This is a genomic window from Deltaproteobacteria bacterium (assembly GCA_016709225.1).
Taxonomy (GTDB): Bacteria; Myxococcota_A; Polyangia; order Nannocystales; family Nannocystaceae; genus Xiheibacterium; species Xiheibacterium phototrophicum.
Genome location: JADJEE010000002.1, coordinates 1 through 57,671, shown reverse-complemented (window position 1 = coordinate 57,671; position 57,671 = coordinate 1). Strand labels below are relative to the sequence as shown.

Sequence of the window (57,671 nt, the reverse complement as noted above, 5' to 3'; positions counted from 1 at the left end):
ATCTCTTCCGGCTGCCGATCGACGCCAGCGGCAGCCCCAGCGGCGAGGCCGCGATGGTCACCGACCTCGCGGGCTTCTCCGACGGCATCGCGATGGATGTCTGCGGCAATCTCTACGTCGTCGACAGCGGCGGGGCCGAGGGCGCCAATGGCCGGCTCGATCGCGTGTTCATGGACGACGACGGCATGATGACCGAGGTCGAGGAGATCGCCGGCGTCATCCCCAACGCTCCCGCCAACGCGAACTTCGGCCTCGGGGCCGACTACGGCGCGTTCGAGACCGCGATCTTCATCAGTGGCATCCCCGGCGACGTGCACTACGTCGACCTGCAGATCACCGGGGCTGCGGTGCCGGTGTTGGCGGCCGCACCCGCGAGCGGCTAGCTCGCGGGGCGCACGCGGGCGGTCGCGCCGGCGCGCACCCGGGCGCGCTGCTCGGGCGACAGCGGCAGCGCGGCCTCGATCATCACGATGCGGGTGGCCGAGTCGATCTCGGGTGCCACCGTCTGCACGACGGTGTCGAGCTCGAGGCCCAGCTCGACGAAGCTGACGTGGATCGCCGCGCCCTCGGCGAGCCGCTCGAGCGCGGCCGCGGGCGCGGCGAAGCGCAGCACCAGCTCATCGGAGATGACGTGCACGATGGGTTCGCCGGCGCCCACGATCGCGCCGGCGTCGGCGAGTCGCTCGACCACCACGCCGGCGAACGGTGCCCGCAGCACCGACTTCTCGATGCGCGAGGCAATGAGGTCGGCCTCGGCCCGCCGGGCGGCCGCGTCGGCCCCCGCGCGCTTGCTGCCCAGCGCCGCGCTGCCCTCGTCGTGGCGCAGTCGGCTGAGCTCGTCGTCGGAGACGATGCCCGCGAGCTTGCTGGCGCGCGCGGCCTCGGAGCTCGAGTGCCGCGCCTGCAGGGCCAGGCGTCGCGCCTCCGCCTCGGCCGATCGCACGCCGGCCTGGGCGGAACGCAGCTCGCTGCGCTCGGCGCTGTCGTCGAGCACGACCACCCGGGTGTTCGCCTCGACGCGATCGCCGACCTCCACCAGCACGTCCTGGATGCGGGCGATGTCGTCGGTGGCGAGTCGGATCTCGCGCCGCGGCACCACCACGCCGAGCATCCCGCGGGCGGCGAGGGCGTCGTCGGTGGGGTCCAGCGCCGCAGGCGCAGAGGCGTCGTCGTCGGCCTCGGCGACCATTGCGATGCGGGCGTCCTCGCGGCAACCCACGGGCACGGCCAGCGCGAGCACCACCACCGCGGCCCGCGTGCGCGTCACGGCGTCGACCCCTCGGCCGCGGTCGCGACCAGCTGGCGGCGATAGAGCTGCTGGTAGGTACCGTGTCGCGCGACCAGGTCGGCGTGGGTGCCGACCTCGACCACGCGTCCGTGATCCATCACCACGATGAGATCGGCGCTCATGACCGTACTCAGGCGGTGGGCCACGACGATGCGCGTGCACCGGAGCGTCGCCAGTGCGCTCTGCACCGCGTGCTCGGTGATGGCATCGAGCGCGCTGGTGGCCTCGTCGAGCACCAGCACCGCGGGGTCGAACAGCAGCGCGCGGGCCAGTGCGAGCCGCTGGCGCTGGCCGCCCGACAGCGAAGCGCCGGCGTCGGCGAGCACCGTCTCGTAGCCCATCGGCAGCGCGATGAGGTCGTCGTGCACTGCGGCCAGCCGCGCGGCCGCGATCACCTGATCGAGCGGGACCCCGGGGCGGCCGAGCGCGATGTTGTCGCGCACCGACATCGCGAACAGGGCGGGCTGCTGCGGCACCACACCGAACTGCCGCCGCACCGAGCCGAGATCGAGCGAGTTGAGATCCATCGCGTCGACCAGCACGTGACCCGAGGTGGGCGGGTACAGCCCCAGCAGCAGCTTGGCGAGGGTCGACTTGCCGGCGCCCGAGGGCCCGACGATCGCGACGAACGCACCGGCGGGGATCTCGAGATCGACGTCGAGCACCGCCGGCGCGACGGTGGCGTCGTAGCGGAAGGTGAGCCCGCGGGCCAGCAGCGCGCCGCTCAGCTTGGGCGCCCACGTGGTGGCCCTGCCGTGCTGCTCGGTGGTCGCGCCCAGCACGTCCTCGATGCGGTCGAGGTAGCTGCCGAGCAGCTGCAGCTTGAAGCCGGTGTCGACCAGCGCGGAGACCGGGCCGAGGAATCCGCCCGCCAGCGCCGACAGGCCCAGCATGGTGCCGAGGCTGAGATCGCCGCGCAGTACCAGCAGCGCGCCGGTGCCGAGCACCACCAACGGCGCGGCCACCGAGAACGCCCCCGAGGTCGCGGTGACCAGCGCGTCGAGCCGCGAGCGCGTGAGGGCCACGTTGAGGTGATCGGTGAAGAGGTTCGACCAGCGATCGATCGCGCGGTGCTCGGCGCCCATCGACTTGAGGGTCTCGATGCCGGTCAACATCTCGACCTCGAAGCCGGAGCTGCGGGCCTGCGCCACCAGACCCTCGGCCATCAGCTCGCGCTGCCGACGTCGCACCGCCACGAACAGCAGCGACAACACGCTCGCGAGGCCCAGCACCAGCAGGCCCAGGGTCGGGCTCACCCACACGATGAGCACCAGGTACAGCACCACCATGGTGCCGTCGAGGACCGCCGACAATGCGCTCGAGGTCATGATCTCGCGCACGGTCGAGTTGCTGCCCAGCCGCATCATCAGGTCGCCGGTCGAGCGGCGCTGGAAGTACGACAGCGGCAGCGCCAGCAGGTGATCGACGAAGCCGACCGTGAGCTCGGCGTCGAGCAACGTGCGCAGCTGGACCAGCAGGTTCGAGCGGATCCACGAGGTGAGGAAGTGGAACCCGACCATCAGCGCCAGCCCGCCGGCCAGCACCCACAGCAGGTCGAAATCGCGACGGGGCACCACGCGATCGACCAAGACCGAGGTCAGCAGCGGCAAGCCCAGTGCGAGCACCTGGATCATCGCCGACAGCGTGACGATGCGCAGCCACAGCTCGCGGTGACCCAGCACCTGACGGAACATCGTGCGCGGCCGCGGCGGCGCGCTCGAGGTCGTGAAGCCCTCGCCGGGCTCGAACAGCAGCGCGACACCGGTGAAGCTGTTGGCGAAGCGCGACATCGGCACACGGCGGCGGCCGATCGCCGGGTCGACCAGGACCACGTGGGTGCGCGAGATGCTCTCGAGCACCACGAAGTGGTTGAAGTCCCAGTGGAGGATTGCTCCCCGCGGCAGGCACTCGAGCTCGTCGAGCTCGGCCCGCACCCCGCGACCGCGCAGGCCGAAGTGCCGTGCGGCCTGCAGCAGCGCGACCGCGTCGACGCCGAGCTCGGCCCCGAGCATGCGTCGCAGCTCGTCGAGCGCGATGTGCTTGCCGTGATAGGCCAGCACCATCGCCAACGAGGCCGCGCCGCAGTCCGCGTTGGTGACCTGCTGTACGAACGGGATGTGACGCCCGCGGGCCGTGACGCCGAGTCGCAGCAGCGCGCGGAAGCGGGGCTCGCGGCCGGCGGGCTCGGGCTCCGCGGTCTGGCCGCGCGGCGGCTCGTCGGGGGTCGGCGTCGCCGCGCTCATCGACGACCCGCCGTCCCCGGTAGCACCGACTCGAGCAGCGTGCGCGAGTCGACCTCGATCTCGAGGGCGCCCTGCATGCCGTCGTAGAAGCGATAGCTCCCGTCGTCCGACTCGAACTCGTTGCCGTCGATCGACGCCTCGACCATCACGACCGGGCCGTGCAGCTCGACCGCGCCGTCTTGGTCCTTGCCGAGGAACCGCAGCGCCTCGGCCGGGCCGACCACCTCGTCGGCGATGCTGCGGACCTCGACCGGCACGCGGATGCGCGGGAAGCCGTCGAGCTCGAGCAGCATCCGCGTGCGATCGCCCGACAGCCGCGGGCGCTCGTGGCCGGGTAGCATCGCCACCACCAGCGGTCGCGAGTCGGGGCGATCGACCGCCACCAACGCGTCGCCGGGTTGCACGGCCTGGCCCACGCGCACGCGGATGTCGGAGATGGTGCCGTCTTGCGGCGCCACCAGCACGCGCTCGTCGAGGCGGCTGCGTGCGAGCTTCGCGGCGACGTCGAGCGACGCCAGCTGCTTGCGCAGACCTTCGTCGTCGGGCTCGCGGAGCAGGCGGCCCAGCAGCAGCTCGTACTCGCCGACGGCGTGCTCGAGCTCGGCGCGCTGGGGGCCGTCGTCGAGTCGCAGCAGCACCGCGCCCGCCCGCACGCGTTGACCTGGCTGCACCGGGATCTCCGTCACGCTGCCGGCCGCGAGCGAGGCCAGCACCTGCCGACCTTCCATGCGGATCACCGCCGGGCCGCGGGCGTAGTCGCCGACTCGCACCGTGGCGGCGAACACCGCCGCCGACGCCACCACCAGCCCCACGGCGCGCATGCTCACCGGATCCAACCCGGGACCACGTGCAGCGGACTGCCGAGTGTGGTGCCGCGGCGGTGGGCCTCGATCGCCTGCGCGCGGAACAACGGGCGTGGTTGCTGCGGTGGTGCGATCGCGGGCGCGGCCGCGCCCGCGCTGCCCTGCGCACCGGCGAGCGCCGCCGCATCGTCGACGATCTCGACGCGCTCGCCACGGGGCTCGGCAGGGTGACCGTCGTCGCTCATCGAGAACTCGGCAGGCGTGCCAGGAGCGCGCCGCCGATCGCCGACAGCACGTCGCTGCCCGCCATCGCATCGAAGCCGAGGAACATCGGCGACGAGTTCAGCTCCAAGATGCGATAGCGCCCGTGCCGATCGCCCTTGATGTCCATGCCGGTCCACGATAGCCCCAACGCCGCGGTCGCGTCGACACAGACTTGGGCGTCCGCGGTGGGCAGCTCGATCGGCACGATTCGCTGCTCGTTGGCGCGGAAGTCCAGCGCGTCGGTCTCGATCCGCAGCGCCGCGGCGACGCGGCCGTCGATGACGTAGACCCGCACGTCGTCCCCCGGCAGCAGCTCCTGGAAGCAGACCGGCGCCCCCACCAGGGTCGCCAGGCGCTCGTCACCGAGGTCGCGCGGCTCGACCTTGCGGGTCACCGAGCCGCCCGCGACAGGCTTGTACACGGCCTCGCGGTCGCTGCAGAACGCGCGCACGCGGACGGGATCGTTGCTCCACAATGTGGTCGGTACCGGCAGGCCCGCGTGCGCGAGGATCGACAGCTGGTAGGGCTTGTTGATCGACGCCAGCGACGATGGCGAGTTGTACATCGGCACGCCGGCGGCCTCCCAGCGCTGCAGCACCGCCGACAGCAGCGCGGCGCGCTCGCGATAGGCCATCAACGTGCGCCGCCAGTCGCCGTCCATGTCCTGCTGAGCATCGACGCCGAAGGCGACCGGGTCTTGATAGATGCTGCGCAGGTACACCGCGGCCGGGCGGTGGAGCTGCACGCCGTCGATCTCGATCGCATCGGGTGTGGCGCCGAGACTGACGTGGAGCTCGTGGGGAAATCGCAGCGCGTCGAACAGCAACGGCTCGTGATCGTGCTTGCGCAGCCATGCCGCAATCGCAGCGATGTGTTCGTCCTTCGGAGAGCCGACCAGCACGATGCGGTCGAGGGCAGGGGGGCGCAGGGACGACGCGTGGTTCGACATGACGGGCTCGCGGGCGAAGGGGAGCGCCCCCGGGCTCGGCATCTGCGGCCGGGCCCGAGGGCGTCCGGTTGGAGTTCAGATCGACGGGAGGTCGCCCTCTTCGCCGAGTGCGAGGGTCGTGGCTTCTTCGCCACCGAGCACCGTCGATCCGCCGCCGCCCTCTTCACCGAGCGCGAGCGTGGTGGGGTGGGGACCCTCCTCGCCGAGTGCCAGCGTGGTGGCGATCGGCTTCTTGCCGCCGTGCACCTGGCCGAGATCCTCGATGAAGAGTGGGGTGGGCTCTTGCTTGCGCTTGGACATCGTTGACTCCTTCTTCCACGGGCACTGCCCGTCTGCTTTGGCCGCGCGAACGCGGGGCCGCGAGCATGCCCGAGGCGAGCGACGCCGAACAACCCCGCCGGCGCAATGCGAGGGAAATTTCAGAAAAGCACCACCCGAGGATCGCGAGGCGGGATCAATCCGCCACGTCGTACGCCTTACGGGTCGTGCTCGACTTGCCGAAACTGTCGGCTCCAGCGAAGGACGGTGTGCGGCTGCGCCATGCAAGTGCGCCGTCGGCGTTCCTCGCCGCGCCGATCGGCACATCGATCACTGGCCGCAGCTTCGCGGTCTGGGTGCAGTCCCCCGAGCGCCTGGGCGCCATCCACACCAGCATCGACGCGCCACGGGAGCTCGACACGCTCGCGGCGCTGCTGCCGGTGCTGGTGCATCCGCAGCTGGCGCCGCGCTACGACATCCTGCACGACCTCGGTGAGGTTCGATCGGTCGACGAGTCGCGCTTCGTGTTCCTCGAAGGGGCGTTGCGCACGTGGATCGACGCGCTGGCGCAGCGCGTGCGCCGACTGGCCATCGTGCGGCCGAGCGGCCTGGTCGGCGCCGCGGTGGCCGGGCTCGTGCACGACTGGGTCGTCGGCCGGATCGACGCGCGCCTGTTCCACGACCGCGAGCAGGCCCACACCTGGCTCGCGATGTCGGCCGTCGAGGTCGATGCGATCGAGCGCGAGCGCGACGCGCTGGTGGGTCCCGAGTTGCTGCGGCGGGTCCGCGAGGTCGTCGCCGGTGACCACGCGAGCGCGACGCTGGCGTCGGTGGCGGCCGCACTGGGCACCGGCGCACGCACGCTGCAGCGCACGCTGCAGCGGCTCGACACCAGCGTCCGCGACGAGATCCTCCGTGGCCGCATCGATGCCGCCAAGGCGATGCTGCGCGCCGGCGACGACAAGATCGCCGCGATTGCGCAGGCGGTCGGCTTCGCTTCGAACGCCGCGTTCTGCGTCGCCTTCCAGAAGCAGGTCGGCGTGACGCCGTCGTGCTACCGCGGCCACCGTCGCGATGACGCTCGCGTGCGCCGAACCACCGATGCGCCCGTCGTTGACGCGAAACCGTAGGTGATTGTCGCCGCCGCACAACCACCATCGCTGGCCGCCACCTCGACCGCTCACTAAGTTAGCCCGTCATGAAGCGCAACACGACCACCCCCAGCCTTCCCACCGCCGAGCCGAGCGACAAGCTCTCGCTCGACCTCGACGATCTCCGCAGCCTCGACGAGGCCTCGCTGGCCTGCGTGCAGGGCGGCGTGATCGGCTTCCCGCCGTGCGCGGCGATGAACGCGACCTCGGGCCCCATCGGCTTCCCGCCGGCCTGAACCCAAGCGACGAACGGACACGAACATGGCGCTCGAAGACCTCCTGGGAACGATGACGACGACGGCGTTCTTCGAGCGCCACTTCCCCGATCGGCACCTGACGGTGCACGGCAGCCTCGACCGCTTGCCGGCTTTCTTCTACCAAGGCGTGCTCGCCGACCCCGACGCGCTTTCGGCCGCGTACCGCGGTCCGGTCTACGTCACCAACCGCAACCTCGGGCGCTACCAGGTCCACGGCATCGAGACCCGCGCCTGCTTCGCGGAGCTGGGCCTGAGTGTGGGGTTCACGGAGGTCGAGAACCTCGCGCCCGGTGCCAAGGAATGGTTGCATGCACTCGAGCAGGAGCTCGGCATGCCGCGTGGGTGCGCGACGATGGCGGTGTTCGTCAACGGGCGCAACAGCGGCCTGTCGGTGCACTGCGACGCGCAGGAGCAGATCGCGATCCACCTGATGGGTCCGAAGGCGTTCCGCGTGCAGGCACACCCCACGCGATTCCCGAAGATGCAGCACGTGCCCGGGCGCGAGACCCCGCCGCACTGGCTCGCGCAGTCCGACGGCCTGCTCGACGTGACGACGCTGCCCGAGGACGCCGAGCACATCGAGCTGCGGCCGGGCTCGGTGTTGTACACGCCGCGGGGGCTCTACCACGAGACGCTGTCCGGCGACGCGCTCGCGATGACGGCGGTGGTCGCCTTCCGCAACCCCACGCCGGCGGAGCTGTTGACGCGCTACCTCGAGAATGTGCTGCTGCAGTCCGAGGACTGGCGTCGCCCGCTCGCGCACGGGTGGTCGGCCGCGCCCGGCCATCGCGACGCCGCCAAGGCCCGCATGGACGAGCTGGTCGCGCAGCTCGTCGCCCGCCTCGGCGGGCTGTCGACCGAGCGGTTGCTGGCGTCGGCCGAGGCGCCGCCCCTCGAGCCCGGGCGTGTGCTCGACACCACCCGACTCAAGCGCGACCCGAGCACCCACGTCGCACTGACGCAGGAGGGCGACCGCGTGCGCGTGTCGATCGCGACCGCGCTCGGCACCGGCGCAAAGGCCTCGCTGTCGCTGCCATCGTCGCTGCAGCCGGCGCTCGCGTGGCTCGAACGAGGCCGGCGTGCGTTCGACTTCGCCGAGCTCTGCAGCGCGTTCCCAGCCTGGGAACGCAGCGCGCTGGCCTCGACGGTGGCGCTGCTGTTGCGCACCAAGGCGTTGGTCGAGCTGCCGTTCGAAGCCTGGTGAGCGACCGCGCGGGCCGAAGCTCGCACCACCGCTGCGCCGCCGCGCGCGAGCACGTCAACGCCGCAGCAGGGTCTCGGTGGCGCGGGCCAGCTCGGCGGCGGCGCCGTCGATGTCGCGTCCCGCACCACTGCGCCCGCGCTCCAGCAGTGCGCGTGCGCGTGAGGGGTCGTCGCCCCGCAGCGCGATCACGTGGGCGAGCACGAGCGCGGCGTAGGCCCGCAGATCATCGGGCACCGACGCGTCGCCGGCGAGCCGCCCGGCCCGCTCGGCGTGGCGCAGTGCCGCCGCGGTGTCGCCGACGATGGCGGTGTTGTGCGCGAGGTTGGCGAGATCCAGCGTGAGCAGGGGATGGTCGAGGCCGAGCGCGCGCTCGCGCAGCGTCAGCGCGCGCACCCGCAGCTCGAGCGCGTCCCCGGGACGCTGGAGGTCGTCCTCGAGCACGTTGGCGACGCCGACCAACGAGTCGGCCACGCGCGGGTCGTCGCGCCCGAACAAGCCCTCGCGCACGGTGAGCGCGGTGCGGTGGTGGGCGAGCGCCTCGTCGGCGCGACCGAGCAGGCGCAGCGCGCTGCCGAGGTTCTGGTGATCCTGGGCGACCGCGGCGCTGCGCTCACCGTAGGCGGCCACGTGCTGCGCCAGCGCGCGCTCGAGCAGGGCCACGCCGCGCTCGGTCTCGCCGAGCTCGAGCGTGGCGATCGCGACGTTGTCGAGCATGTCGGCGCTGCGGGGGTTGTCCTCGCCGAGTGCGGCCGCGAACGCGGCGTGGGAGCGCTGGTACCACTCGAGCGCGGCGGCCGGATCGCCGCGGGCGTCGAGCACCAGCCCCACGGCGCCGAGCGCCGCTGCGGTGCCGGGGTGGGCCTCGCCCTGGGCGCCCTGCCAGATCGCCAGGCTCGACTGCGCCCGCGCGAGTGCCTCGTCGTGCAGCCCCAGCTCCGACAGCGTCATCGCGAGGCTGCCCAACAACGGCGCGCGATCCAGCTCCGCCATCGCGCCGGGCTCGCTGGCCAGCGCGAGCGCGCGGCGCTGGTGCTCGAGCACGTCCTCGGGGCGACCGCCGTGCTCGAGCACGCGCGAGAGGTTGTGCTCGAGTCGCGCCTCGCGGGCAGGGTCGTGGCCGAGCCGTTCCAACGCGGCGCGGGCCAGCTCGGCCCACAGCTCACCGTCGCGGCGGTGCTCGAGCTGCGCACCGGCGACCCACACCAACATCGTACGCAGGTCGGCGAGCAGGCGATCGTCGTCGGCGTGCTCGGCCGCGATGGCGCCACGGCGCAGCGCCAGCTCGGCGTCGGGCGTGCGGCCGAGCGTGTCGAGGGCGTGCCCCAGCTGCAGCTCGGCCTCGGCGATCGTCGGGTGGTGGCCGAGATCGTGGGCCCGTCGCGCCGCGACCTCGGCCACCGCGAGCGCGTCGGCGGGCTTGCCGGCCTGCTCGAGTGCGCTGGCCTGCGCCACGCGGACCCGCAGCGCCTCGACCTGCGCGCGTCGATCGGGATCGCTGGGCATCGGCTCGCGCCGGCGTAGCGCCTCGGCGTCGGCGCACGCCGCCAGCTCGGGCAGTGCGGCGGTGGCTTGCAGGGCCCGATCGGCGGTCTCGCCGTCGGCGACCGCGAAGGTCTGCGCCAGCGCAGACACCCGCTCGCGGGCGCCATCGAGGCACGACATGCGCAGATCGAGCAGCTCGGCCGACTGCTCGTGGTGGAGCGTGGTGGCCTCGCACGCATCGCGCCAGCCCTCGCGCCAGTGCGCCGCGAAGGCGTCGAGGGCGGCGCGCACACCCTCGGCGGTACGGCCTGCGTGCGCGCGACCGCTGCCACGCAGGCCTGCGTCGACGCGTGCGGCGACCTCGTCGTCCCACGCGCCCGCGAGGCGAGCCTCCGCGCCGTCGCAGGGCTGCTCGCGCCGCATCAGCCCGCCGGCGACGACCGCCGCGGCGGTGCCGACCGCGAGCACCGTCGCCGCACCGGCCACGCGCAGCCGGGCCGGCCGCGCGTTGGCCCGCCGCAGCGCGTCGATCAGCGCGTCCATGCTGGTGAAGCGGTGCTCGGGCTCGCGGGCGAGGCCCCGCAGGATCGTGCGTCGCAGCGCGGCGTTGATGCCGGGCGCCCGCGGGATCTCGGGCATCGGGCCCGAGATGATCGCGCGCGCGATCGCGGGGTTGTCGTCGCCGGCGAACGGCACGCGCCGGAACAGCGCCTCGAACAGCGAAACGCACAGCGCGAACTGATCGCACGCCGGCGTGCTGTCGCGGCCGAGGTGTTGCTCCGGCGCCATGTACATCGGCGTGCCGCGCACACGGGGCGGCTCGTCGGGGTCGCGCTCCTGCGCTGGCGTCGCCCGCTCGCCGTCGTGCACGCGCGCGAGCCCGAAGTCGAGCACCTGCACGCGCCCCAGCTTGTCGATGAGTGCGTTGTCGGGCTTGAAGTCGCGGTGCACGATGCCGGCGCGGTGGGCCGCCGCCAAGCCCTGCGCGGCCTGCAGATAGGCCTTCACGATCTCGCGTGGCGTACGGGGGGCGGCCTGCGCCCACCGCCGCAGCGTCTGGCCGTCGACCAGGTCCATCGCCACGAACACGCGCTCGCCGAGCAGGCCGACGTCGTGGATCGCGACCACGTGGGGATCGGACAGCCGCGCCAGCGCCTGGGCCTCGCGCAGCATCTCGCCACGTTGTCGGCCCCGACGGCCGCGCGGTCGCATGAGCTTGATCGCGAGCTTGCGATCGAGCTGCGGGTCGTAGGCCGCGTAGACCACACCCATGCCGCCGCGGCCGAGCGTGTAGAGGATGACGTAGCGGCCGACATGCTCACCGCCGCGCAGCGGCAGCACCGCGAGCGTCTCGCCATCGGGCGCGCTGTCGGCCGCCGGTGCGTCGGAGCTCGCCACCGGCGCCAAGCATGGCAGCCTGCGCCGCTGCCGCGCAAGCACGTGCTACGTTCGCGCGACACATGACCGCATCGAACGCCGGCACGCTGCGTGTGGCGACCTGGAACGTGAATTCGATCCGCGCGCGCATCGATCACGTCGCGACCTGGCTGGCGGATCACGAGCCCGACGTGCTCTGCCTGCAGGAGACGAAGGTCGAGGACAACCTGTTCCCGAGGGTGCCGTTCCTCGAGCTCGGCTACACCGTGACCGTGCATGGTGGCCGTGCGCTGTGCGGCGTCGCGACCATCAGCAAGCGCGCGCCGACCGAGGTGCACGCGGGCTTCCGTGTGGGTGAGCCCGATCGCCATCCCCGCGTGCTCGAGTGCGTGATCGATGGCGTGCGCATCTTCAACCTCTACGTGCCCAACGGTACCGAGCTCGGCTCGGATGCGTTCGCCTACAAGCTCGCGTGGTATCGACGGCTGGCCGCGCAGCTGCGGGCGCCGGTCGCCGGCGGTGAGGCCGTCGCGGTGGTCGGCGACTTCAACGTCGCGCCCGACGACCGCGACGTGTGGGATCCGGGCGCCTTCCGCGGACGCTTGCTCTTCACCGACGAAGAACATGCGGCGCTGCGGGAGCTGCTCGACGTCGGCCTCACCGACTGCTTCCGCGCGCGCGAGCCCGGCGGCGGGCACTACAGCTGGTACGACTACCGCACCGGCGGCTTCGCGCGGCACGAGGGCCTGCGGATCGACCTCGTGCTCGCGTCGGCCTCGCTCGCGGCGCGCTGCACCGCCGTCGTCCACGACGACGTGCCGCGCGGCTGGGACACCCCCAGCGACCACGTGCCGGTGGTGGCGACGTTCGAGCCCGCGGCCACCTGATCACGGGTTCGCCGGCGTTCTCGCGCGACGCTGCGGCAGCTCGCCTTGCCCGCGGGCGCCGAGGTCACCGCGCCGCCTGCGATCGCCGCCGACGGCACCCTGCTGCTCGCGTGCACCACCGGGGTGTTGCTCGCGCGTTGAAGGGACGCGAGCGGGACATCCCGACCTACTGTGGCACGCCGCCGACGAGCACGATGTCGTCGACCCAGACCGCATCCGAGTTCGACGACAGGCTGCCGTCCTTGGTGTAGCTCCACCGCAGCGTGTGCACGCCGGCGGCGACGTTGTAGAGCTCGTTCGCGGTCGCGTTGGCACCCGACCACTCGTCCTGCATCACGTTGTCGATCCAGAACTCGAGATAGTCGTAGTTGCTCTCGCTGCTCTCGCGGTGGGCGAACGCGACCGTGCCGGCGATCGCGTAGTTCACCGACAGCTGCATGGAGGTCTCGCCGCCGTCGGAGATGTCGCCGCTCATTGCGGAGAAGCTGCCGTTGATCGGCATGGTGCCGGTCACGCTCCAGTTGGCGTCGCCGCTGAGCGCGAATTCGGGGGCCAGCAGGCCGCTCTCGAAGTCCTGGAGGTACTGGCCGCCGGAGCAGCCCGAGAAGTCGAAGCCGCAGGTATCGGCGCACGCGATCTCACCGGCGTCGAAGCCGACCGACTGGCAGGTGGCGCCGCCGAGGTCGTCGCCATCGCAGGCTTCGGGCCCGGACTGGACACCGTCGCCGCACAGCGAGCACTCGCTGGTGTTGTAGAGGCACGTGACCGGATCGCAGGTGACGGTGCCGGCGGTGAAACCCGCGTCGACGCAGTCGACGTTCGGCCCGACCACGCCGTCGCAGTCCTCGGCCGGCTCGAGCGCTCCGTTGCCACAGATGTAGCAGCCGCTGGTGTCGAAGCCCTGGCAGGTCGCGTTGCACACCAGGGTGCCGGTCTGGAAGCCCTGGCTCGCACAGCTGGCGTCGCCGAAGTCCTCGCCGTCGCAGGTCTCGGAGCCGCTTCGCACGCCGTCACCGCAGACGGCATCGCCGCCACCGGAGCTGCTGTCGCCGCTGGTGTCGGCCGGCGCGGTGGTCGACAGCGTGGTGCTGACGTCGGTGGTGGTGCCGGGCTCACCGGTCGAGCTCTCCGCACCCAACGTGTCGTCGCCCGTGCTCGAGTCGACGCCCGCCGAGGTGGTGAGCGTCGTGGTCGGCTGCTGGAAGACGTCGTCGACCTGCTTTCCACAAGCACCGACGGCGACGAACGACGAGACCAGGCAAAGCTTTCGCATGATCCCAAGAGCCTAACAAAGCCGCCCGTGGCTGCGAAGGGGGCGCGAGCAGCGGGCGGCTGGGATGGCCCCCTGCGCGCTTGCGACCGCGGCCCGAAGCGGCTGCGGCGGTGCTCGCCGCGAGCGCTTCAGCGCTTCATGAGCGAGCCGAGCTTCATGGCGACGCCGATGTCGCCTTCGAGCTGCAGCTTGCCGAGTCCGAACGCCGTCATCGGGTCGAGCTTGCCGCCGAGCATGTCCTCGAGATCGGCGAGCTTGATCTTGACGGTGCACTGCGCCGGCACGTCGTCGTTGGTGACGATGTTGGGCACCACGCTGGCATCGACGGTGACCATGCCGTCGCCGCCGCAGTTGAACTTGATCGATCCGCCGAGGCCGCAGTCTTCGCCGACCTTCTCGCGCACGGTGTTGGTGACGCTCTCGATGCTCATCGTGTGGGGTTCCGGTCGGCAGGCTTAGCCCGAAAGCACCGCGCGCGTCAAAGCGGCCCGCGCAAGAATGCAGGGGGCCGCGGCAGGGCTGCACGGCGCCAGCACCGGTGGCGCGGGCAGGCGTGCCACGAGCACGAACTCGAGGGCCCCGCCGGCGACGTCGATGCAATCACCGGCACCAGGCACGGCGCCGTTGAACCTTCGAGCGCGCGGCGGCGGCGAGATCCCTCACCGCACGCGTACGCGCGTCGGGGTCGGTTCGCACACCCGCGCACGCTCGCGTTCGGAGTAAGCTTCGCGCTCGCCTCCCATACCGTGCGGCAGCAGCTGGCCCCGACGGTCCGCGTGCGCGCCCACGGCCCCACGAGCCCCCATGCCGTATCGTTCCGTGTTTCGTTCGGATCTGTTCGCCGGTCGCACGGTGATTGTCACAGGTGGGGGCAGTGGCATCGGCCGCTGCACCGCGCACGAGCTCGCCGCGCTCGGTGCCCACGTGGTGCTCGTCGGCCGCAAGCCCGAGCGGCTCGCCGGCGTCGCCGCCGAGCTCGCCGAGGACGGCGGCGCGTGCAGCAGTCACGCCTGTGACATCCGCGACGAGCTCGCGGTGCGCGAGATGATCGCCGCGGTGGTCGCCGCCCGCGGTCGCATCGACGCGCTGGTCAACAACGCCGGCGGCCAGTTCCCCTCGCCGATGGCGCTCATCAACCAAAAGGGCTTCGAGACGGTGGTGCGCACCAACCTCGTCGGCGGCTTCTTGGTCGCGCGCGAGTGCTTCACGCAGTCGATGCGCGATCACGGCGGTGCGATCGTCAACATCGTGGCCGACATGTGGAACGGCATGCCCGGCATGGCGCACTCGGGCGCTGCGCGGGCGGGCATGGTCAACCTCACCCAGACCGCCGCGCTCGAGTGGGCGCCGGCGGGCGTGCGCGTGAACGCGGTCGCGCCCGGCTGGGTCGCGTCGAGCGGGCTCGACACCTACGAGGGGCCGATCAAGCAGATGATTCCCAAGCTGCGCGAGGCGGTGCCGCTCAAGCGGCTCGCGACCGAGGCCGAGATCAGCGCGGCGATCGTGTTCCTGCTGTCCGACGCCGCTGCGTTCATCACCGGCGAGACCCTCAAGGTCGACGGCGGCGCGCCCCTGACCAGCGCGCTGTGGCCGACCCCCGATCACGATCGATCGCGGCCGTTCGAGGGCTTCCATCGCGCGGTGGTGCCGAGCGTGCTCGACCGCAAGGGGGGCGCCGCATGAGCGTGATCGAGAGCCGCATCGATCCCAACGGCGGGCTCTTCGCCGAGCAGCGCGGGGCCATGCTGGCGCTGGTCGACGAGGTCCGGCGCCTCGAGGGCAAGGTCCGCGAGCACTCGTCGCGACAGGCCGGCAAGTTCAGCAAGCGCGGGCAGCTGCTGCCGCGCCAGCGGGTCGCGGCGATGCTCGATCGCGGCGCGCCGTGGCTCGAGCTGTCGACCCTCGCGGGCTACAAGATGCACGACGACGACGGCGACGACGGCATCGCCGGCGGTGGCAACATCGTCGGCATCGGCTTCGTCGCGGGTCGACGCTGCCTGGTGACCGCCTCGGACAGCGCGATCAAGGGCGGTGCGGTGGCGCCGATGGGCCTGCGCAAGAGCCTGCGTGCGCAGGAGATCGCGCTGGCCAACCGTCTGCCGTGCGTGAGCATGGTCGAGAGCGCCGGCGCCAACCTGCTGTACCAGTCCGAGATCTTCGTCGACGGCGGTCGCGTGTTCGCCAACATGGCGCGCATGTCCGCCGCCGGCATCCCGCACATCACGGTGGTGCACGGCTCGTCGACTGCCGGTGGTGCGTATCTGCCGGGCCTGTCGGACTACGTCATCGTCGTTCGCGGCAAGACCCGCATCTTCCTGGCCGGCCCGCCGCTCGTGAAGGCCGCGTTGGGTGAGGACGCCGACGAGGAGGCGCTCGGCGGCGCGCAGATGCACATGGGCGTGGCCGGCACCGCCGAGTACATGGCCGACGACGACGCCGGTGCGCTCGCGCTGGCCCGCGAGCTGCTGGGCAAGCTGCCGTGGGATCCGGGGCAGCAGCCGGCGCCGTTCCCCAGTCGACCACCGCGCCACGATCCCGAGGAGCTGTGCGGCGCGGTGCCGGTCGACTACCGCACGCCCTACGACGTGCGCGAGATCCTCGCGCGCGTCGTCGACGACTCCGACGTGCTCGAGTTCAAGCCCCGCTACGGCGAGCAGACCGTGTGCGTGCACGCGCGCGTCGAGGGCTGGCCGGTCGCGTTCATCGGCAACAACGGGCCCATCTTCCCCGAGGGCGCCGCCAAGGCCGGGCACTTCATCCAGGCCTGCTGCCAGTCGGGCACGCCGATCGTCTATCTCCAGAACACCACCGGCTACATGGTCGGGCAGCGCGCCGAGGAGCACGGCATCGTCAAGCACGGCGCCAAGATGATCCAGGCGGTCGCGAACGCCAATGTCCCGCAGATCACGATCTTGGTCGGCGGCTCGTTCGGCGCCGGCAACTACGGCATGTGCGGTCGCTCGTTCGATCCTCGCTTCATCTTCGCGTGGCCCAACGCCCGCACCTCGGTGATGGGCGGCGAGCAGGCTGCGAAGGTGATGGAGATCATCACGCGGGCCAAGTTCGCCCGCCAAGGCGTCATCCTCGACGACGAGAACCTCGGCAAGATGTCGGCCGGCATCAAGCAGAAGCTGGACGCCGAGTCGACCGCGCTGTTCTCCACGGCGCGGCTGTGGGACGACGGCATCATCGATCCGCGCGACACCCGTCGCGTCATCGCGACCGCGCTGGCGACCTGTCGCGAGGGCGAGCAGCGTCGGCTGCGGCCCATCACCTTCGGCGTGGCGCGCCTGTAGCAGCGCAGCGACCAACCTCCACCCATCCAGCCCCGGCATCGCCGGTGGCGCCCGCCCCGGGAGTCCGAAAGCCCATGAAGATCACGCAGGAACACGAACAGCTCCGCGACTCGATGCTCAAGTTCATCGAGCGCGAGATCAATCCCCACATGGACGCGTGGGAGAACGAAGAGATCTTCCCCGCCCACGCGCTCTTCAAGAAGCTCGGCGATCAGGGCTTCCTCGGCGTCACCAAGCCGCCCGAGTACGGCGGGCTCGGGCTCGACTACAGCTACTCGGTGGTCATGGCCGAGGCACTCGGGGCCATCAACGGCGGCGGCGTGCCGATGGCAATCGGCGTGCAGACCGACATGTGCACGCCGGCGCTGGCGAAGTTCGGTAGCGACGAGCTCAAGCGCGAGTGGCTGGCGCCATCGATCGCCGGCGACCTCGTCGGTTGCATCGGTGTCAGCGAGCCACAGGCGGGCTCCGACGTCGCGGCGATCAAGACCTTCGCGCGCAAGGACGGCGACGACTACATCATCAACGGCGGCAAGATGTGGATCACCAACGGCATGCAGGCCGATTGGATGTGCTGCCTCGCCAACACCTCCGAGGGCGCGCCGCACCGCAACAAGAGCCTCATCGTCGTGCCGATGGCGAGCAAGGGCGTCGAGCGGGCGCGCAAGCTCAAGAAGATCGGCATGAACAGCTCGGATACCGCGCAGATCTTCTTCGACGACGTGCGGGTGCCCCGGCGAAACGTCGTCGGCCAGGAGGGCATGGGCTTCATGCTGCAGATGATCCAGTTCCAGGAGGAGCGCCTGTGGGGCGCGGCCAACACCTTGGGCGGGCTCGATCAAGCGCTGAAGGCCACCATCGAGTACACCCGCGATCGCAAGGTGTTCGGCCACAGCGTGCTCGACAACCAGTACGTGCACTACAAGCTCGCCGAGTGCGCGACCGAGATCGAAGCCCTGCGCGCGTTGGTGTACCAAGCCACCGAGCAGTACATCGAGGGCAAGGACGTCACACGCTGGGCCTCGATGGCCAAGCTCAAGGCCGGTCGGCTCGCGCGGGAGGTCTCGGACACCTGCCTGCAGTTCTGGGGCGGCATGGGCTTCATGCACGAGTCCAAGATCTCGCGGTTCTACCGTGACGGTCGGCTGTGCTCGATCGGCGGCGGTGCCGACGAGGTCATGCTGGCGATCATCTGCAAGCTCGACGGCACCCTGCCGCGCCGGGAGAAGGCCTGACCGTGACGGCCGCACTCCCCGAGACCTCCGCGGTGCAGACCCGCCTCGACGACGGCGTGCTGTGGCTGACGCTGTCGCGCCCCGAGGTGAAGAACGCCATGAACGCGGAGATGATCGACGACATCGTCGGGGTCTTCGCAGCGATCCGTGACCGTCGCGACGTGCGGGCCGTGGTGCTGCGCGGCGCGGGGGGCAACTTCTGCGCCGGCGGCGACGTGAAGGACATGGCCGCCTCGCGGGCGGCGACCTGGCGCGAGGGCGAGCCCGATCCGGTCGCGGCGATGAACCGGCGCTTCGGCACCGTGATGCTCGCGGTCGACCGTGCGCCGCAGGCCGTGGTCGTGGTGCTCGAGGGGGCGGTGCTGGGCGGTGGCTTCGGGCTCGCGTGCGTGGCCGACGTCGCCATCGCCCGGGCCGACGCGCGCTTCGGCCTGCCCGAGACCGGCCTCGGCCTGCCGCCCGCGCAGATCGCCGCGTTTCTCGTGCGTCGGCTGGGGCTGTCCGAGGCGCGCCGTCTGGCGGTCACCGGTGGTCGCTTCGACGGCGAGGTCGCGGCCCGCATCGGGCTCGTGCACGCGGTCGCAGCCGACGACCACGCGCTCGAGCGCGAGCTGGCGGCCGCGCTGGCGCAGATCCGCCGCTGCGCCCCCGGTGCGATCGCGGCGACCAAGCACATCATGGCGCAGGTCGGCGCGATGGATCTCGAGCGCGTGCTCGACGAGGCCGCGGCGGTGTTCGCCACCGCGGTGCGCGGCCCCGAGGGCAGCGAGGGCACGATGGCGTTCCTGCAGAAGCGCAAGCCGGCCTGGGCCGACGGGACCGATCGATGAGCGACGAACGCATCGACGTGCTGCTGGTCGCCAACCGCGGCGAGATCGCGCTGCGGGTCATGCGGACCGCACGGGCGCTGGGCATGACGTGCGTGGCGGTCTACAGCGAGGCCGACGCCGATGCGCCGCACGTGGCGTTCGCGGATCGTGCGGTGTGCATCGGCGCGCCGCCGTCGCGCGAGTCCTACCTCGCGATCGATCGCGTGCTCGACGCGGCCCGACGCGCCGGCGCGCAGGCCATCCACCCCGGCTACGGCTTCCTCTCCGAGAACCCCGTGTTCGCGCAACGCTGCGTCGAGGCCGGGCTCGTGTTCGTGGGCCCACCGGCGTCGGCGATGCGCATGATGGGCGACAAGATCGAGGCCAAGCGCCGCATGATCGAAGCCGGGGTCCCGACCGCACCCGCGTACCTGCACGTCGGCGACGGCGACGGTGAAGGCGATCTCGCGCGGCTGCATGCCGAGGCGGAGCGCATCGGCTACCCGGTGTTGGTCAAGGCGGCCGCCGGCGGTGGTGGTCGCGGCATGCGGATCGTCCGACGCGCGGCCGAGCTCGCCGAGGGCATCGCGGGGGCGCGCTCGGAGGCCGCCAACGCGTTCGGCTCGGGCTCGGTGTTCCTCGAGAAGCTGATCGAGCACGCGCGCCACATCGAGATCCAGGTCTTCGCCGACACCCACGGCAACGTCATCCACCTCGGCGAACGCGAGTGCTCGGTGCAACGCCGCCACCAGAAGATCATCGAAGAGGCCCCGTCGGCGGCGGTGTCGCCCGACCTGCGCGCGCGCATGGGCGACGCCGCGGTCGCTGCGGCGCGGGCCATCGGCTACGTCGGTGCCGGCACCGTCGAGTTCCTGCTCGACGACCGCGCGCTCGACGACGATGGTCTGCCGCGCTTCTACTTCCTCGAGATGAACACGCGCCTGCAGGTCGAGCACCCGGTCACCGAGATCGTGGTTCGACAGGATCTGGTCGCGTGGCAGCTACGTGTCGCCCAGGGCGAGCGCCTGCCACTGTCGCAGCACGAGGTCGACATGGTCGGCCACGCGATCGAGGTGCGGTTGTACGCCGAGGATCCGTACGCGGGGTTCCTGCCCCAGACCGGCCCGGTGCTGCGCTGGCGGCCGGCGACCCACGGCAGCGCCCGCGTCGACGCCGGCATCGTCCAGGGCCAGGCGGTGTCGCCGTACTACGACCCGATGCTGGCCAAGATCATCGGCTCGGGGCGCACCCGGGCCGAGGCCATCCGCGCGGTTCGCAAGGCCGTGGCCGACAGCGTGATCTTCGGGGTCGGCACCAACCGCGGCTTCCTGCTCTCGCTGCTCGAGTCGGCCGAGTTCGCCGACAATGCGCTGCGCACCGACACGCTCGACGCGCGCATCGGCGTCGACGCGCCCACGCGACCGCGTCCGAGCGGCCGCGCGTGGGCGCTGGCGGCGTGGCTCGCCGCCGATGGCCAGGCCCACGGCGAGCTGGCCCACTGGCGCAGCAGCGGCGAGTACCCGGCGTCGGTCAAGCTGCGCTGCGGCGACGAAGAGCGCGTGCTCTCGGTGCACGTCGATCGCACCGGCCGCGCGAGTGTGGCGGGGGCCGCCGCCACGCCGGTCGAGCTGCGTGTGCACGCGCGTCGCGATGGCGAAGTCGCGTGCGAGCACGACGGCGTGCGCCGCTGGATCGACGTGCTCGCCGAGGGCGACGAGCTGTGGATCGACGACGACGGCCATGCGTTCGCGTTCGTCGAGGTGCATGCCGGCGCCAGCGGTGAGGATGCCGGCAGTGGCGATGGCATCGTGCGCGCCCCGATGGGTGGCCGCGTGCTCGCGGTCGGGGCGGTGGTCGGCGCGGTGGTGCGCAAGGGCGAGACCCTCGCGGTGATCGAAGCCATGAAGATGGAACATCGCGTGCTGGCGCCGTATGACGGCACCGTACGCAGCGTGGGCGTGCAGGTCGGCGGGCAGGTGGCGCAGCGGGCCATCCTCGCGACTCTCGAGCCCACCTCGAACGAACCCGAACCGGCGCAGTAGCGCTCCTGGCGAACGCAGAGACCCCATGGACAAGGCCATCATCACGTGCGCCGTCACCGGCGTGCTCACCGATCCCAAGCAGCACCCCGTGCCGGTCACCGCCGAGCAGATGGCGGCGTCGAGCAAGCAGGCGTTCGACGCCGGCGCCGCGATCGTGCACCTGCACTTTCGCCGACAGGAGCCGGGCATGGGGCACCTGCCGACCTGGGACCCCGAGGTCTGCGCCGCGATCTGCGACGCGGTGCGTGCGGCGTGCCCCGGGATCATCATCAACATGAGCACCGGCGTGATGGGCCCCGACATCGACGCGCCGGTCGCTGCCATGCGTCGCATCCGCCCGGAGATCGCGGCCTGCAACGCCGGCACCCTCAACTACCTCAAGACCCGCAGCGACGGCTCGTGGGCGTGGCCGCCGCTGGTGTTCGACAACCCCGTGGCGAAGGTGAAGGCGTTCCTCGACGCGATGGCCGAGCTCGGTACGATGCCGGAGTTCGAGTGCTTCGACACCGGCATCCTGCGCTCGGTGGGGCTGTTCGTGGAGAACGGCATGGCCAAGCATCCCCACTGCAACTTCGTGATGGGGGTCGCCTCCGGCATGGCCGCCGAGCCCGATCTCCTGCCGCTGCTGCAGCGTTGGCTGCCGCCGGGCGCGAGCTGGGAGGTGACGGCGATCGGTCGCGCCGACGTGTGGCCGCTGCACCAGCGCGCGGCCGAGCTCGGCGGCTCGCTGCGCACCGGGCTCGAGGACACCTTCTATCTGCCCGACGGCGGCAAGGCGCGGGGCAACGGCGAGCTGGTCGAGGCGATCGCGAAGTGTGCCGCGAACGCGGGGCGCAGCATCGCGAGCCCGGCCGAGGCCCGCGCGATGCTGGAGCTCGCGTAGCCGGCGGCGGCGAGCGACCACGACTCAGAAGCGCATCGTCAACGTGACGCGCTTGGGCGAGAGTGTGGCCCGCAGCGCGTACTCGCCCCGCGGGCCCCGGCGGTGCACGAGCAGCACGCCGAGCCCGGTGGCGGCGAGCGCAGCACCGGCGATCGTGAGCGCGAGACCGCCGGCCTGCGTGCGGTGCACCCAGCGACAGTCGCCGTCGGCATCGCGCTGCGACGCATCGCAGCGCCGCGGGATCTCGCGGCCGTCGATCGCGAGCAGGCCGATACCACCGGCCATCGCGGCCGCGCCGACGCCGATCGCGGTGGCGCCGAGGATGCGCCGCGTGTTCACGCGCGGCGCCGGGTCGAGCGTCGTGTGCACGCGCTCGTGGACGCCACGGGCGGCGGTGATGCGGGTGCGCTTGATGAAGTAGCCCGACTGCGAGAGCTCGACCTGGTGTACGCCCGGCGTCACTGCGCGCTCGAGCGGCGTGACCCCGACCACCTCACCGTCGATGCGTACGGTCGCGCCGCGCGGGGTGCTCGTCACCGCGAGGGTGGCGGGGACCGGCCCGTCGCCCTCGAGGCGTCGTCGCAGCGCGTCGGCCCGCGTCGACAGCAGCTCCTGCAGCTCGGCGAACCCGCAGATGTCGCAGTTCGCGGACGTCGAGGCAAACGGCTCGCGCTCGCCCGGTCGGCGCGCGATCAGCTCGAGCGCGAACGAGTGCTCGCCGGTGCGCAGCTGCAGCTCGACGCGGTGGGCTCGCGCGGCAGCCTCGCGGCACGTGGGGGTCCCGCAGTCGTCGAGGAGCTCGTAGGACGTCGACGCGAGTGCGCGGCGCAGGCTCGCCGTCAGCGCCTCGCGGTCGCGTGCCGACAGCTCGCCATCGACCACGGCGGGCGCCACGAGCACCTGCATGGGCGCGGTCGCGGTGGGCGAGGGGGCCGGCGACCGCGACGCGGTCCCATCGGCGGGCGCGGCGGGAGCTCGCGTCGCAGGAGCGGCCGCGCGAGCGGTACCGCCGACGCCGAGCGCGAGGGTCATCCCCGCCGTCACCAGCCACTGCGTCACCACCATCGTCGCGTTGCCTCGCTCGGCCCGTCTCCACGACCCCAGTGTGCAACCGTGGTGCCACGGCCTGCGGGCGCGACGGACGGGGCTCGGGGTCCACACCCGCTCTGCGCGTGGGCGCGCGCGCACGGTCGCTCGATGACACAGCGCGACGCATCCGCACGCTCGCGCAGCGCCGTCGATCGCGGGCTTGGGTGACCAGCGCGTCGGCTTCATGGCGCCGACACGGCCGCGGTGACGCGGGCGCGAGGCTTGCACCCGCGGCCCGTCGCGACCCCGCGCTCCATCGCGCGCGACCGCAGCGGCACCTGGGCGATCCCATGTTCGAGCAAACCATCTTTGGCCCGCCACTCCCCAGCGCCGTCGCGCCCTCGCCGGCATCGGTGCCCACCCGCGACGTCGATGTCCCCGTAGGGCCGCAGCGCGATGGCGACGGCCCGCGCCTGGTGCCCGGCGAGCGGGTGCCGGGCACGCGCTACCGCCTGTGTCGCTGGCTCGGCGACGGTGGCATGGGCGTGGTCTACGAGGCCGAGCAAGTCGACCTCGAGCGCCGCGTCGCGCTCAAGATCCTTCGTTCGCAGATCGCCGACTGCGACGAGCAGCGCGAACGACTGCGCCGCGAGGCCGCGCTCACCACCAAGATCGCGTCGCCCTACGTGGTGCAGGTGCTCGACTTCGGCGTGCTGCCCGACTCGCGGGTGTTCTATACGATGGAGCTGCTCGCCGGCGCGCCGCTGTCGCGGGAGATCGATGCCGGCGCGATCGCACCGGCGCGCAGCATTGGATTGCTGCGGCAGATGTGTGCCGGGCTCGCGGCTGCGCACCAGGCCGGCATCATCCACTGCGACGTCAAGCCGGAGAACGTCATCGTCGTCGCCGATCGCCGCCACGGCCGTGACTGCGTGAAGCTGCTCGACTTCGGCATCGCGGGCACCCTCCACGACCTGCACACCCGCCGCAAGGCCGGCACCCCCGGCTACATGGCACCCGAGCAGATCGAGGGCACCTCGTTCGATGCGCGCATCGACATCTACGCCCTCGGCTGCACCGCCTACGAGATGCTGAGTGGCCGCCCGCCGTTCCAGCGCGAGACCCCGCTCGAGATCGTCCGCGCACACCTCGAGGCCGACCCACGCCCGCTCACCGAGCTCGCGGTCGACGTGCCGCCGGCACTGGCGGCGGTGGTGATGCGCTGCATCGCCAAGCAGCCCGACGATCGCTACGCGTCGATGGCCGAGCTCGAGGCCGCGCTGTGCGAGGCCAAGATCGCCGCCGGCCTGCGCACCGCGTGGGACGATCTGCCGCTGCCCGAGATCGATGCGACCCGCCGCGGGCAGCTCGAGGCCCGCATGCCGCGGGCGCGCGCCAACCCGATGCTGCGACACCATCGCGTCGTCGCGATGGTGTCGGCAGCCGTGGCATCGCTCAGCCTCGTGCTGTGGCTGTCGTCGTCGGTGGTCGGTGCCGCGGACCACGAGCGCGTCGAGCAGGCGGTCGCCAGCATCCATGCCTCCGCCCAGCGCGGCGCGTTCGAGCACCCGGGCGGCGCGGAGGCCGGCGACACCGCCGACGCCTCGGTGGTCACGCTCGCGCCGATGCAGGGGCCGGCCCCCGAGCTCGCGCGCGCGACTGCGTCGGACATGGGACCGCAGCTGGCCGACGACCTGGTCGCGCCCGACGACCGCGCGCGCGAGGTCTCCGAGGTCGTCGCTGCCAAGCCCTCGCTGCTGACGCGGCAGGGGCACGACGGTCGCGACACGACCGACCATGCCGGTGGTCGCGTGCGTGCGCAGCAGGGCCGGCTCGCGTCCTCGGCTGCGGCTGCACCCGCCATCACCACCTCGAGCGACTCGCCTGCCGACGTCGCGCCGAGCAAGCCCTCGCGGATCGATCGCAGCCGCGCGCGGGCGCTGGTGCGGACCGCTCGGCGTGCGCTCGCGGCCGGCGAGCGCGAGCGCGCGAGCGAGGGCTTCGAGCGCGCGCTCGCCCTCGACCCACGCAGCGCACCCGCGATGCTGGGCCTCAGCGAGATCCGCTTCGACGCCGGCGACCATGCGCGCGCGCTCCACTACGCGCGACGGGCCAGCCAGCTCGCGCCCAGCGACGCCGCCGTGTTGGTGCAGCTGGGCGACTGCTACTTCAAGGTGCTCGATCGCGAGGCCGCGCGCCGGGCGTACCAGCGCGCCGATGGCCTCGGTCACCGCGGTGCCGCCGAGCGCCTGCGTCGACTGGAGGGCTCGCGATGACGCGCGGCGTGCGTGCAGTGGTCGCGATGGCGCTCTGTGGCATCGCGGTCGGGTGCGTCGGGGTCAACCCGCGCTGGGACGAACGCGAGCGCGCAGCGAGCGAGGGCGGCGAGTCGACCGACACCGATGGCACCGACGCCGGAGCCGGCGAGACCTCGACCGCGCCCGCGAGCGCAGCGGACACCGCCACCGTCGACGCGTCGAGCACCGGCGACGTTGGTTCGAGCAGCGGGTCCACCGGCGCGATGCAGTGCCCGCCGGACCGCGGCCTCTGCGATGGCGAGTGCCGCAAGATCCTCTCCGACGCGCACCACTGCGGCGAGGCCTGTGTCGACTGTGAGGACGTGCCCGGCTCCGACGGCAAGTGTCAGCAGGGCGTCTGTCACATGATGGGCGAGGGCAAGGCCGAGGATGGCTGACGGCGCCCACGGACCCGCGTTCGCACAGGCCCACGCGCGCGTGCGGGCGTGGTCGCGACGGCGGTGGTTCCGACCGCTCGCGTGGGCGTTGCTGTCGCCGCTGATGGTGTTCGTGCTGTTCCTCGCCGCCGCCAACGTGATGCTGTGGACCGGCGCGATCGAGGCCATCGTCACCCGTGAGGGCGAGGTCACCCGTGTCGAGCTCGAGCACGGCTTCGCGTGGGTGGTGTGGCCGACCCACGTGCACATCGACGACGCGCGGCTCGCGGTCGACTCGTACAGCTATCAGCTGGCGGTCGAGCTCGAGCACGCCGAGGTCGACATCAGCCTGCTGTCGTTGCTGCAGCGCCGAGCGCACTTCGAGTCGATCACGGCCTCCGGCGTGCGCGCGCAGTACCGCATCAAGCCCGACGCGCAGGGGGCCGATGCGCCGCGCCTGCGCGCGTTCCCGCCGTTCGACGGCACCGCGCCCGAGCCGATTGCGAGCACGCCCAAGCCCAAGCCCGCGCCGGGCGAGGCCTGGGGCGTGGATCTCGACGAGGTCGACGCGCAGGTCGACGCGCTGTGGATCGACGAGTACGACTTCGAACCGGGCGGTCACATCCACGGTGGCCTGCACTGGGTCGACGGCGGTGACTTCAGCGTGCCGCCCACGACGGTGCACGCCGACGCCGCGGTGCTGTGGCTCGGCGCCCACGAGGCCGTGCGCGCGCTGGCCTGCGACGGCACCGTCGAGCTCGCCCGCTTCGACTCGGGCGAGGTGCCAGGGGCCGGGATCCCGGCCTACCTGTCGCTCGCGTTCCGCGGCGAGGGCACGGTCATCGAGCCGGAGGCGCTCACCACCTGGTGGCCGCAGCTGCAGGGCCAGCTGGCCGGCGAGCCCGGACCGCTGTCGATCGACGTTGCGATCGACGCCGGGGTGCTGCGACCGGGCAGCCGCGTGACCCACGACAGCGACCACATCGAGGCCGGGCCCGCGGACGCGTCGTTGCGCGGCCGCTCGCACCTGGTGCTCGCGGTCGGCGACGACGGCCGCCCTGCGGCGTCGTTGACCCTGCACGACGCCCGGCTGCACGGCGGGCAGGGCGAGATGGTGCACGCCGCTGCGCTGCGTGGCTGGCTCGTGCTGCCCCATGGCGACCTCACGCAATCGTGGTCGATCGAACGTGTGCACGCCGAGGGCTCCGAGCTCATCGCGGAGGACCTGCGCCGCATTCCCCTGGGTGACGACGGTTGGTCGTTCGAGCGCGGCCGCGGTCGCGGCCACGCGGTGCTCGACATCGGCGCCGACGAAATCCCGCGGCTGGACCTCGACCTGGGCCTGAAGGCCGTCGTGCTCGCGGCCGGCTCGGTGCGGGTCGGCGGCACCGTCGGGCTCGATGGCACGCTGCGGCGCGAGCCCGGCGGCGCCTTCGCGGCCGACGGCATCGCCGTGCGCTCCGATGCGGTCTCGATCCGCACCGACGGCGGCAAGAGCGACGGTACGTGGGTGCGGCTGCACGACGGTGAGATCCACGTGGCCGACGGCGCGGTGCGCATCGAGGCGCGCGCCGAGGTCGAGAACACGCGCCCGCTGCTCATCCACCTCACCGCGCTCGATCCACTGATCGTCGCGGCGCCGGAGCTCGAGCGTGTCGAGCCGCTCTCGGGTCACGCGAAGGTGCTCGTGCAGGGCGAGATCGTCGAGGTCGAGGTGATCGACAGCGAGCAGCTGGGGCTGCACGCGGCCGCGGTGTGGCGCAGCCGCGGCGAGGCGTGGCGCATGGCGGTGTGGCTCAGCGGGCTCACTGCGTTCGGCTTCACCGCCACCGACGATCGGAAGCTGCGACGGCCGCTGCCGTTCGTCGGTCGCGATTGGTACCGCGAGCAGCGGCGATGGGTGCGGGCGGTGGGCGGACACACCGTCGTCGACGCGCCGACCAACTAGTGTCGAGGTACTAGCGTGCAGCTGCGTCGCGGGCGGCGTCGAGTCGCGCCCGCAGTCGCGCCCGCGTGCCATCGAGTGGGCTGTCGGGGTGGCGCTGCTGGTGATCGTCGAGCAGCCGTCGCGCGGCGTCGTACTCACCGGCGGCGAGGCGGCGCCACGCCTCGGCCAGCTGCTCGGCGCCCAGCAGCGGCAGCGCCGGGATCGCCGGCGGCGGCGGCGTGCGGATGGTCGTCGCGCGGGCCACGGGCGCAGGGATCTCCGGTCGTGCGAGCTCCGGTGCCGCGACGGCGGGCAGCTCGACCACCGGCGCAGCGACGCTCGGCGGTGGGACTGGAGCGGACGCGGTCACCACCGGCGCGGCGGTGCTCGGCCGACGCATCGGCGCCGCGCGGTCGAAGCTCGCGATGATCGAGATCACGGCGACCGCGGTCACCAGCGCCCAGCTCGCGGCGGCGGCGGCCGGCCACGCCTTGCCGAGCAGCAGGCGTGGCCACAGCAGCCACAAACCGTGGGCGCGTGCGGAACCCGGACGCGGCGCCGCGTCGATCGGGAGCTCGACGAGCGCGCGCCGCAGCTCGTGACGTGCCGCCCGCAGCCGCGTCGATACGGTGTTGGGGTTCACGCCGTAGCGCTGCGAGGCCTCGATCGCGGTGTAGCCCTCGACCTCGCACCAGGCGAACGCTTGCTGCTGCTCCGCGGCCAGGCGCCGCGTCATCTCGCGCAGCAGCACGCGGGCCTCGGGTGCCTGCCAGGGCCGCTCCGGTGGTGCGAAGCCCATCCAGGTGCGCAGCGCGTCGAGCTTGCGACGGTGTCGCTGGGCGCTGCGACGGTGGCGGAAGGCCACGCGCCGGGCGATCACCACCAGCCAGCCGTCGATGCGATCGCCGTCGAAGTCGTCGAGTCGCCGATGGGCGACCACGAACACGTCCTGCACGGCGTCGTCCTCGAGCCACGACGGCACGCCGAGCCGGCGGATCGTCGCGCGCACCAGCGGGAGGTTCTCGCGGTAGACCGCCCTGAACCCGCTTGCGGGCAGTCGTGCGTCGAGTGCGTTGGCCTGCATGGCGACGTGCACGCCTTTACGGCTCGTAGCGGGCCATCCAAGGGCCGATGGTCAACACCGCGGCATCGGGTACCGTGGTCTGACCGATCACGACGAGCGTACCGTCGTCGGCGACGTCGCCGTAGGCGGCCCCGTCGAGCTCGAGCGCGTCGGCCCAGATGATGCCGTTGGCGTCGACCGACGCGACCCAGCTCTGCGGGTTGCCGGCGATGGTGCCGCCGATCACGAAGATCTCGCCGCATGCGCCGGTGGCCAGCGCCCACGGGTGGTGGAATCCAGGCGTCGTTGCGCTGTCGAGGGCGAACACGGTGCTACCGGTGTCGCGATCGATGACGTCGAGCCACTGGGTCTCGGTGCCGGCCGGAACCTCGTAGTCGAGCTCGTACGAGGCGATCACGGGGCGCTGGTTCGAGTCGAGCGCGAGCGCCCGCGGCACGCGGCCCGCGAGCAGGAACGCGCTGGTCGGCGTGGTGTAGGCGCCCGCGGCGAAGCGCACCACCTCCACGCCGGCCCCGTTGCCGCGCAGGCCCCAGACTTCACCCGCCGCGCCCTCGACGAGATGGCTGAACATGCTCGTGTCCGCAGCGTCGGCGCGGGAAATCTCGGTGCCGTCGACATCGAAGTGGAGCAGCCGTGAGTACCCGAGCCCATCGGAGTACCAGTACGCGTGGGCGAGCGAGGTGCCGTCGGCGAGCAGCAGCGCCTCGTTGGCGAGTGCGTTGAACATCGGGCCATCGAACGCCGCAGCGCTCCACGTCACGCTGCCGTCGGCGCCCGTCAGCTGCAGCCACTCGTCGCCCTCGTAGAAGCTCGACATCGCGACCAGGTGGCGATCGCTCGCATCGCGCGAGAGCACACCGACGTGCTCGAGCGTTCCCGGGGCCGTACCGAACGTGATCTCGCCGGCAGTGTCGATCTGCGCCCAGGTGTGGTTGCCCTGAATGAACGTGATCGAGACCTCGCCTGCCGGAGAGAACACCACGTCCTCGAAGCCCGACAGCTGCGGGTCGTCGTCGGGCCCGGCGTGGATCGACAGCAGCGAGCGGGTGCCCGTGTTGCTCGCACAGGCGTCGGCGCCCGTGGTGCTCGTCGCCGACACCGAGCCGGCGTCGTCACCCGAGCCGCTCTCGGCGTCGCCAGAGCCCGACGCGGTGAGCAGCTCGGCGGGCTCACCGAGGTCCTGCTCGCGCACGCAGGCGGGCACGAGCAGGGGGACGAGGAGCAGGGCGGGCTGCAGTCGGGGGGTCGGCATGGGCTTCACCCGCTTCGATCTCCGCATCGCGGTGGTTTCGTTGCCGGCACGCGTGCGGCTACACTGGGCGGCGGCAGATGCCGGCGTGGTTCGTGGTCTCGGGGCTGCTCGCGTGCACGGAGCCGACGGCCCCGCCCACGCCCGAGGCATTGCGCTGGCGCGCACCTGCGCAGTGTCCCACGTCCGAGGTGGTCGCCGCGCGCGCCCGTGCGCTGGGGCCGGCGGATCTCGACGCGTCCGCGACCATCGAGGCCGTGCCCGGCGGGTTTGCGGCGCAGGTCGAGCATGGCGGGCGTCGTCACGAGCTGCGCTCGGCCAGCTGCGACGAGCTCGCGACCGCGGTCGCGCTGCTGCTGGCGGGCATGGACGTGCCACCGCCGGAGCCGCTCGCGGGCGAGAGCGCGCCGGGCGTCCGGGTGCCCGCGCAGCCGGAGCCCGCGGCAGCGCCGGCCGCTGCGCCCGCGAGCGTTGCATCGTCCGCGTCCGCCGATCGATCGACCCGTCGGCCACCGCGCGCGGTGCCCCACTGGCCCCGCGACGCCGAGCCCCCCGCGATCCTCGGGCCCTACGTGCTCGCGGCCGCGACCGTGGGCGTCGGTTCGGTGCCGCGGATCGACGTCGGTGGCCGCGGCGCATTGGGCTGGTCGTGGACCCGCGTCGCGCTCGAGGTCGGCGCGTTCGGGCTGGCGCCGATGCGTCGCGCGATCGATGCCACGACCAGCGGCACGATCATGGTCGCCGCCAGCAGCGTCCACGCCAGCGCGCGGTTGCGCTGGGCTCGCGTCGAGCTGCGACCGGGGGGCGCGTTCGAGGCCGGAGCCAGCCGCGTGCGCGCACGCGGCGAGGTCGTGCGCCGGATCGGGCGCGCGCCATGGTTGGCGCTGCGCGCCGAGCTGCGGCTGCTGGCGTGGTTGCACGCACGCGTGGCGGCCACCGTCGCCGCTGCGATGATCGTGCCGCTGCTACAGACGCGTTACCGCATCGGTGAGGCGCTGCTCTTCGAGGGCCGGCCGGTCGGCTTCGCCGCCACGCTGGGGCTGACGATCGCGCTCGGTCGCGACGCTTGAGCGCAAGGGCGGCGCGGCCCGATTGTCCACGTTGGATCATCGGCGTCGACGGGCGCACGATGGTCGGCGCGAGGCCGGCCCGCCGATGATCTCGCCGAGACAATCGGTGGTGCAGCGCGAATCCGACGTCCGCTTCGGGTGTGCAATGCCCTCGTGCGAACCCCGAACTCCGAAACGGACGAGCTCCAACGTGCGACCGCGGCGCTGCGTGCCCGCGTCGCGTACAACCTCCGTCGGCTCGCCAAGCAACGCGGGCTCTCGATCGTGCGCGTGTGTCACTTCGCCGACGTCACGCGCTCGGCCATGTACCGCGCGCTGGCTGGCCGCGCGTCGATGACGGTCGGCACCATCGCTCGACTCGCGAGCGCGCTGCAGGTCGACCCCGCCGAGCTACTCGCGGCGGTCGACGGCACCGGCGGTGCGCCCGAGTGAGCGCCAGCGGACAGCCCTCACTCCGCGATCGTGTTCAAGAACATGTCGGCCAGCGCCGCGTGCCCTTCCGGCGTGGGATGGATGCAGGTGAGGTCGAACCATGTCGCGTTGTCGGGCCCGCGGTAGCACTGGCTCGCGGGATCGCCGGCGTGGAAGCCGTGGCCACAGAAGCCCTCCGACATGAACACGACGTCGGTACCGTTCTCCTGCGCGATGCGCATGTACTCCTCGTTGATGTGCTTGAGCGAGCCCTGCAGCACATCGGGCATCTTCGCGCTCGAGTTGAAGCCCGCCAGGCCCGCCGTCGGGCAGCTGAGGAAGTCGAACGTCACGTCGGTGAACTCGTAGACGTTGGCGTTCACGACGAACACGCCGTTGGGGAACTTGTCGGGATCCTCGACCAGCCACTTCACCGCGGCCTCGTGCTCGGCCACCATCGCCTCGACCTCGGCCAGCAGGTCGGCCAGCGGGGTGCCGTCGAGATAGTCCTTCGCGATCGCGGCGCCGTCGTTGCCGCCCATCGTGTAGATCACCAGCGTGCGCTGCGTGAGGTCCTCGGGCGCGAAGCAGTTCGACAGCTGGCCCTCGAGGTCGTCGTTGCGGGCGCCCCACACCGCGCACGACGCGAACGCACCGCTCTCCATCACGTTCGTGGTGCCGCCGATGCTGACGCCTTCCCACTGCGTCGACGGCGGCTCCAGCTCGAACTGGGTCGCCAGGGCGTTGGCGAGGATCGAGCGGTAGAACTGCGTCGCCGTGGTCGGCGGCGTGCCCACCGTCACCGAGTCGCCGAGGAAGACGATGCGCTCGATGTCGGTGATGTCCTGCTGGTTGGTGCCTTGGCAGTGCGAGCCGAGCGGCACGTCGAACATCGAGTAATCGGCGACCGGCGAGACGCCCGCGACATACTGCATGTCGATGCACGCAACGCCCGGCGAGCCGGTGTCGGTGTCGGTTGCGTCGGTGGTCGAGCCGTCCATGCCGCCCGAGCTGTCGGCTGCGCTCGCGCTCATGCCGGTCGCATCGGTCGCCGTCGTGGCCATACCCGTCGCACTCGTCGCGCTCGCCGAGCCCGTCGTGCCCGCATCGGTGGTCGAGTCGTCGGCGCTGCCCTCGGCGCTGCCGTCGTCGCCACAGGCGCTCGTGAGCGCGAGCGCGAGCGCGAGCGCGGCCGGCCACGGGCGAAGCAGGAGCGAGCGGGGGCGGAACGTGGTCGGCAAGTGCATCGTGATCACCAAAGGCTTGGCCACGGTCACTCTACGGCGGGGCTCCGGCGCGGTCACCCGCAATGACGAGGGTAGGGTGTGACCGGGCCATTCGGCTCGGGTTGCGCGGCGCGAGCGGCCGCGCGCGAGGGGCCGGGGAACCCCGCCAGCGGCCGCGTGAGGACACCTGGTCGCTGGGATCGCGCGGGTGGGCGCTGCTCGGGCGGCGGGGGAGCGCGGTCGCGAGCGGACGGCTCGGCGGGGGTTGTGTGTGGGCGAACGCCCGTGGACCGCGGTCGATCCCGATCACTCCCCCGCTAGATGTCGTGCACTCGGCCGGCAGGGCCATGAGTCGGCTTCTCGCCGGTGGCGATGTCTGCGTCTGCGACGGCGCGAAAGAGCCCGAGGCCGAAGTGGGCCCCGTACCCGAGCGCGATCGGGCCCTGCTGTGGAGTGTCGAACACCAGCCTGACGCCGTAGCCACGATCGGGCCCACGCCGGCCGCCACCGCTGTGGCGACGGCGGTGGAATCGCGCCCAGCGGTCGCGCTCGCCGATCTCGGTGACTTCGCTGGGCTCGACTCCTACGAATTGGATGCACGCGCGTCGGATCTGCTGCTCGATCGACTCGCGCCACTGCCCGCGGACCCGCTTGGGATGCCGCGTCGGGACGAACGGCGTGACGCTCTCCCACACGCGTCCGGTTGCGAGCACGGCAGTGCGCGGGGGCTCCCGCCCGCCGAGATCCGCGGCGCTACCGAGGCCGACAAGGACCAGCTCGAGGTCGTGACCGCCGCGGCCCCAGAGCCGGCGGATCTGTTGCAGCGCCAACACGTCGTGGTCGTCGAAGCCAGCGCGGGCTGCGATCAGCAGGTGGTCGATCACGCCGCGCGCAGCGTTGCCGGGATCGTCGCTGCACGCGAGGAACATCGCGTGGCCGTGGTTCGATGGCTCGTGCCCGTGGCCCGAGAACACCGGGCGCGCGTCACCGGTGAGATCGCGTGAGCGTGACATCGCCGACGCACGCAGGCGCTCCGTGACCGCGAGCGCGTGCTCGAGCCGAGGCAGCACGGCCGATCGGATTGCGAAGCGAGCCACGTTGGGGCGCGTGCGCGGGCGACGGGCGACGGCCGGCGTGACCGCCCGATCGAACGGCGCGCGCTCGAACACGTAGCGCACCAGGCGGGTGCCGGGTACGCGCGACCAGCCCTCGCTGCGATAGCGGGCGCCGTCGAAGGTCAGCACGTCCCACAGTCGGCGCGGGATGTCCGGCCCCTTCTTCGGCTTGGGCCGCTCTGCACAAAGCGCCTCGAGCTCTTCGGCCGTGGCGACCGCCAGCAGGTTGGTTGCGCCCGCGCGATCGAGCTGCTCGTGCGGCCAGCAGTCCCAATCGTCGCCGCCCACGTCGACCACCCGCAGATCGGCCCACGATTCGGCGCGCCCGAGATAGGTGGTCCGGGCACAGAGGCTCTCGAGCAGGCTGCGTTCGGACGACGTGAGCTCGACCGCCCACGCCATCGTCACCGGTCGAGGGTCTCGCGCACCGCCTTCGATCGCGACGAAGGCATCGAATACCTTGGCGCGCTTGTGGCCCGCGTCGTCGATGTCCGGCATGTAGTGTCGCGTGTGGGCATCGACGGCCCGCGGCAGACGATAGCGCGGCAGGGCCCGCAGCTTCTCGAACAGGGGCTCGGCCTTTGCGGGCGCGACGTCGCCGGCATAGGCCGCACTGACGAGCGCCCGGAGCACACGCCAGGGCGACGGCGGCCACTCCGGGATGCCCTCGTTGTGGGCGTGGTACCAGCCGTTGCCGTGGAAGCGACCGGCGAGAAAGCGCAGCTCGAGCGCAATCACGGCTACCGCTTCCCCCTCGTCGCCTTCTTCTCACCGGACGTGAACGTCGCGATGCTGACCGGTGGGCTCGCGAAGTGCTCGCTGGCCGCCTTGATGAGCTCGGGCAGCGCGGCTTCGATCGCCGCGAGTTCGGGCACCACGAAGCCGGTCGGCGCCTTGACCTCGAGGGCGCCTGCCGCGAGGTCGCACGCGGTGCGCAGGCGCAGGCCGGTCTCGAGGAACTTGCGCACCTTGAACAACCCCAGCGCGAGCAGCAGGCGCTGCATCGCGTCGCCCAGTCGGTAGCCGCGCAGCTGCTCGAGATCGAGGTTGAAGTACGCGGTGATGCGCTCGGCCACGAACTCCGTGCGGTGGAAGGGAACGTTGCCGAAGCCCTCGGTCGCCGTGCGACCGCTCTCCTCGTCCTTGCCCGGTTGCACGCGATCGTTCTTCACACCACCGGTCGTCACGCGGCCCACGCGGTCGGCCTCGATGAATCCAGAGATTGCTCGTGGCACGCGCAGGACCCCGGCGATGCTCTCGAGGAAGACCCCGTGCAAGAGGCAGCCGATGTCGAATCGTGCGAGCGCGGTGATGAGTTTGTGGCGGTCGAGTGGCTTCTTCTCGTCGAACGCGATGGCTTCGACCAGCTGATTGGCGAAATCCGACTTCTCGATATAGACCGAGTTCAGGCGGTGCGCCTCCTGGATCGACGTGGTCAGCAGGCTGCCATCGGCCGCGTTCACGCGCACGTACGGCAGCCCCTCGAGCGGCGTATACAGTTCGTTGCGGGCCTCGTCCCAGCACGCAGCCTCGAGCCGATTTGCCACGCTCTGCGCCGATTCGAGCAGCAGCTGTTCGTCGCCGTTGGGCAGCGTGTACACGCCCGCGCCGACGTCGGGGAAGCCGGTCGGTTGGAAGCGTGTGCCTTGCACGGGGGTGAGTTCGACCTGCAGGAGCAGGCGCGGTCCGGCGGGAAGATCGAAGGTGGTCATGGACTCTCCGGCGATGGGGTTCGGACGGCAGGCTCGACGGCGGGAAGCACCATCGCTTCGAGTCGCCGCCGTTGGGTCCGTGTGAGCGGGAACGCGAGCGCAGCGGCGATCCGGCGTGTGCGCGCTGGGGACTCGATCCATGCGCGGTCGGGCAGCGCGCGTCCGCTGGCGGACAGCCTGCGGATCGCTGCCGCGGTGGCACCGGAGGCATCGCCCGCGCACGCCCGCTGCAGCGCGCCGGCCGTGCGCGGCAGCGCGTCGTCGCCGAGCCGTCGGTGGTGGACGAGCGCCAGCACGGCATAGCTCGCCGGCGGCACCAGCGTGTCCGCAGGCGGCGGCGCGAGCGTTGGATCATCGACCAATGCCAGGCCACGCAGCCAGCGCTCGATCAGGCGGTCGTCGGTGTTGCCGTCGATGAACTGTGCGATGTCAGTGAGCGAGCACCAGGGCCTGGCAGCGTCCGGCGACGCCGCGCCCAGCTGTTGCTGCCCCTCGACGTCCTCGCGCAGCAGCAGCGCACAGAGGTTCTCCACGAGCGGGGCGTCGGTGAAGACGCAGCCGAGATCATCGGCGCGCCCGAAGCTGCGGCCTGCGCGGTCGAGCGGCACCCAGCGTCGCCGGATCGCCGGCCTGCTCGCGAGTGCGGCCGCTAGGCGCAGCTCGCAGCTGCCATCGTCGACGGCGTCGGCCCACGCACTACGCAGGCGGGGCACGGGCGTCAAGAATGCCTTGGTCGCGAACGACAATGAGCGGGCGAGGGCACGCTCGGCGTCCCCGAGTGCCAGCAGCGTGGGGGCGAGCGCGCCACGGGTCGCGGCCTCGAACATCGCCTGCTCGAGCTGACGGCGAGCGACCGCGACCGCGGCGGGAGCGTTCTTGCCAATCGACTTGTGCCGGAAGCGCTCGTACCAGGCATCGATGTCGTCGAGCAACCGCGCAGCCCCGAGTTCGTGGGTCGCGAAGCGGCCGAGCGGGGTCGCGAAGTAGGCTAGGCCGTTGCGGACCTGGAACCCGATCCGCGCAAAGCCGTCGATACCCCGATCGACGCCGAGACCCGCGACCGCCCGTGCGAAGTCGAGGGCCGTGCTCGCGGGTCGGCTCGCATCTCCGCGACTCACGGTTGCGCGACCCTCGGCGAACAGACGCCGAAGCGAGCGCATCGATGCGGGCGCGGACCACAGCGGCAGCCACACCTCGTCTCGACTGTCGCCCTCGTCGGCGTCGGTCAGCGACGCCAGGCCCGCACCGGCCTTCGCATGGAACGGGAACGCCAGCGTCGCCGGGCCGCTGCTCTCGAGGCGCCGGGTCGCGGCGCCCGCGAACACCAGCGAGCCCTCGATCAGCAGCACGAAGTCCCACGGGTTGCTGCGTTCGTTCGCCGCCGGTTGGAACTGGCCCATCACGCCCTTGAAGCGATGCGCCACCGCGTCATCGAACAGCGACGACGTGAGCGCCGCGCGGCTGTCCGCCGAGAGCACCTCGACCACGCGCTGCTGGAAGTTGTTGGTGAAATCGAGTCGTCCGTCGTTGCCGCCGGTGCCGAGCAGCGGGGGGAACAGCAATCGGGCGTCGCCGAGGACCACCGCGGCGTCGAGCCAGGCGAGCGCGGCGTCGGGCAGAGCCGCGCGCATGGCCGCGACCATCGTGACCTTGTCGTCGTCCTCGGGGCGTGTGTCCCAGCCGCGCGCGGCGACGTAGTCGCGGCCCACCGCGATGGCTGCGGCGAAGTCGGCGAGCCGCGGATCGCTCGAGTTCGCGATGTGGTCGGCGGCGTCTCGGCTGTCCTTGGGATAGAACCCGCTGCCGCCGTTCCACGGTGCGATCACCGGACTCGGCCTCCAACGCGAAGCGAAGAAGTCGAGCAGTGCCTCGCGGTCGAGCGTGCTGCGCAAGACGAAGTACTCGCCGCGCCAGAACCCGCACGCGTCCGAGTCGCGCTGCTCGGCGACCAGTCGAAGCACGCCCAGCGCCTTGAGGTACGACGCCAGCGGCTCGGGGCGACAACCGTGCAGCTCGACCTCGAAGTGATCCGCATGCGCGTCAGCCGGCATCGGGGCCTCCTTGGTGTCGGTCGCGTTGCTGGCTCGCGCGCCAGTCGGCGACGCGCACGAGGGTCTCCACATACGAGAGCCGGAAGGGCCCGTGGCGCTCGAGCAATCGCATCATCTGATCCGACCACGCCTCGTGGCCTTCGCCGCCGCCGAGCTCCATGCACGCGAGGCTGAGCGCCTGCTCTGGCACGATCTCACCGTCGCCGAGGTCCACGGACGGCAACGTGTCGCCGTCGTGGACGCCGTGGGCAAAGCGGCAGTGCGGTCGGTCGGTTGGGGGTTCCTCGCCGGGACGAGCCCGCAGCGCGATGCGAACCTTGCCGTGGTGTGCGGCAACCACGAACGCGCCGAGGTCGGACTTGCCGGCCGCGAGCCAGGCGAGCGCGCTCGCCAGCTCGTGCCGGAAGAAGCGTCGGGGATTGCGTCCGCCGTGTCGGCCGTCGCTCTTCGCCCATGGCCCACCCGTGCGTCGAGGATCGTCGCCGGGGAGATGTTCGATCAGCATCTGCTGGAATGCGGGGTGGACCTTGCCGGCGTCGTGCCATCGCGCGGCGTCAATCAGCACCGGCTCGTCGACGATCGCGGCGGTGTGCCGACCGAGGCGATCCAACAACGCGCGCATGTGAACGGCGGTGTCTTCGGCGTGCGTCCGCATGGTGATGTAGTCGCCTCCGAACGTGAGCGAGTCGGCCGCGTCGGCGTCGGGCGGTTCACCGCGGGCTGCCACCGCGGGTGGTACGTCGGCGCGATCGCGCGTGAAGCCGGCGTCGGGCCGATAGCCGCCGACGCCCACGTCGACGACGACCGCGAGCCCGGGGAACAGGCGCTCGACCTCGACCCACGCGCGGCGAAGGCCGTCGAATCGCCACACCGACTTTCCCTTGGTGAGCTTCTCGAGCTCGTGCACGGGCACCTGGCACAGCTCGTCGCGCTGCAGGTCCGGTGCGTCGAGCCCGGGTGGCTCGTCACCCAGCTCGCGCCACGCGACCTGGACGTCGCGGTCGTCGGTGGCGCGGACATACGGTGCCACGTCGATGTCGTGGCCTGCGAGGTCGGGCTCGGTGTCGAACAGCTCGATCAAGTCCTTGCCGCGCAGCACCGGCAGGGTCGGGCTCTCGGCCTCCGTCGCGATGGTGGCCAACGACGCCGGGCCGACGTCGGTGAGTGCGTTCGCCTTCGTGCGTGCGGCGACCAGTGCATCGGCCTCGTAGGGCAGGCAGAGGTTGGCGTCTTCGGTCTCGATGTCGATCAAGACCGCGCGGGCGGACTCGTGCTCTCCCGCGCGATTGAGCCGGCCGAAGCGTTGGACCAGCGATGCCCAGGGTGCGAGCTCGGTGAACAGCGTCTTCGCGGAGATGTCGACGCCGGCCTCGATCGCCTGGGTCGCGACCAACACGCCCACGAACGTGCCGGCGAGCGCGGCATCCTGGATGCGGCGGCGGTCGATCGGTCGGAAGCGCGAGTGCACGAGCGCAGTCGCTTCGAGCCCAGGCTCGTGGCCGAGTAGCGCGTACAGCTCCTGCGCACGCTGGACGCGATTGACCACCACGAGTGTGAGCGTGCCGGGCACGTGAGCAGCGGCGATCTCCTTGGCCAGCGGCGCGAGCGAGCCCTTCTTGCCTAGTGGGGTCGCGGCGCGCTCGAGGGTCTTGCGTGCCCGCAGCCTGCGCTCGAGCGCGGGCTCGGCCGCGACGAATGGCTGCCGCGATAGCGCCCGCCGCACATCGACGGTGCGCAAGCGCCCCTCGGCCAGGGTCGCTGTCATCCACACCGTCTTTGCTGAGCCGGCGACCCCGAGCTGCTCGCGGAAGGCCTGCAGCTGCGACGCCGTCGAGGCGCCCACGCCCATGAGCTGCACCTCGTCGATGACCCACGTGCAGTCATTGTTAAGCAGGGCGAAGTGCACGGGCCATCGGTAGCGGCTCATCGCATAGCCGCGCATGAGCGCGCGCGACAGCAGCTGGTCCTGGGTGCCGATGATGATGGTGTCGCGATCGGGATGTTGCTCCCATCCATCGTCGACGGCGCCTCCGAGCATGAGGTGCACGCCGAGTCGCTCGGGGCCGAGGTTCAGACGGCGCACCCACTCGATGACGGCACGGTGGGTCTGCTCGACCAGCGTGCGCATCGGCAAGCAGAACACCAGCCGCGTGCCCGCCTCGTCGCGCTGCGTCGGGCTGCCGTGCAGGCGCCGCCACAACCAGCCCAGCACTGCGGTCGCGGTCTTACCCGAGCCGGTCGGCGCCTCGAGGAGATCGGGCAGGGACTCCGCAGCAGCGAACGCGCGCTGGTACGCGTAGGGATCGCGCGACGTAGCCTTGCGGAAGAAGTCGTCGAAGGTCATCGGGTCTCCTGCCGGCGGCTGGCCGCGCGTGCGCACGAGGTCGGCACGGGCAGACGCATCTGTGACGACGCTCGAGCGTCGTCACAGATGCGGCATTCGGCATTTTCGTGGGGCATGCTTGCTTGCTCAGGGGTCATGAATGATCGATGCGCGCGCTAGCGTGCGCGGAGGTTCGACCGCGTACGGTGACCGATCCGGCCGCGGGCGCGCGTACGCGGAGAGGGCGGTGAGGTCGATTTGGCCGTGCTCGCCACCTCGCTTCCCCTTGTCAGGCCGGTTGGAGTTGCTGGCGGACGCAGATGGCAACGCCATCACCGGCAACGAGGTCATTGAGGAGGGCGAGATCGAGGACGGTCACGGGGAACTCCGGAGGCAACCTTGCGGCGCTGTGACGACCTGACGGGTCTCGCTGCGCGCACGCGCGCGGGCGGATCCTCAGCTCATGCGTTGCTACTTCGTGCTCGTTCGAACGGCGAGCGCGTCGGAGTATGCAGGGTTCGCTGGCGCCATCGCAAGCTGGATCGTCGCGATGATCCTCGGTCGATCATCCTCGCGCGGATCATCGAAGTGTCGACGTGCGTGGTTCGAGAGCTTTGCGAAGATGTTAGATCTCGGCAGTGTCGCGAGCCTACGAGAGCGCATTCGTTCGACTGTCCTCGCGCGAGGACACTGTGCGCCTGCGATACGTCCATCTCGCGATCGTCTGGCCACGTGCGCGCGCGATCGTGATCGCCTGCGCGTGTTCGACCGTCGAACGCGGTCCTCCTCGCTCGCGTCGATCGCCGAATCGTCGCGTCTCAGGTTCTGCCTGTCGCGTCGATCTGCAGCGCCGGAGTAGCCTGCTCCAGCGCGTCCACGCCTGCACAGATCCCACGGTGGCCGTGCATCGAGCGCCCGCGCGTCGCTGGGCGTACGCGTCGACTCCGGTCGCGACGCTCGCCGCATGTCCACTGATCCTGGCACGCCATGCATCCATCGCTGCACGACGAGATCTTGAAGCGCGTGCTCGCCGACGAGACGCTTCCCGCCGCTGCGCAAGATCTCGTCGATGCCGCCTGTCGCGGCCCGCAGGCGCTCGCGCGACAACTCGCGTCGCCCCAGGGCGACACCCGCGAGCCGGCCGCGCACGATCCACCGCAGGCGGCGACGCAGCGGCCGATCTACCTCGAGCGCTTGGTCGTCCAGGGCTTCCGCGGCATCGGTCCCGAGGCGACGCTACGACTCCATCCCGCACCAGGACTCACGCTGGTCGTCGGTCGCAATGGGTGCGGCAAGTCGAGCTTCGCGGAGGCGCTCGAGGCTCTGCTCACCGGCACCAGCAGTCGTTGGCGAGACCGCCACGTTGCGTGGCGGCAGGGCTGGCGCAACCTCCACGAAGGCAACACCCGAATCACTGCGCGCTTCACCGGCGCAGGTGAGCGGGCGTTCGAGCGTGTTCGCAGCTGGGGCGACCAGGGCGAACTCGACGCGTGCACGGTGACCACCACCGCAGCCCCAGACCCGCTCGCGGAGGTCACCGCCGACATCGCTGCGTTCCGCCCCTTCCTCAGCTACGCCGATCTTGGCACGCTGCTCTCCGGCGAGCCCTCGCGGCTGTTCGACGAACTCAGCAGCATCCTTGGTCTCGAGGACGTGACGGTCGCGATCAAGGCCCTCACGGCAGAGAAGAAGCGGTTCGACGCCGAAGCGAAGCAACACCGGGCCGAGAAGGAGACGCTGGTCGCTGCGCTCGCCGCCGTCGCGCATCCCGAGGCGGAGTCCTGCCGTGCGGCACTCGATCGCAAGAAGGTGGATCTCGAGCAGATCGAAGCGATCGCGCGGGGCGAGTCGGCGCAGGTCGAGACCGATGTCGCCATGTTGCGACAACTCGCTGAGCTGCAGCCCCCGGACTTCGAGGAGGTGACCACCGCCGCGATCGCGTTGCGGGACGCCATGTCGCACCGGGATGCGCTGGCGAGCGCGAGCGCGGCCCATGCCGGCGAGCTCGCGGAGATCCTCGAGCATGTGCTCGCGTACCATCGGCAACACGGCGGCGACTGCCCGGCCTGTGGTGCCCCGGTGTCCGAGGGTTGGGCCGAAGCGCGCGGCGAGTCGCTCGCACGCCTTCGCGCCCAATCGGAGGAACTCGACGCTGCGGCGACCCGCGCCACGCAATTGAGTCAGCGGGCGCGCAGCCTCGTGCGTGCGGCTCCAGCCGTGATGCACGAGGCGGCGCGGCTGGAGCTCGCAGGGTTTGAGGATGCGCTGCGGGCGTGGGGGCGCTGGTCGCCGCCGCCAGCCCCGGCTGAGCTGGCGGACCACCTCGAGCGGCACGTCCTCGAGATGGTCGAGCACGTCGTCACGCTGCGCGACGCCGCGCGATCCCGGCTCGAGCTGCTCGAGGCCGACTGGCGACCGGCGGCGAACCGCGTGGTCGGCTGGGTGCAACGCGCTCGCGACCTCGCCGCGTGCGCGGACGTGCGCAAGGCGCTCGACGAGGCGGCGACATGGCTGAAGGACACCGAACAGCAGATCCGGGACGCTCGATTCGCGCCGATCGCCGATCATACCCAGCGCATCTGGGCGCAGCTGCGCCAGCGCAGCAACGTCGACATCGCCAGCGTCTCACTCGCCGGTACCCAGACGCGCCGCCACGTCGATGTCGACGTCACCGTCGACGGCACCAGCGGCGTCGCGGTCGGTGTGATGTCGCAGGGCGAGCTCAACGCGCTCGCACTCAGCCTCTTCCTCCCGCGGATGGCGTTGCCGGATAGTCCGTTCGGCTTCGTGGTGATCGACGACCCGGTGCAGGCCATGGATCCGCACAAGGTCGACGGCTTGGCCCGGGTACTCGAAGAGTTCGCGGGCAAGCGTCAGGTGCTCGTGTTCACCCACGACACCCGCCTGCCGGAGGCGATCCGGCGGTTGCAGATCGATGCCGAGATCCTCGAGGTCACCCGGGGACCCAACTCCGTGCTCGAGATCCGCCCGGTGTACGATCCTGCACGACGTGCGCTCGACGATGCCCGCGCACTCCTACGCGCGGCCGATCGGGTCGACGAAGGCGTACTCCTCCGCCTCGTGCCTTCACTCGGTCGCACCGCGATCGAGGCCGCTTGTGTGGCCGCGATCCGGCGTCGGGCGGGCGGCGCGGTCTCGAGCTCGGGTGGCGACCTCGAGGCCGCGATCACCGAAGCGAAGACGACGCATCGCTTGGCTGCACTGGCGTTCTTCGGCGAGCCGGATCGCGAGAGTGACGTTTTCGGTCACCTGAACCGGCGCGTGGGCTCGCGGGCAGGTGACGCGTTTCGCGCCTGCAAGGAAGGAGCGCATGGCGGCTGGGTCGGCGATGCCGGCGGTCTGGTGGCCGAGGTGGCGCGCATCGTGACGCTGCTGGAGTCGGTGCAATGACGCCGCGACAGCTGCTCGCGCAGGCGCGTGGCCTCATCGCCCAGCGTGATGTCGCAACCGAGGGCGTGTGGCCTCGCTGCGTCGCGTTCCTCGCTCGCCAGGCGGTCGAGGCCTCGGTGACCTCCTTTGTCGACCGCCATGCGCCGGGACTGCGCGACACGCCGATGCGCGCGCAGCTCATCGCTCTCACGGCGCTCTCGAATCGTCCCGAGCTCGCCCGCAGGGTCGTCTATGCGTGGCACGCCCTGAGCGAGGCGACACACTACCACGCCTACGAACTCGCGCCGGCGGTCGCGGAGCTCGAGGGGTGGATCGACACGGTCGGTACATTCATCGACGCGGTGACGCCCGCGCCAATCACGGAGCGGTAGGCTATTCGATGGAGGCCGATGCCGAGGCGGACGCCTCGAACTCGAGCCCCCCGCCGAACTCGCGTTGCAGCTTGACGTCGTTCTCGACGCCGTTCTCCGGTACGTAGAAGTAGAGCTCGACGCGGCGATTCTTGGCCTTGCCCTCGGCGGTGGCGTTGTCGGCGATCGGTCGCGACTTCCCGTAGTACGCGATCGAGCTGCGGTGCGCGAGGTCGGGCTCGACGCCGAGCAGGAGCGTGCGGACGCGGGTGGCCCGCTGGAACGCGAGCACGCGGTTGGCTTCGTCGGTGCCGACGCTGTCGGTGTGCCCCACGACCAGCAGGCGCAGCTTGTCGTCGTGGTCCATGATCTCGACGACGCGACCGAGGGTGACGAAATCATCCTGCGAGACGGGATCGATCTTCGCGGTCGCGAAGTGCACGTTGCGGCTGGCGGGAGCCTCGTGCACGCACGCGACGAGCGAGAGCAACAATACGACGATGCGCGTCATGGGCATGCGTGCGCGAGGTGTAGCGCGAGCATCGAGCCGCCGCAACGCGGACTCCCGCAGTCGACGCGCGCGCGGATTCGAGATCGGGTGATGCCCGACGCCCGTCATCGGACATGGCGAAGTCCGTCGCCGCGACGCACGGGGTGACGGCGCGTCGGCGTGCGAACTGTCCTCGCGCGAGGACAGTGCGCGGCGCGAACGTTCGACGGGCGCTCGATCACCGTGCACCAGCCACGGCGCCGAGCCGATGGGACCCCGCGAGGTCGCGTGTGGCCGATTGGCCATTCGATCGCGATCGCGCCGCGCGTGTGTCCTTCCCCCCGCTGCAACCAAGCGCTGCAACGACCTGTCCCGTTGGTACGATACCGGCCAGGTCCAGGATGTCGCGACCGCATCAGGCGAGACCCGAGCCCGGCGCAGCCGCCTTGCATGCCGGGTTGCTCTTCGCGGGCAAGTACGAGCTGCTCCGTCCGCTGGGTCGCGGCGGCATGGCGCAGGTGTGGTTGGCGCACAAGCACGGCCACGCCGGCGTGAAGAAGGTTTGCGCACTCAAGATGCCGCCCGATCTGATCGGCGCCAGCGAGCTGCAGCGCGACGCGATCTTCAACGAGGCCAAGCTCGGCCTGCAGCTGTCGCATTCCAACATCGTGCAGGTGGTCGACTTCGGCGAGCACGCCGGGGTGGTCTATCTCGAGCTCGAGCGAATCGACGGCATCGACCTCGCGCAGTTCCTGGGCGGTCTGCGCAGCGCAGGCGAGCGCCTGTCGATGGCGATGGCGGTGTACGTCATCGGCTCGATCCTCGAGGGCTTGCGCTACGCCCACGAGTTCGCCATCGATGGCCGGCGGCTCGGCATCATGCATCGCGATCTCACGCCCAGCAACGTGATCATCAGCTCCGCAGGTGAGGTGAAGATCATGGACTTCGGGATCGGCAAGTCGCTCGACGATCAGACCTCGCGTCAGCACATCAAGGGAAAGGTCCGCTACATGTCGCCGGAGCAGGCCGGCGGTGATGCCTCGCAGCAGTGCGATCTGTTCGCGGTTGGTGCCATCTTCTACGAGCTGGTCGAGGGCCGGAAATTCCGCGACGAGATCCGCCACGATCTGCTGCTCGCCGCGCTCGATGGCAAGAGCCCGCGGCTGCAGCGGCACGATGTCCCTGGGGAGCTGCGGGTGTTCTACGACGGCTTGGTGGCGAAGCGGCGTGATCGATTCGCGAGTGCGGCCGAGGCGATCGCTCGGCTCGCGTCGTGGCAGGGCGGCCGCGCGACCGCTGCCGACCTGCGCGCGCTCTATGCCGTGCACCTCGGTCGATTGCCGAAGTCGGGCTACACCGAGGCCGACCTCGAGATCCCCGAGCCGCTGCGGGCGTTGCTCGCGGCGCTGGATCACGCTGCGATGGCGGACGCGGCGGGCGGCGAGATCCGCTCCGCGGCCGCGCCCGCGCCCGCGGTATCCGTCGAGCCGGGTCGCGGCGGGCCCGAGCGCAGCACGCCGTCGGTCACGGAGCCTGCTGGCCCGCAGGACGCAGCGCCGAAGCAGGCGCGCACGGAGGTCTTCGGCCGGCCGCGCGCGGCTGCGCCGGTGCTCGGCGCCGCGGCTTCGCCCACGGCCGGCCCGCGCGTGCCCGCTTCCGCCGCGGCGGACGCTCCGCGGACCGGCGCGACCGCGGGCCAGGTCGGGCCTGGCGCGACCGTGACCGAGATCGCCGTCACCCGCACCGCGAGTGCGGTCGGTTGGCGGCGATGGTCGTGGCTGCGGCGCCTCGATCGTCGGCACGCAGCCGGGGCCGCGTGGGCAGCCTTCGCCGCGGTCGGCATCGTGTCGTTGTTTGCCGTGATCCTGCGATGGGAGCGATGGCGCAACGCCCTCGACGCGGACGAGCGGGTCGCGTCCGACGTCTCCGGGGTCGTCGAGCCCGGCGCGCTCGAGCGCGACGCGACGGCGGCATCGACCCATCCGCAGGCGCCGAGTTCGGCCTCGACTGCGCCGAGTTCGGGCTCGACTGCGCCGCTGCTGCCCGCGTCGGATGGGGCCGCGATCCCGGCGGGTCCGATCGCGGCCTCGCCCGCCGCGGCCTCGCCCGCTGCGAGCATCGATCCGGCGCCGACGCCCGCGCCCGCGGTCTCGCCTGAGCTCGCGCCGCTGGGGGCTCCGGCCGCGGCGTCCGGCGTGGGCATCGATCCGGCCGCGCCGAACTCGGCGTCCGCGGTCGATGCGGTCACCCCGGAGCCGCCGTCGAAGGCCGCCACGCCCGCGCCGCGTCCGTGGGTGAAGGTACGCTTCACGCAGATGATGGCCACGGGCGAAGTCAAGGTCGACGGCAGGGTCTACGTCATCGGCGACACCATCGACACGCGCTTGCGGGCGGGCTCCCACGCGTTCGCGTGGCGCCGCATCGGCGAGACCGGCTGGCATCGTCTGCCGAAGCTGCGGCTCGACGCGCGCAAGACCTATGTCATCCACATGCGCAGCAACGGTCCGATGGTCGGCTGGAAGGGCGTCGGCGAGTGATGGCGCAGCGGGTCCGCGAGCGGGAGGAGTCGGGCCGTATGCGCTACGGCGCCCTGCCAGGCGACGACGATGTGCTCCACGCGGGCGACGTGGTGCTCGGCGGTCGCTATCGCGTCGTCGGCGTGCTCGGCCGCGGCGGCATGGCCACCGTCTATGCTGCCGTCCGGGGCGAGCGCGGTGACGAGGTCGCGCTCAAGCTCCTGCATGCGAAGGCGGCCAGCCGTGCCGACGTCGAGTACCGCCTTCGCAACGAGGTCGAGCTGGTCGCCGAACTCGGCGATCATCCGCATATCGTGCGCCCGCTCGAGGCTGGTCGGCTGCGCGAGTGCGACGATCTGCCGTTCGTGATCTCGGCGCGCGCTTGCGGGCGACCGTTGTCCCGCATCCTCGCCAGCGAACGCGCATTGCCGGCCGCCCGCGCGGTTCGCATCGGGCTCGACATTGCGAGTGCGCTGCTTGCCCTGCATGCGCGGCGCATCGTGCATCGCGACGTGAAGCCGGAGAACATCGTGGTCGATGAGGCCGGTGGTCGCGAGCACGCGCGGCTGGTCGACTTCGGGTTGGCGTCGCGGGAGCCGAGCGATGCCGGTGCACCGCGGGTGACCGCGGTGTTCGAGCGACCCGGGACCACGCTCTACATGTCGCCCGAGCAGGCCTCGGGTGCCGCGGCGCGCTGCGCCTTCGATGTGTTCGCGTGGGGCGTCACCATGCACGAGATGCTCGCGGGCGTCGCACCGCTGGCGGGCCTGGCCGCCGGCGAGCTGGTCGCGCGCAAGCTCGATCCCGCCGAGCCGGCGCCCTCGCTCCGGCGTTTGCAGCTCGAGCTCCCCGATGCGCTCGTCGAGCTGGTGGACGCCTGCATGGCCCGCGAGCCCGAGCGGCGGCCCTCGATGGTGCACGTGCAGGCGCAGCTCGAGCAGGTGCTCGATCGGCTCGGCGGGTCGACCGACACACTCGCGCCCGCCGTCACCGACGAGCGGACGAGCGAGAGCACCGCGCCAGGCGAGCCCCGGGAGTCGCCGCGGTGGCCTCGCGTCGCCGTGCTTGCGGCGATCCTGCCCGTGTGTGGACTGATCGGCTGGTGGTGGCTGCGCTCGCCGGCACCGCACGTCGACGAGCCCGGTGTCGCGCGCCCGATCGCAGTGGACGTCGGAGGCGACGAGGGTGGGGCCGCGGTCGTGCCTGCGAGCGCGGCAACCGCATCGCCCGGCGGGGCGAGTCTGCCGGCCGTCGCGCCCTCGGTTGACGCGCAAGAGCCCCAGCTTGCGCCGTCGGTCGCCACGACGCCCGTGTCGGCGCCGTCGGTGCCCGTGGCCGCGCCGTCCGCCTCGACGTCCCCGATCGCCGAGCGGCCGTCGTCCACCGGTCGGACGCCGACGCCGTCGCAGCCGATCGACGACCCCAACGGTGCGGTCTGTGCCGCGCTGCGTGCACAGACCGATGCCGCCGAGGAACGTGGCGACTTCAACGCGGTGCTGGTGGGCTTGCGTCGCAAGGGATGCTGGGTCGACAAGCGGGCTGCCCGTCGTCGCCAGGCCGCCGCGCACTATCAGCTCGGGCAGTTCCGGCGTTGTGCGCAGCTGACCGAGCGCGCGGGTGACCCCGAGACCGCCGCGATCGGCGAGATGTGCCGTGCCCGCGCGGAGGCGACCCCCTAGCCAGCGAAGCGAGCGAGCGACCGCGATGGGTCCCCCGCCGCCGTTCTGCGGTGGCGACGAGCGAGCCGCTGCACAGATACGAGGACGGAGAGCACGTGCGACGCAAACTCAGCCTGGTCATCCTCACCGCCGTCGCGGTCGCTACGGCCACGCCGGCCCGTGCGTCGACGCGCACCACGGCGAGCGAACCCGATCCACAGGCTCCACTCGGTGTGGGCCTGCAGGTCGACACCAAGGGCGTCACGGTGCTCGCGGATCTCGTGACCAAGCGCGTGCGCAAGCAGGCAGAGCTGCGAGCCCGCGACGCGGGTGTCGCCATCGTGGAGCGGGGCCGCGCGAGCATCAAGGTGGCGGTGCGATCGACACCGAAAGCGTTGGGCTTCGAGTACGTCGTGACCGCGCAGCTCGACGGCACGCTGGTGCCGATCGATGATCGCGAGGGGCGCTGCGACCCGTGCACGCACGAGGACGTCGTCCGCCGTCTCGACGACCTGCTCGTGCGCCAGTACGAGGCCTTGCAGGCGCAGGCACAGCGCCTCGACGATGCCGCGGCCAGCCCTGCAACGCCGAGCGAGCCCGTGCCATCCCGCGCACCGTCGGAGACGGCGACGCGGCACGAGCACGGCTCTCCCGCAAGTGCAGCGACCGAGCCCTCGGGGTCGCCGCCGACGACCACGCCGGCCAAGCCGACCACGCCGCTCGGTGCGGTCGGCGGGGCTGGGATCGCCATCGGCGCGGTCGGACTCGCGGGCGTCGTCGCGGGCGCCGTGTTGGCCACTCGGCCAGCGCAGCGCGAGCGGGTACCGGGCGACGCCGGTGCCTTTCGCGAGGTCGAGCGCGACACCGGAGGCTTGGCGCTCGTCGGGGTCGGGGCTGCGCTGGTGGCCGGCGGCATCGCGATGGTCGTGACCGACGTGGTACTCCGCAAGCGGCGTCGCATCGGCGCCGCAGTAGTGTTGAATTCGCGGCTCGTAGGCTTCAGTGTCTCCGGGCGCTTCTGATCGGCCCGTCATCGTCGCGCACCTCAGCCTCCAGGAAGGTCGTTTCCCATGATGAACCCCCGGCGAATCGTTTCCCCGCTGCTCGGCGCGACGCTCGGCGTCGCGTTCGCGTGCACGAACTCCACCATCGTGCGCGACCCGAACCACTGCTTCAACGCCGACGGCGACGCGACCTGCCGCGAGAAGCACGGCGACGACAAGCCATACTGCGCGAGCGGAACCTGCGAGCCGACGGTGACCGACGGCTGCGTGCCGATCCGTCCCGACGACGACATGTGTTACGCCCCGTGCGGCGGCATGAAGGCGCTCGCGGATGACCCGGAGTGCGACGCCGTCGCCGACGACAGCTCGAGCAGCGTCGGCAGCTCCGCCAGCGCCAGCACGACCGACAGCACCGGCCCCAGCTCGAGCACCTCGAGCATGACGGGGAGCACGATGAGCACCACCGCCGGGTCCAGCTCGACGGGGCCGCAGGGGTGCGCGGGGGATGAGGCGTGCGGTGAGCCCGGCACGCCCATCTGTATCGACGAGGTCTGCTCGCCCTGCGAGAGTGATGCCCAGTGCGCGGCGAAGGATGCTGGCGCCCCGGCATGCCGCGACGACGGCCAGTGCGTCCAGTGCACCGCGAGCAACGACGACGGCTGCGGCGGCGCCACACCCATCTGCGATGCCGCCGTCAATACCTGCATGGGGTGTGCGTTCCACGAGCAGTGCCCTGACTCCGCCTGCCGCATCGCCACCGGCGAGTGCTTCGACGAAGCCGCGGTCGTCCACGTCGACGCCGATGACGGCGACAGCCTCTCCGCCGAGTTTGTCGACGGCACCGTCATCATCCTCCACAACTTCGGCTCGACCACCGCCTACCAAGTCAACCTCGCGCTCGACACCGGCGTCGCGGCCATCCTCGCCGCGCCCGGCGATGCCCCCCGCATCCAGGGGCTCGGCGGGGCTGCGTCCATCTCCGTCGAGAACGGCGGCGAGCTCTACCTCGCCAACGGCGTCCAGGTCTTGCTCAACGGCGACTCGATGTTCCCCGGCGTCGCCGTCGACAACGCCTCGCTCTACCTCGACCGCGCTCGCGTCGTCCAGAACGCCGGCGGCGGCATCTCCCTCGACAACGGGGCGTATGCGCTCGTGCGGAGCTCGTTTGTCGGCGGCCAAACAAACAACCGCATCGCGCTCGCCATTACGAACTCTGACGCGGACGTGCACTACTCCACCCTCGCTTCGCTTGCGACGGGTGCGGGCCGCACCGTCCAGTGCACCAGCCCTGGCAACGTGACCATTCGGAACAGCCTCGTGGTGCTCGACGGGACGACGAACGATGAGATTCTGTGCGCTGGGGTTGTGCTCGACTACAACGCCACCGAGACCAACCACAACGGCACCAACACGCCGGTCGGTGACTTCAACACCGACTGGTTCAGCGACGCCAACGCCGACTTCCACCTCACCCCGATGGCGCCCGCAGCCATTCTCACCGCTGCCCAGTGGCAGTCCGGCGACCCGCTCATCGACATCGACGGCGACGCACGCCCGGGTGTCGACGGTTCCGCCGACGTCGCCGGTGCCGACATCCCGTAGCCCCCTCTCCCCTCTCGCAAGACGCCAAGGACGGCACCCATGCTCCCTCGCTCCACCGCTGTACTGCTCGCACTGGCGCTGCCGCCCGCCTGCACCTCACCCTCCGCAAACACATCCGAAGGCGATGCCTCGAGCACTGCCGTCGCCGACGACAGCTCGAGCACCGCCGACAGCACCGTCTCCGCCACCGCCGGCTCGAGCGACACCACCGGTCCGACCTCGACCACCTCGAGCATGACCGGCAACACCATGACCACCACCCAGGGGTCCAGCTCGACCGGACCCCAGGGTTGTCAGGGCGACGACGAGTGTGGCGGCCCAGGTACCCCCATCTGCATCGACCAGGTCTGCTCACCCTGCGAGAGCGATGCCCAGTGTGCCGCCAAGGACCCCGCCAACCCCGCCTGTCGCGACGACGGCCAGTGCGTCCAGTGCACCGCGAGCAACGACGACGGCTGCGGCGGCGCCACGCCCATCTGCGATGCCGCCGTCAATACCTGCATGGGGTGTGCGTTCCACGAGCAGTGCCCCGACTCGGCCTGCCGCATCGCCACCGGCGAGTGCTTCGACGAAGCCGCGGTCGTCCACGTCGACGCCGATGACGGCGACAGCCTCTCCGCCGAGTTTGTCGACGGCACCGTCATCATCCTCCACAACTTCGGCTCGACGACTCCCTACGTCGTCAACCTCGCGCTCGACACCGGCGTCGCGGCCATCCTCGCCGCGCCCGGCGATGCCCCCCGCATCCAGGGGCTCGGCGGGGCTGCGTCCATCTCCGTCGAGAACGGCGGCGAGCTCTACCTCGCCAACGGCGTCCAGGTCATCGGCAGCACCGAGGCCATGTTCCCCGGCATCGCCGTCGACAACGCCTCGCTCTACCTCGACCGCGCTCGCGTCGTCCAGAACGCCGGCGGCGGCATCTCCCTCGACAACGGGGCGTATGCGCTCGTACGCAACTCTGTGCTGGCTGCCAACGGCAGCGGCTTCCAACCTACGACTGGATTGAGGGTCACAGGTTCGTCTCTCGATCTTCTCTATACGAGCGTTGTCGCCAACGACGGAAATGTGCAAGATTCCCTCAGCTGCTCGAATGCAACAGTGACGGTTCGCAACAGTCTCCTCTTTGGTGTCAGCGACGATTCGGTAGGTTGCCCAGGGCTCGGCGCGACGTACTCGGCGGCGGACTCCAACGCCGGTGGACTCAACGACGTCGGCCCTCTCAATCCGATGTGGTTCCAGACACTCCCCACAAACCCCGCGCTCACAGCGATGGGCCTCGCCGAGTTCGGCGATGTCGCCCAGTGGCAGTCCGGCGACCCGCTCATCGACATCGACGGCGACGCACGCCCAGGCGTCGACGGCTCCGCCGACGTCGCCGGTGCCGACATCCCGTAGCCCCTAACCCCTCTCGCAAGACGCCAAGGACGGCACCCCATGCTCCCTCGCTCCACCGCTCTGCTGCTCGCACTGGCGCTGCCGCCCGCCTGCACCTCACCCTCCGCAAACACATCCGAAGGCGATGCCTCGAGCACTGAGGTCGCCGACGACAGCTCGAGCACCGCCGACAGCACCGTCTCCGCCACCGCCGGCTCGAGCGACACCTCCGGTCCCACCTCGACCACCTCGAGCATGACCGGCAACACCATGACCACCACCGACCCGTCCAGCTCGACCGGACCCCAGGGTTGTCAGGGCGACGACGAGTGTGGCGGCCCAGGTACCCCCATCTGCATCGACCAGGTCTGCTCACCCTGCGAGAGCGATGCCCAGTGTGCCGCCAAGGACCCCGCCAACCCCGCCTGTCGCGACGACGGCCAGTGCGTCCAGTGCACCGCGAGCAACGACGACGGCTGCGGCGGCGCCACGCCCATCTGCGATGCCGCCGTCAATACCTGCATGGGGTGTGCGTTCCACGAGCAGTGCCCCGACTCGGCCTGCCGCATCGCCACCGGCGAGTGCTTCGACGAAGCCGATGTTCACACCGTCGGTGCAGGTCAGGACTTCGAGGACTTCACCGCCGCAGCGGGCTCCCTCGGCGCCGAGATGGCCGTCCTGCGCGTCTCTTCCGGCCCCACCTACGACGAGGCCATCGTCCTCTCCGGCTCCAATGCCGTCTGGGCCATCCTCGACGCCAACCCCGACGACATGATGGTGCCCCTGTGGGCGAGGACCTCGGGCAACACCTCCACCCTCGCCATCGACGACAGCGCCGAGGTCTACATCCAAGGCATCTCCGTCTCCAGCAACACCGGCTCGAGCATGTTCCCCGGCATCGCCGTCGACAACGCCTCGCTCTACCTCGACCGCGCTCGCGTCGTCCAGAACGCCGGCGGCGGCATCTCCCTCGACAACGGCGCCTATGCGCTGGTGCGCAACTCGTTTGTCGGCGGGAACGGCAACGGCGCCGCCGGGACACGCGGCATCAGTTGTACCGACTCGGACGCTCTCATCCTCTACTCGTCGCTCGTGCGCAATGATGCCGACACCGACGACAGCCTCGCCTGCAACGGCGGAAGCAACGTGGAGGTCCGCAACACCCTCCTGCTTGGCCGAGACCCAAGCTCCATCAATTGCGGTGCCACCATCACGTACTCGGTGGTCGACGAGATGTTTGCGGGCACCGGGAATCATCAGGTCGCGATGCTGAACAACGCGTGGTTCGGTGATGTGTTCTCCAACGACTTCACCCCGACCGCCATGGGCCTCGCCGAGTTCGGCGATGTCGCCCAGTGGCAATCCGGCGACCCGCTCGTCGACATCGACGGCGACGCACGCCCGGGTATCGACGGCTCCGCCGACGTTGCAGGCGCGGACATCCCGTAGCCCTTCCTCGCCCCGCAAAAGCACCCAGCCAAGGACGGCACCCATGATCCCTGGTGCCCGCCCGCGCGCCTATTCGGAGCCTGCTCGGAGCCTGTCCGGCGTGGCGTCGTCCTCCGCCTGCACCTCACCCACCGCAAACCGTAAACGCACCCGAAGCGGATAGCTCGAGAGCTGAAAGGCCCGCGGTGAGCGCGAGTGGGGACCCTGAAGTGCAGGCTGCGCGAGACATGTTCGCCGAGCGCCACGCACAGGGGCAGATGCGCCAGCAGCTGCGGCGCGTATGCGCCGAAGAGTCGTGGGCCGGGCCGCAGCGGCGCCGGTCCCTCGCTTCAATGGGGCCGCGTCGTGATCGACGCGGAGAGGGCGAAGGCGAAGGCGAAGACACCGGCGAAGGCACCGGCCCTTCAATGGGGCCGCGTCGTGATCGACGCGGAGAGCCACGGGTGCGAGCCCGCGGCGGTCGAGGCCTCGACCCTTCAATGGGGCCGCGTCGTGATCGACGCGGAGAGTCACGATCGCCGGGTTCGGTGCCGACGACGACCAGGTCCTTCAATGGGGCCGCGTCGTGATCGACGCGGAGAGCTGGAACTCGTCGCGCACCGAGCCGATGCCACGCGCCTTCAATGGGGCCGCGTCGTGATCGACGCGGAGAGCTCCGGCTCGGTGGGGTACGACCTCTCCGCGAAGCCCTTCAATGGGGCCGCGTCGTGATCGACGCGGAGAGACGAGTCGGGCGTCCCGAGGTCATCGATCGGTCGATGCGCCTTCAATGGGGCCGCGTCGTGATCGACGCGGAGAGCACTGACGACCGTAGCGGACGTGCACGCGGTCACCCTCCCTTCAATGGGGCCGCGTCGTGATCGACGCGGAGAGGCGCGTGTTCCCGACGAACCCGCCGGCCGTCTCGGGCCTTCAATGGGGCCGCGTCGTGATCGACGCGGAGAGACGATCGTGCAGCCCGAGAGGGCGAGGGCGAGGATTCCTTCAATGGGGCCGCGTCGTGATCGACGCGGAGAGGTGTGCGGCCTGCGGGAGCCGTCGATCGCCGTGATCCCCTTCAATGGGGCCGCGTCGTGATCGACGCGGAGAGACGTGAGGCACACCGGGTATCGGCTCGCAAGGTCGTGCCTTCAATGGGGCCGCGTCGTGATCGACGCGGAGAGGCTTGGCGGCGTGACCCACCAGCGCTCGCCGTCGCCCTTCAATGGGGCCGCGTCGTGATCGACGCGGAGAGATCGGTCGGCGAGGTGCCGCCCGTTCGGGTGGGCCCTTCAATGGGGCCGCGTCGTGATCGACGCGGAGAGCGGTCGGCGCCCGAGCGCGGGCACGACGTGCTGGCGCCTTCAATGGGGCCGCGTCGTGATCGACGCGGAGAGAACCCGCGCTCGCCCGTGTCGAGGCGATAGGGCGCCCTTCAATGGGGCCGCGTCGTGATCGACGCGGAGAGTCGAAGCCATCGCGAAGCTCGCATCCCGCGTCACCGCCGCCTTCAATGGGGCCGCGTCGTGATCGACGCGGAGAGGCCCAGTTCGGCGCCGTCTTGTTGTTGTTCGCGTTCGGCCTTCAATGGGGCCGCGTCGTGATCGACGCGGAGAGGTGAGCACCTGCGTGTCGTCGAGCAGGCCCCGGTCCGCCCTTCAATGGGGCCGCGTCGTGATCGACGCGGAGAGCTGCGGGCAGCAACACCGGTGGGGCCCGTCGATCGTCCCTTCAATGGGGCCGCGTCGTGATCGACGCGGAGAGGTATGCCGCGGCGGTGGCCTTGCCGATCATGTCGAGCCTTCAATGGGGCCGCGTCGTGATCGACGCGGAGAGCGGCAGAAACTGAAGGTGGTGTGACGATGATGGAGAACCCTTCAATGGGGCCGCGTCGTGATCGACGCGGAGAGTTGGTAAGCGCTATCGCATTCTGACCGTGGAGGGCCTTCAATGGGGCCGCGTCGTGATCGACGCGGAGAGAAGACCAACCGCGCGCGCGTCGGCCTCGGCGACAAACCTTCAATGGGGCCGCGTCGTGATCGACGCGGAGAGACGCGTGATCGTCGATGCCGTCGCCCACGATCGCGACCCTTCAATGGGGCCGCGTCGTGATCGACGCGGAGAGCCTACCGGCTCACCAACGAGAAGGGGCGGAGCCGGTCCCCTTCAATGGGGCCGCGTCGTGATCGACGCGGAGAGGGTGGTCGAGCGAGCGTATCACCACCCAGACGTGCCGGTCCTTCAATGGGGCCGCGTCGTGATCGACGCGGAGAGATCGGTCGACGGCAGACGGCCGCCGCGCGGGGACTCCCTTCAATGGGGCCGCGTCGTGATCGACGCGGAGAGGCGAGCGTGGGCACCGTGCGATGGTGCGACGCAGATCCCTTCAATGGGGCCGCGTCGTGATCGACGCGGAGAGATGGGGGTGGAGGTGCCCACCAGCTGGCCGAGCTGGTGCCTTCAATGGGGCCGCGTCGTGATCGACGCGGAGAGCCGTCGACCACCGCGTCACCGCGGACGCGCGACACGCCCGGCCTTCAATGGGGCCGCGTCGTGATCGACGCGGAGAGGCAACTCGGCACCGAACTCGGGCGACTCGCAGTCGAGCCTTCAATGGGGCCGCGTCGTGATCGACGCGGAGAGAGCGCGACGAACAGTTCGTGCTCGGCATCGTGCTGCCTTCAATGGGGCCGCGTCGTGATCGACGCGGAGAGACGGCGATCCGACGGATCGCACGCTCGCGGTCGGCCTCCTTCAATGGGGCCGCGTCGTGATCGACGCGGAGAGCGGGGCTTTCGGGGTGTGAGCACCGAGACCACCGACCTTCAATGGGGCCGCGTCGTGATCGACGCGGAGAGGGCCGTCCGCGTGCCGCCGAACGCATCGACGCCGATCCTTCAATGGGGCCGCGTCGTGATCGACGCGGAGAGCCGAGCGCCGTCGGCACGACGTCGCCGCCGCCCCACGTCCTTCAATGGGGCCGCGTCGTGATCGACGCGGAGAGCACAGCAGCTCACGGAGAACGCGGCGATCTCGTGGGTCCCTTCAATGGGGCCGCGTCGTGATCGACGCGGAGAGCGCCGCGCAACTGAACCTCGAGGCGGCGACGGTGGCCCTTCAATGGGGCCGCGTCGTGATCGACGCGGAGAGGCTCGCCGGCATCTCGGAGATGTCGGCGCAGTCGGTCCTTCAATGGGGCCGCGTCGTGATCGACGCGGAGAGGCGCCTCGGGCAGCAGCGCCGCGACCACGCCGGCGGCCCTTCAATGGGGCCGCGTCGTGATCGACGCGGAGAGGTACGGCTGCGGGTCCCAGCCGAAGCCGTCGTGGGTCCTTCAATGGGGCCGCGTCGTGATCGACGCGGAGAGGATCGAGACGCGCCGCAACCTCGCCGACTCGGCCACCCTTCAATGGGGCCGCGTCGTGATCGACGCGGAGAGCACCGTCCAGCGTACCCGCACCTTCCCCGACGGCATCCTTCAATGGGGCCGCGTCGTGATCGACGCGGAGAGTCGAGCGCCGGCCGAGCGGCTGCGACGGCGCCCGTGTACCTTCAATGGGGCCGCGTCGTGATCGACGCGGAGAGGTGTGTTCCGGGCTTCCGCAACGCGTCGGAACGATGGTCCTTCAATGGGGCCGCGTCGTGATCGACGCGGAGAGCCACCCAAGGAGACGCGCTGATGCCACGCCCCACGAACCTTCAATGGGGCCGCGTCGTGATCGACGCGGAGAGCCGGCAGGTCCGCAGGCCGCACGTCTGCCGATGCCTTCAATGGGGCCGCGTCGTGATCGACGCGGAGAGAGGGTAGTCGTGCCGAGGCGAGCACGACGCCGAGCCCCTTCAATGGGGCCGCGTCGTGATCGACGCGGAGAGGAACGCCCGGCCTGGCGCCGGCGCGGCCTTCAATGGGGCCGCGTCGTGATCGACGCGGAGGCGGCTGAAGTGTGCCGCCGAGGCAGTCCTTCAATGGGGCCGCGTCGTGATCGACGCGGAGAGCGGCTCGCACCTCTGCGGCGCGCTCGGCGACGGCCGCCTTCAATGGGGCCGCGTCGTGATCGACGCGGAGAGCCGCTCCGCGGACGGCGCCATCACGCGCCGCCTGGCCTTCAATGGGGCCGCGTCGTGATCGACGCGGAGACAGGACCGTTCGCAGCGTGCCCGGGCCCTTCAATGGGGCCGCGTCGTGATCGACGCGGAGAGGACGCGGCCCAGGGGGCTCGCCGGCGCTGGCCCCTTCAATGGGGCCGCGTCGTGATCGACGCGGAG

Annotated in this window: 42 protein-coding genes and 1 CRISPR repeat array (1 of these 43 running past the window's edge); of the genes, 24 read left to right on the top strand and 18 right to left on the bottom strand. The window is 71.3% G+C overall.

Annotated features, from left to right (window positions below; all coding sequences use genetic code 11):
- On the top strand, positions 1-383 hold the 3' portion of the coding sequence (locus IPH07_14455; GenBank protein MBK6918593.1) for a hypothetical protein. 1,138 nt of this gene lie to the left of the window's left edge; the window shows 383 of its 1,521 coding nt (coding positions 1,139-1,521); its start codon lies off the left edge, out of view; the stop codon is at positions 381-383.
- Here the strand turns inward: IPH07_14455 and IPH07_14450 are convergent.
- The 6 genes from IPH07_14450 to IPH07_14425 all read right to left on the bottom strand — a co-directional run bounded on the left by IPH07_14450 (position 380) and on the right by IPH07_14425 (position 5,847).
- The gene (locus tag IPH07_14450; GenBank protein ID MBK6918592.1) at positions 380-1,267 is read right to left on the bottom strand and encodes an HlyD family efflux transporter periplasmic adaptor subunit; all 888 of its coding nucleotides are present in this window, start codon (positions 1,265-1,267) and stop codon (positions 380-382) included. The two genes, IPH07_14455 and IPH07_14450, sit on opposite strands and share 4 nt — an antisense overlap.
- A complete protein-coding gene (locus IPH07_14445) occupies positions 1,264-3,531 on the bottom strand; it encodes a peptidase domain-containing ABC transporter (GenBank protein MBK6918591.1) in 2,268 nt (755 codons plus the stop codon). The genes IPH07_14450 and IPH07_14445 overlap by 4 nt, the downstream gene beginning before the upstream one ends.
- Positions 3,528-4,358, bottom strand: coding sequence for an HlyD family efflux transporter periplasmic adaptor subunit (locus tag IPH07_14440; protein MBK6918590.1), 831 nt, complete (start codon positions 4,356-4,358; stop codon positions 3,528-3,530). The genes IPH07_14445 and IPH07_14440 overlap by 4 nt, the downstream gene beginning before the upstream one ends.
- Complete coding sequence (locus IPH07_14435; GenBank protein MBK6918589.1) at positions 4,355-4,579, bottom strand: hypothetical protein; 225 nt, start codon at positions 4,577-4,579, stop codon at positions 4,355-4,357. Before IPH07_14435 ends, IPH07_14440 begins: the two co-directional genes overlap by 4 nt.
- The gene (locus IPH07_14430) at positions 4,576-5,547 is read right to left on the bottom strand and encodes a hypothetical protein (GenBank protein ID MBK6918588.1); all 972 of its coding nucleotides are present in this window, start codon (positions 5,545-5,547) and stop codon (positions 4,576-4,578) included. The genes IPH07_14435 and IPH07_14430 overlap by 4 nt, the downstream gene beginning before the upstream one ends.
- Before the next feature lie 75 nt (positions 5,548-5,622).
- Entirely contained in the window at positions 5,623-5,847 is a 225-nt protein-coding gene (locus IPH07_14425) for a hypothetical protein (GenBank protein MBK6918587.1), read from the bottom strand.
- Between the two features lie 185 nt (positions 5,848-6,032).
- Between IPH07_14425 and IPH07_14420 the strand changes: the two genes are divergently transcribed.
- The 3 genes from IPH07_14420 to IPH07_14410 all read left to right on the top strand — a co-directional run bounded on the left by IPH07_14420 (position 6,033) and on the right by IPH07_14410 (position 8,417).
- Positions 6,033-6,935, top strand: coding sequence for a helix-turn-helix transcriptional regulator (locus IPH07_14420; GenBank protein MBK6918586.1), 903 nt, complete (start codon positions 6,033-6,035; stop codon positions 6,933-6,935).
- Between the two features lie 68 nt (positions 6,936-7,003).
- Positions 7,004-7,192, top strand: coding sequence for a hypothetical protein (locus IPH07_14415; GenBank protein MBK6918585.1), 189 nt, complete (start codon positions 7,004-7,006; stop codon positions 7,190-7,192).
- Between the two features lie 52 nt (positions 7,193-7,244).
- Positions 7,245-8,417 (top strand): hypothetical protein, encoded by a 1,173-nt coding sequence (locus IPH07_14410; protein MBK6918584.1) that lies wholly within the window; start codon positions 7,245-7,247, stop codon positions 8,415-8,417.
- Between the two features lie 54 nt (positions 8,418-8,471).
- Here IPH07_14410 and IPH07_14405 read toward each other — a convergent pair whose 3' ends face one another.
- Positions 8,472-11,297: a serine/threonine protein kinase gene (locus IPH07_14405; GenBank protein ID MBK6918583.1), complete on the bottom strand. Its 2,826-nt coding sequence runs from the start codon at positions 11,295-11,297 to the stop codon at positions 8,472-8,474.
- Positions 11,298-11,359: 62 nt separating this feature from the next.
- Between IPH07_14405 and xth the strand changes: the two genes are divergently transcribed.
- Positions 11,360-12,163 (top strand): exodeoxyribonuclease III, encoded by an 804-nt coding sequence (gene xth, locus IPH07_14400; protein ID MBK6918582.1) that lies wholly within the window; start codon positions 11,360-11,362, stop codon positions 12,161-12,163.
- A gap of 166 nt (positions 12,164-12,329) precedes the next feature.
- Here xth and IPH07_14395 read toward each other — a convergent pair whose 3' ends face one another.
- Positions 12,330-13,436, bottom strand: a complete 1,107-nt coding sequence (locus IPH07_14395; protein MBK6918581.1) for a hypothetical protein — start codon at positions 13,434-13,436, stop codon at positions 12,330-12,332.
- 128 nt (positions 13,437-13,564) lie between these two features.
- Complete coding sequence (locus IPH07_14390) at positions 13,565-13,867, bottom strand: SCP2 sterol-binding domain-containing protein (protein ID MBK6918580.1); 303 nt, start codon at positions 13,865-13,867, stop codon at positions 13,565-13,567.
- A 373-nt stretch (positions 13,868-14,240) separates the two neighbouring features.
- On the opposite strand from IPH07_14390, the gene IPH07_14385 reads away from it, so the two are divergent.
- The 6 genes from IPH07_14385 (at position 14,241) to IPH07_14360 (ending at position 21,701) form a co-directional block, all read left to right on the top strand.
- A complete protein-coding gene (locus IPH07_14385) occupies positions 14,241-15,119 on the top strand; it encodes an SDR family oxidoreductase (protein ID MBK6918579.1) in 879 nt (292 codons plus the stop codon).
- Complete coding sequence (locus tag IPH07_14380) at positions 15,116-16,732, top strand: acyl-CoA carboxylase subunit beta (protein ID MBK6918578.1); 1,617 nt, start codon at positions 15,116-15,118, stop codon at positions 16,730-16,732. Before IPH07_14385 ends, IPH07_14380 begins: the two co-directional genes overlap by 4 nt.
- A gap of 74 nt (positions 16,733-16,806) precedes the next feature.
- Complete coding sequence (locus IPH07_14375; protein MBK6918577.1) at positions 16,807-17,967, top strand: acyl-CoA dehydrogenase family protein; 1,161 nt, start codon at positions 16,807-16,809, stop codon at positions 17,965-17,967.
- A gap of 2 nt (positions 17,968-17,969) precedes the next feature.
- A complete protein-coding gene (locus IPH07_14370; protein MBK6918576.1) occupies positions 17,970-18,797 on the top strand; it encodes an enoyl-CoA hydratase/isomerase family protein in 828 nt (275 codons plus the stop codon).
- The gene (locus IPH07_14365) at positions 18,794-20,818 is read left to right on the top strand and encodes an ATP-grasp domain-containing protein (GenBank protein MBK6918575.1); all 2,025 of its coding nucleotides are present in this window, start codon (positions 18,794-18,796) and stop codon (positions 20,816-20,818) included. The genes IPH07_14370 and IPH07_14365 overlap by 4 nt, the downstream gene beginning before the upstream one ends.
- 25 nt (positions 20,819-20,843) lie before the next feature.
- Positions 20,844-21,701: a 3-keto-5-aminohexanoate cleavage protein gene (locus IPH07_14360; protein ID MBK6918574.1), complete on the top strand. Its 858-nt coding sequence runs from the start codon at positions 20,844-20,846 to the stop codon at positions 21,699-21,701.
- A gap of 24 nt (positions 21,702-21,725) precedes the next feature.
- Here the strand turns inward: IPH07_14360 and IPH07_14355 are convergent, their stop codons facing one another.
- Positions 21,726-22,733, bottom strand: a complete 1,008-nt coding sequence (locus tag IPH07_14355) for a PEGA domain-containing protein (protein ID MBK6918573.1) — start codon at positions 22,731-22,733, stop codon at positions 21,726-21,728.
- Positions 22,734-23,080: 347 nt separating this feature from the next.
- Here IPH07_14355 and IPH07_14350 point away from each other — a divergent pair, with 347 nt between their 5' ends.
- From IPH07_14350 to IPH07_14340, 3 genes are read left to right on the top strand one after another with little or no spacing between them, the layout of a single operon-like run.
- The gene (locus tag IPH07_14350) at positions 23,081-25,006 is read left to right on the top strand and encodes a protein kinase (GenBank protein MBK6918572.1); all 1,926 of its coding nucleotides are present in this window, start codon (positions 23,081-23,083) and stop codon (positions 25,004-25,006) included.
- On the top strand, positions 25,003-25,425 hold the full coding sequence (locus IPH07_14345) for a hypothetical protein (protein ID MBK6918571.1): 423 nt from the start codon (positions 25,003-25,005) through the stop codon (positions 25,423-25,425). The genes IPH07_14350 and IPH07_14345 overlap by 4 nt, the downstream gene beginning before the upstream one ends.
- Positions 25,418-27,352, top strand: coding sequence for a hypothetical protein (locus tag IPH07_14340; GenBank protein MBK6918570.1), 1,935 nt, complete (start codon positions 25,418-25,420; stop codon positions 27,350-27,352). The genes IPH07_14345 and IPH07_14340 overlap by 8 nt, the downstream gene beginning before the upstream one ends.
- 10 nt (positions 27,353-27,362) lie before the next feature.
- On the opposite strand, the gene IPH07_14335 is transcribed toward IPH07_14340, so the two are convergent.
- Both IPH07_14335 and IPH07_14330 read right to left on the bottom strand, forming a co-directional pair.
- Positions 27,363-28,415, bottom strand: coding sequence for a sigma-70 family RNA polymerase sigma factor (locus IPH07_14335; protein MBK6918569.1), 1,053 nt, complete (start codon positions 28,413-28,415; stop codon positions 27,363-27,365).
- 16 nt (positions 28,416-28,431) lie between these two features.
- Entirely contained in the window at positions 28,432-29,667 is a 1,236-nt protein-coding gene (locus IPH07_14330; protein MBK6918568.1) for a hypothetical protein, read from the bottom strand.
- A gap of 77 nt (positions 29,668-29,744) precedes the next feature.
- Between IPH07_14330 and IPH07_14325 the strand changes: the two genes are divergently transcribed.
- Together IPH07_14325 and IPH07_14320 are read left to right on the top strand one after the other, a co-directional pair.
- Positions 29,745-30,734 (top strand): hypothetical protein, encoded by a 990-nt coding sequence (locus IPH07_14325; GenBank protein MBK6918567.1) that lies wholly within the window; start codon positions 29,745-29,747, stop codon positions 30,732-30,734.
- Between the two features lie 153 nt (positions 30,735-30,887).
- Complete coding sequence (locus tag IPH07_14320; protein MBK6918566.1) at positions 30,888-31,166, top strand: helix-turn-helix transcriptional regulator; 279 nt, start codon at positions 30,888-30,890, stop codon at positions 31,164-31,166.
- 17 nt (positions 31,167-31,183) lie between these two features.
- Here the strand turns inward: IPH07_14320 and IPH07_14315 are convergent, their stop codons facing one another.
- The 5 genes from IPH07_14315 to IPH07_14295 all read right to left on the bottom strand — a co-directional run bounded on the left by IPH07_14315 (position 31,184) and on the right by IPH07_14295 (position 39,593).
- Positions 31,184-32,416 (bottom strand): SGNH/GDSL hydrolase family protein, encoded by a 1,233-nt coding sequence (locus tag IPH07_14315; GenBank protein ID MBK6918565.1) that lies wholly within the window; start codon positions 32,414-32,416, stop codon positions 31,184-31,186.
- Positions 32,417-32,688: 272 nt separating this feature from the next.
- On the bottom strand, positions 32,689-34,224 hold the full coding sequence (gene cas5u6u, locus IPH07_14310; GenBank protein ID MBK6918564.1) for a type I-U CRISPR-associated protein Cas5/Cas6: 1,536 nt from the start codon (positions 34,222-34,224) through the stop codon (positions 32,689-32,691).
- Between the two features lie 2 nt (positions 34,225-34,226).
- A complete protein-coding gene (gene cas7u / locus IPH07_14305) occupies positions 34,227-35,198 on the bottom strand; it encodes a type I-U CRISPR-associated protein Cas7 (GenBank protein MBK6918563.1) in 972 nt (323 codons plus the stop codon).
- Positions 35,195-37,249: a type I-U CRISPR-associated protein Csx17 gene (gene csx17, locus IPH07_14300; GenBank protein ID MBK6918562.1), complete on the bottom strand. Its 2,055-nt coding sequence runs from the start codon at positions 37,247-37,249 to the stop codon at positions 35,195-35,197. Before csx17 ends, cas7u begins: the two co-directional genes overlap by 4 nt.
- Positions 37,239-39,593, bottom strand: coding sequence for a DEAD/DEAH box helicase (locus tag IPH07_14295; protein MBK6918561.1), 2,355 nt, complete (start codon positions 39,591-39,593; stop codon positions 37,239-37,241). The genes csx17 and IPH07_14295 overlap by 11 nt, the downstream gene beginning before the upstream one ends.
- Before the next feature lie 966 nt (positions 39,594-40,559).
- Here IPH07_14295 and IPH07_14290 point away from each other — a divergent pair.
- The gene (locus IPH07_14290; protein MBK6918560.1) at positions 40,560-42,983 is read left to right on the top strand and encodes an AAA family ATPase; all 2,424 of its coding nucleotides are present in this window, start codon (positions 40,560-40,562) and stop codon (positions 42,981-42,983) included.
- Positions 42,980-43,354, top strand: a complete 375-nt coding sequence (locus IPH07_14285) for a hypothetical protein (GenBank protein MBK6918559.1) — start codon at positions 42,980-42,982, stop codon at positions 43,352-43,354. Before IPH07_14290 ends, IPH07_14285 begins: the two co-directional genes overlap by 4 nt.
- A 1-nt stretch (position 43,355) precedes the next feature.
- Here the strand turns inward: IPH07_14285 and IPH07_14280 are convergent, their stop codons facing one another.
- Positions 43,356-43,952: an OmpA family protein gene (locus IPH07_14280; protein ID MBK6918558.1), complete on the bottom strand. Its 597-nt coding sequence runs from the start codon at positions 43,950-43,952 to the stop codon at positions 43,356-43,358.
- A gap of 272 nt (positions 43,953-44,224) precedes the next feature.
- Between IPH07_14280 and IPH07_14275 the strand changes: the two genes are divergently transcribed.
- The 6 genes from IPH07_14275 (at position 44,225) to IPH07_14250 (ending at position 53,426) form a co-directional block, all read left to right on the top strand.
- On the top strand, positions 44,225-46,360 hold the full coding sequence (locus IPH07_14275) for a protein kinase (protein MBK6918557.1): 2,136 nt from the start codon (positions 44,225-44,227) through the stop codon (positions 46,358-46,360).
- A 38-nt stretch (positions 46,361-46,398) separates the two neighbouring features.
- Entirely contained in the window at positions 46,399-48,018 is a 1,620-nt protein-coding gene (locus IPH07_14270; GenBank protein MBK6918556.1) for a protein kinase, read from the top strand.
- Positions 48,019-48,113: 95 nt separating this feature from the next.
- Positions 48,114-49,019 (top strand): hypothetical protein, encoded by a 906-nt coding sequence (locus tag IPH07_14265; GenBank protein ID MBK6918555.1) that lies wholly within the window; start codon positions 48,114-48,116, stop codon positions 49,017-49,019.
- Between the two features lie 48 nt (positions 49,020-49,067).
- On the top strand, positions 49,068-50,603 hold the full coding sequence (locus IPH07_14260; protein MBK6918554.1) for a hypothetical protein: 1,536 nt from the start codon (positions 49,068-49,070) through the stop codon (positions 50,601-50,603).
- 39 nt (positions 50,604-50,642) lie between these two features.
- Positions 50,643-51,998 (top strand): hypothetical protein, encoded by a 1,356-nt coding sequence (locus IPH07_14255; protein ID MBK6918553.1) that lies wholly within the window; start codon positions 50,643-50,645, stop codon positions 51,996-51,998.
- Positions 51,999-52,037: 39 nt separating this feature from the next.
- Complete coding sequence (locus IPH07_14250; protein ID MBK6918552.1) at positions 52,038-53,426, top strand: hypothetical protein; 1,389 nt, start codon at positions 52,038-52,040, stop codon at positions 53,424-53,426.
- A gap of 326 nt (positions 53,427-53,752) precedes the next feature.
- A CRISPR array of direct repeats spans positions 53,753-57,671; the repeat unit is 34 nt; unit sequence CCTTCAATGGGGCCGCGTCGTGATCGACGCGGAG.

Excerpts from the sequence above, each read along its gene's own strand:
- IPH07_14355 (MBK6918573.1), bottom strand. The coding sequence starts at position 22,733 with ATGACCCTCGCGCTCGGCGTCGGCGGTACCGCTCGCGCGGCCGCTCCT.
- cas7u (MBK6918563.1), bottom strand. The coding sequence starts at position 35,198 with ATGACCACCTTCGATCTTCCCGCCGGACCGCGCCTGCTCCTGCAGGTC.
- IPH07_14445 (MBK6918591.1), bottom strand. The coding sequence starts at position 3,531 with ATGAGCGCGGCGACGCCGACCCCCGACGAGCCGCCGCGCGGCCAGACC.
- IPH07_14280 (MBK6918558.1), bottom strand. The coding sequence starts at position 43,952 with ATGACGGGCGTCGGGCATCACCCGATCTCGAATCCGCGCGCGCGTCGA.
- IPH07_14340 (MBK6918570.1), top strand. The coding sequence starts at position 25,418 with ATGGCTGACGGCGCCCACGGACCCGCGTTCGCACAGGCCCACGCGCGC.
- IPH07_14350 (MBK6918572.1), top strand. The coding sequence starts at position 23,081 with ATGTTCGAGCAAACCATCTTTGGCCCGCCACTCCCCAGCGCCGTCGCG.
- IPH07_14365 (MBK6918575.1), top strand. The coding sequence starts at position 18,794 with ATGAGCGACGAACGCATCGACGTGCTGCTGGTCGCCAACCGCGGCGAG.
- IPH07_14250 (MBK6918552.1), top strand. The coding sequence starts at position 52,038 with ATGCTCCCTCGCTCCACCGCTCTGCTGCTCGCACTGGCGCTGCCGCCC.
- IPH07_14325 (MBK6918567.1), top strand. The coding sequence starts at position 29,745 with ATGCCGGCGTGGTTCGTGGTCTCGGGGCTGCTCGCGTGCACGGAGCCG.
- IPH07_14270 (MBK6918556.1), top strand. The coding sequence starts at position 46,399 with ATGCGCTACGGCGCCCTGCCAGGCGACGACGATGTGCTCCACGCGGGC.
- IPH07_14285 (MBK6918559.1), top strand. The coding sequence starts at position 42,980 with ATGACGCCGCGACAGCTGCTCGCGCAGGCGCGTGGCCTCATCGCCCAG.
- IPH07_14345 (MBK6918571.1), top strand. The coding sequence starts at position 25,003 with ATGACGCGCGGCGTGCGTGCAGTGGTCGCGATGGCGCTCTGTGGCATC.
- IPH07_14385 (MBK6918579.1), top strand. The coding sequence starts at position 14,241 with ATGCCGTATCGTTCCGTGTTTCGTTCGGATCTGTTCGCCGGTCGCACG.
- IPH07_14360 (MBK6918574.1), top strand. The coding sequence starts at position 20,844 with ATGGACAAGGCCATCATCACGTGCGCCGTCACCGGCGTGCTCACCGAT.
- IPH07_14290 (MBK6918560.1), top strand. The coding sequence starts at position 40,560 with ATGCATCCATCGCTGCACGACGAGATCTTGAAGCGCGTGCTCGCCGAC.
- IPH07_14295 (MBK6918561.1), bottom strand. The coding sequence starts at position 39,593 with ATGACCTTCGACGACTTCTTCCGCAAGGCTACGTCGCGCGATCCCTAC.
- IPH07_14330 (MBK6918568.1), bottom strand. The coding sequence starts at position 29,667 with ATGCCGACCCCCCGACTGCAGCCCGCCCTGCTCCTCGTCCCCCTGCTC.
- IPH07_14260 (MBK6918554.1), top strand. The coding sequence starts at position 49,068 with ATGATGAACCCCCGGCGAATCGTTTCCCCGCTGCTCGGCGCGACGCTC.
- IPH07_14415 (MBK6918585.1), top strand. The coding sequence starts at position 7,004 with ATGAAGCGCAACACGACCACCCCCAGCCTTCCCACCGCCGAGCCGAGC.
- IPH07_14275 (MBK6918557.1), top strand. The coding sequence starts at position 44,225 with ATGTCGCGACCGCATCAGGCGAGACCCGAGCCCGGCGCAGCCGCCTTG.
- IPH07_14435 (MBK6918589.1), bottom strand. The coding sequence starts at position 4,579 with ATGAGCGACGACGGTCACCCTGCCGAGCCCCGTGGCGAGCGCGTCGAG.
- csx17 (MBK6918562.1), bottom strand. The coding sequence starts at position 37,249 with ATGCCGGCTGACGCGCATGCGGATCACTTCGAGGTCGAGCTGCACGGT.
- IPH07_14430 (MBK6918588.1), bottom strand. The coding sequence starts at position 5,547 with ATGTCGAACCACGCGTCGTCCCTGCGCCCCCCTGCCCTCGACCGCATC.
- IPH07_14395 (MBK6918581.1), bottom strand. The coding sequence starts at position 13,436 with ATGCGAAAGCTTTGCCTGGTCTCGTCGTTCGTCGCCGTCGGTGCTTGT.
- IPH07_14410 (MBK6918584.1), top strand. The coding sequence starts at position 7,245 with ATGACGACGACGGCGTTCTTCGAGCGCCACTTCCCCGATCGGCACCTG.
- IPH07_14425 (MBK6918587.1), bottom strand. The coding sequence starts at position 5,847 with ATGTCCAAGCGCAAGCAAGAGCCCACCCCACTCTTCATCGAGGATCTC.
- IPH07_14335 (MBK6918569.1), bottom strand. The coding sequence starts at position 28,415 with ATGCAGGCCAACGCACTCGACGCACGACTGCCCGCAAGCGGGTTCAGG.
- IPH07_14390 (MBK6918580.1), bottom strand. The coding sequence starts at position 13,867 with ATGAGCATCGAGAGCGTCACCAACACCGTGCGCGAGAAGGTCGGCGAA.
- IPH07_14375 (MBK6918577.1), top strand. The coding sequence starts at position 16,807 with ATGAAGATCACGCAGGAACACGAACAGCTCCGCGACTCGATGCTCAAG.
- IPH07_14255 (MBK6918553.1), top strand. The coding sequence starts at position 50,643 with ATGCTCCCTCGCTCCACCGCTGTACTGCTCGCACTGGCGCTGCCGCCC.
- xth (MBK6918582.1), top strand. The coding sequence starts at position 11,360 with ATGACCGCATCGAACGCCGGCACGCTGCGTGTGGCGACCTGGAACGTG.
- IPH07_14380 (MBK6918578.1), top strand. The coding sequence starts at position 15,116 with ATGAGCGTGATCGAGAGCCGCATCGATCCCAACGGCGGGCTCTTCGCC.